This is a genomic window from Paenibacillus sp. SYP-B3998 (assembly GCF_010820665.1).
Taxonomy (GTDB): Bacteria; Bacillota; Bacilli; order Paenibacillales; family NBRC-103111; genus Paenibacillus_E.
On the sequence record NZ_JAAIKC010000021.1, the window covers coordinates 1 to 56,599 of the forward strand.

73 protein-coding genes and 1 other annotated feature (1 of these 74 cut by a window edge) are annotated in these 56,599 nt (G+C 42.9%); of the genes, 3 read left to right on the forward strand and 70 right to left on the reverse strand.

From position 1 onward, the window contains the following. Positions 1-322 precede the first annotated feature (322 nt). Together GK047_RS27220 and GK047_RS27225 are read right to left on the reverse strand one after the other, a co-directional pair. Positions 323-553, reverse strand: a complete 231-nt coding sequence (locus GK047_RS27220) for a hypothetical protein (RefSeq protein ID WP_163953664.1) — start codon at positions 551-553, stop codon at positions 323-325. Between the two features lie 230 nt (positions 554-783). Continuing rightward, complete coding sequence (locus GK047_RS27225) at positions 784-1,395, reverse strand: stage II sporulation protein M (protein ID WP_163953666.1); 612 nt, start codon at positions 1,393-1,395, stop codon at positions 784-786. A 113-nt stretch (positions 1,396-1,508) separates the two neighbouring features. Between GK047_RS27225 and pdaB the strand changes: the two genes are divergently transcribed. After that, positions 1,509-2,291: a polysaccharide deacetylase family sporulation protein PdaB gene (pdaB, locus tag GK047_RS27230; protein WP_163953667.1), complete on the forward strand. Its 783-nt coding sequence runs from the start codon at positions 1,509-1,511 to the stop codon at positions 2,289-2,291. Between the two features lie 28 nt (positions 2,292-2,319). On the opposite strand, the gene GK047_RS27235 is transcribed toward pdaB, so the two are convergent. After that, complete coding sequence (locus GK047_RS27235; protein WP_163953669.1) at positions 2,320-2,916, reverse strand: KinB-signaling pathway activation protein; 597 nt, start codon at positions 2,914-2,916, stop codon at positions 2,320-2,322. 136 nt (positions 2,917-3,052) lie between these two features. On the opposite strand from GK047_RS27235, the gene gerD reads away from it, so the two are divergent. Then, a complete protein-coding gene (gene gerD, locus GK047_RS27240; protein ID WP_240344309.1) occupies positions 3,053-3,823 on the forward strand; it encodes a spore germination lipoprotein GerD in 771 nt (256 codons plus the stop codon). Positions 3,824-3,880: 57 nt separating this feature from the next. On the opposite strand, the gene GK047_RS27245 is transcribed toward gerD, so the two are convergent. The 63 genes from GK047_RS27245 to GK047_RS27555 form a co-directional block, all read right to left on the reverse strand. Then, a complete protein-coding gene (locus GK047_RS27245) occupies positions 3,881-4,966 on the reverse strand; it encodes an Mrp/NBP35 family ATP-binding protein (RefSeq protein WP_163953671.1) in 1,086 nt (361 codons plus the stop codon). A 61-nt stretch (positions 4,967-5,027) separates the two neighbouring features. Then, positions 5,028-5,783, reverse strand: coding sequence for an N-acetylmuramoyl-L-alanine amidase CwlD (gene cwlD, locus GK047_RS27250; RefSeq protein ID WP_163953673.1), 756 nt, complete (start codon positions 5,781-5,783; stop codon positions 5,028-5,030). A gap of 72 nt (positions 5,784-5,855) precedes the next feature. Continuing rightward, the gene (gene sat, locus GK047_RS27255; protein ID WP_163953675.1) at positions 5,856-7,028 is read right to left on the reverse strand and encodes a sulfate adenylyltransferase; all 1,173 of its coding nucleotides are present in this window, start codon (positions 7,026-7,028) and stop codon (positions 5,856-5,858) included. Between the two features lie 42 nt (positions 7,029-7,070). Further along, on the reverse strand, positions 7,071-7,763 hold the full coding sequence (locus GK047_RS27260) for a phosphoadenylyl-sulfate reductase (protein ID WP_163953677.1): 693 nt from the start codon (positions 7,761-7,763) through the stop codon (positions 7,071-7,073). A 220-nt stretch (positions 7,764-7,983) separates the two neighbouring features. Next, positions 7,984-8,376 (reverse strand): 30S ribosomal protein S9, encoded by a 393-nt coding sequence (rpsI, locus tag GK047_RS27265; protein ID WP_163953679.1) that lies wholly within the window; start codon positions 8,374-8,376, stop codon positions 7,984-7,986. Between the two features lie 21 nt (positions 8,377-8,397). Then, positions 8,398-8,835, reverse strand: coding sequence for a 50S ribosomal protein L13 (gene rplM / locus GK047_RS27270; protein ID WP_029196440.1), 438 nt, complete (start codon positions 8,833-8,835; stop codon positions 8,398-8,400). A gap of 182 nt (positions 8,836-9,017) precedes the next feature. Then, entirely contained in the window at positions 9,018-9,779 is a 762-nt protein-coding gene (truA, locus tag GK047_RS27275; protein WP_163953681.1) for a tRNA pseudouridine(38-40) synthase TruA, read from the reverse strand. 138 nt (positions 9,780-9,917) lie between these two features. Beyond that, the gene (gene rplQ / locus GK047_RS27280; protein ID WP_163953683.1) at positions 9,918-10,283 is read right to left on the reverse strand and encodes a 50S ribosomal protein L17; all 366 of its coding nucleotides are present in this window, start codon (positions 10,281-10,283) and stop codon (positions 9,918-9,920) included. A 24-nt stretch (positions 10,284-10,307) separates the two neighbouring features. After that, positions 10,308-11,252, reverse strand: a complete 945-nt coding sequence (locus tag GK047_RS27285; protein ID WP_163953685.1) for a DNA-directed RNA polymerase subunit alpha — start codon at positions 11,250-11,252, stop codon at positions 10,308-10,310. A gap of 125 nt (positions 11,253-11,377) precedes the next feature. Then, positions 11,378-11,773, reverse strand: coding sequence for a 30S ribosomal protein S11 (gene rpsK, locus GK047_RS27290; protein WP_163953687.1), 396 nt, complete (start codon positions 11,771-11,773; stop codon positions 11,378-11,380). Positions 11,774-11,791: 18 nt separating this feature from the next. Continuing rightward, on the reverse strand, positions 11,792-12,160 hold the full coding sequence (gene rpsM, locus GK047_RS27295) for a 30S ribosomal protein S13 (protein ID WP_028557471.1): 369 nt from the start codon (positions 12,158-12,160) through the stop codon (positions 11,792-11,794). Positions 12,161-12,179: 19 nt separating this feature from the next. Then, complete coding sequence (gene rpmJ, locus GK047_RS27300; RefSeq protein WP_003333770.1) at positions 12,180-12,293, reverse strand: 50S ribosomal protein L36; 114 nt, start codon at positions 12,291-12,293, stop codon at positions 12,180-12,182. A 125-nt stretch (positions 12,294-12,418) separates the two neighbouring features. Then, on the reverse strand, positions 12,419-12,637 hold the full coding sequence (gene infA / locus GK047_RS27305) for a translation initiation factor IF-1 (RefSeq protein WP_009676800.1): 219 nt from the start codon (positions 12,635-12,637) through the stop codon (positions 12,419-12,421). A gap of 2 nt (positions 12,638-12,639) precedes the next feature. After that, positions 12,640-12,945, reverse strand: coding sequence for a KOW domain-containing RNA-binding protein (locus GK047_RS27310; RefSeq protein WP_163953689.1), 306 nt, complete (start codon positions 12,943-12,945; stop codon positions 12,640-12,642). A gap of 10 nt (positions 12,946-12,955) precedes the next feature. Then, positions 12,956-13,708 carry a type I methionyl aminopeptidase gene (gene map / locus GK047_RS27315; protein ID WP_163953691.1) on the reverse strand — a complete coding sequence of 251 codons (753 nt, stop codon included), beginning with the start codon at positions 13,706-13,708 and terminating at the stop codon, positions 12,956-12,958. Further along, the gene (locus GK047_RS27320; RefSeq protein ID WP_163953694.1) at positions 13,708-14,358 is read right to left on the reverse strand and encodes an adenylate kinase; all 651 of its coding nucleotides are present in this window, start codon (positions 14,356-14,358) and stop codon (positions 13,708-13,710) included. The genes map and GK047_RS27320 overlap by 1 nt, the downstream gene beginning before the upstream one ends. Positions 14,359-14,443: 85 nt before the next feature. Next, positions 14,444-15,748 carry a preprotein translocase subunit SecY gene (gene secY / locus GK047_RS27325; protein ID WP_163953696.1) on the reverse strand — a complete coding sequence of 435 codons (1,305 nt, stop codon included), beginning with the start codon at positions 15,746-15,748 and terminating at the stop codon, positions 14,444-14,446. Continuing rightward, positions 15,748-16,188 (reverse strand): 50S ribosomal protein L15, encoded by a 441-nt coding sequence (gene rplO / locus GK047_RS27330; RefSeq protein WP_163953698.1) that lies wholly within the window; start codon positions 16,186-16,188, stop codon positions 15,748-15,750. Before rplO ends, secY begins: the two co-directional genes overlap by 1 nt. Positions 16,189-16,223: 35 nt before the next feature. Further along, the gene (gene rpmD, locus GK047_RS27335) at positions 16,224-16,412 is read right to left on the reverse strand and encodes a 50S ribosomal protein L30 (RefSeq protein ID WP_163953700.1); all 189 of its coding nucleotides are present in this window, start codon (positions 16,410-16,412) and stop codon (positions 16,224-16,226) included. 11 nt (positions 16,413-16,423) lie between these two features. Beyond that, positions 16,424-16,921: a 30S ribosomal protein S5 gene (rpsE, locus tag GK047_RS27340; protein WP_163953702.1), complete on the reverse strand. Its 498-nt coding sequence runs from the start codon at positions 16,919-16,921 to the stop codon at positions 16,424-16,426. A 28-nt stretch (positions 16,922-16,949) separates the two neighbouring features. Further along, on the reverse strand, positions 16,950-17,318 hold the full coding sequence (rplR, locus tag GK047_RS27345; RefSeq protein ID WP_163953704.1) for a 50S ribosomal protein L18: 369 nt from the start codon (positions 17,316-17,318) through the stop codon (positions 16,950-16,952). 62 nt (positions 17,319-17,380) lie between these two features. Continuing rightward, positions 17,381-17,923: a 50S ribosomal protein L6 gene (gene rplF / locus GK047_RS27350; protein WP_163953706.1), complete on the reverse strand. Its 543-nt coding sequence runs from the start codon at positions 17,921-17,923 to the stop codon at positions 17,381-17,383. 28 nt (positions 17,924-17,951) lie between these two features. Further along, on the reverse strand, positions 17,952-18,350 hold the full coding sequence (gene rpsH / locus GK047_RS27355; RefSeq protein WP_029196454.1) for a 30S ribosomal protein S8: 399 nt from the start codon (positions 18,348-18,350) through the stop codon (positions 17,952-17,954). Positions 18,351-18,382: 32 nt separating this feature from the next. Beyond that, positions 18,383-18,568 carry a type Z 30S ribosomal protein S14 gene (locus tag GK047_RS27360; protein WP_126144086.1) on the reverse strand — a complete coding sequence of 62 codons (186 nt, stop codon included), beginning with the start codon at positions 18,566-18,568 and terminating at the stop codon, positions 18,383-18,385. Positions 18,569-18,604: 36 nt separating this feature from the next. Next, a complete protein-coding gene (rplE, locus tag GK047_RS27365; RefSeq protein ID WP_163953708.1) occupies positions 18,605-19,147 on the reverse strand; it encodes a 50S ribosomal protein L5 in 543 nt (180 codons plus the stop codon). Positions 19,148-19,178: 31 nt separating this feature from the next. Then, positions 19,179-19,532 (reverse strand): 50S ribosomal protein L24, encoded by a 354-nt coding sequence (rplX, locus tag GK047_RS27370; protein WP_240344311.1) that lies wholly within the window; start codon positions 19,530-19,532, stop codon positions 19,179-19,181. Positions 19,533-19,571: 39 nt separating this feature from the next. Continuing rightward, on the reverse strand, positions 19,572-19,940 hold the full coding sequence (rplN, locus tag GK047_RS27375) for a 50S ribosomal protein L14 (protein ID WP_028557485.1): 369 nt from the start codon (positions 19,938-19,940) through the stop codon (positions 19,572-19,574). 36 nt (positions 19,941-19,976) lie between these two features. Continuing rightward, positions 19,977-20,240, reverse strand: a complete 264-nt coding sequence (gene rpsQ, locus GK047_RS27380; protein ID WP_163953710.1) for a 30S ribosomal protein S17 — start codon at positions 20,238-20,240, stop codon at positions 19,977-19,979. Positions 20,241-20,267: 27 nt separating this feature from the next. After that, a complete protein-coding gene (rpmC, locus tag GK047_RS27385; protein WP_028557487.1) occupies positions 20,268-20,465 on the reverse strand; it encodes a 50S ribosomal protein L29 in 198 nt (65 codons plus the stop codon). Beyond that, the gene (rplP, locus tag GK047_RS27390; protein ID WP_163953713.1) at positions 20,455-20,889 is read right to left on the reverse strand and encodes a 50S ribosomal protein L16; all 435 of its coding nucleotides are present in this window, start codon (positions 20,887-20,889) and stop codon (positions 20,455-20,457) included. The genes rpmC and rplP overlap by 11 nt, the downstream gene beginning before the upstream one ends. A gap of 3 nt (positions 20,890-20,892) precedes the next feature. Further along, a complete protein-coding gene (gene rpsC / locus GK047_RS27395; RefSeq protein WP_163953715.1) occupies positions 20,893-21,555 on the reverse strand; it encodes a 30S ribosomal protein S3 in 663 nt (220 codons plus the stop codon). Positions 21,556-21,568: 13 nt separating this feature from the next. After that, positions 21,569-21,901: a 50S ribosomal protein L22 gene (gene rplV / locus GK047_RS27400; RefSeq protein ID WP_163953717.1), complete on the reverse strand. Its 333-nt coding sequence runs from the start codon at positions 21,899-21,901 to the stop codon at positions 21,569-21,571. Positions 21,902-21,931: 30 nt separating this feature from the next. Beyond that, positions 21,932-22,210 carry a 30S ribosomal protein S19 gene (rpsS, locus tag GK047_RS27405; protein ID WP_163953718.1) on the reverse strand — a complete coding sequence of 93 codons (279 nt, stop codon included), beginning with the start codon at positions 22,208-22,210 and terminating at the stop codon, positions 21,932-21,934. A gap of 48 nt (positions 22,211-22,258) precedes the next feature. Continuing rightward, positions 22,259-23,089: a 50S ribosomal protein L2 gene (rplB, locus tag GK047_RS27410; RefSeq protein WP_163953720.1), complete on the reverse strand. Its 831-nt coding sequence runs from the start codon at positions 23,087-23,089 to the stop codon at positions 22,259-22,261. 32 nt (positions 23,090-23,121) lie between these two features. Continuing rightward, a complete protein-coding gene (gene rplW / locus GK047_RS27415) occupies positions 23,122-23,412 on the reverse strand; it encodes a 50S ribosomal protein L23 (RefSeq protein WP_163953722.1) in 291 nt (96 codons plus the stop codon). Further along, complete coding sequence (gene rplD / locus GK047_RS27420; protein ID WP_163953724.1) at positions 23,409-24,035, reverse strand: 50S ribosomal protein L4; 627 nt, start codon at positions 24,033-24,035, stop codon at positions 23,409-23,411. The genes rplW and rplD overlap by 4 nt, the downstream gene beginning before the upstream one ends. A gap of 16 nt (positions 24,036-24,051) precedes the next feature. Continuing rightward, the gene (gene rplC / locus GK047_RS27425) at positions 24,052-24,675 is read right to left on the reverse strand and encodes a 50S ribosomal protein L3 (RefSeq protein ID WP_163953726.1); all 624 of its coding nucleotides are present in this window, start codon (positions 24,673-24,675) and stop codon (positions 24,052-24,054) included. Positions 24,676-24,718: 43 nt separating this feature from the next. Continuing rightward, a complete protein-coding gene (gene rpsJ / locus GK047_RS27430; protein WP_028557496.1) occupies positions 24,719-25,027 on the reverse strand; it encodes a 30S ribosomal protein S10 in 309 nt (102 codons plus the stop codon). Between the two features lie 240 nt (positions 25,028-25,267). Next, entirely contained in the window at positions 25,268-26,458 is a 1,191-nt protein-coding gene (gene tuf / locus GK047_RS27435; protein WP_163953728.1) for an elongation factor Tu, read from the reverse strand. A gap of 37 nt (positions 26,459-26,495) precedes the next feature. Beyond that, positions 26,496-28,571, reverse strand: a complete 2,076-nt coding sequence (fusA, locus tag GK047_RS27440; protein WP_163953730.1) for an elongation factor G — start codon at positions 28,569-28,571, stop codon at positions 26,496-26,498. A gap of 38 nt (positions 28,572-28,609) precedes the next feature. Next, the gene (rpsG, locus tag GK047_RS27445; protein WP_163953732.1) at positions 28,610-29,080 is read right to left on the reverse strand and encodes a 30S ribosomal protein S7; all 471 of its coding nucleotides are present in this window, start codon (positions 29,078-29,080) and stop codon (positions 28,610-28,612) included. 44 nt (positions 29,081-29,124) lie between these two features. Next, positions 29,125-29,544, reverse strand: coding sequence for a 30S ribosomal protein S12 (gene rpsL, locus GK047_RS27450; protein ID WP_163953734.1), 420 nt, complete (start codon positions 29,542-29,544; stop codon positions 29,125-29,127). Positions 29,545-29,703: 159 nt separating this feature from the next. Next, the gene (locus GK047_RS27455) at positions 29,704-29,955 is read right to left on the reverse strand and encodes a ribosomal L7Ae/L30e/S12e/Gadd45 family protein (RefSeq protein WP_163953735.1); all 252 of its coding nucleotides are present in this window, start codon (positions 29,953-29,955) and stop codon (positions 29,704-29,706) included. 179 nt (positions 29,956-30,134) lie between these two features. Next, a complete protein-coding gene (gene rpoC, locus GK047_RS27460) occupies positions 30,135-33,755 on the reverse strand; it encodes a DNA-directed RNA polymerase subunit beta' (protein WP_163953738.1) in 3,621 nt (1,206 codons plus the stop codon). Between the two features lie 69 nt (positions 33,756-33,824). Next, entirely contained in the window at positions 33,825-37,361 is a 3,537-nt protein-coding gene (gene rpoB / locus GK047_RS27465; RefSeq protein ID WP_163953740.1) for a DNA-directed RNA polymerase subunit beta, read from the reverse strand. Between the two features lie 357 nt (positions 37,362-37,718). After that, positions 37,719-38,315: a methyltransferase gene (locus GK047_RS27470; RefSeq protein ID WP_163953782.1), complete on the reverse strand. Its 597-nt coding sequence runs from the start codon at positions 38,313-38,315 to the stop codon at positions 37,719-37,721. Between the two features lie 124 nt (positions 38,316-38,439). Next, complete coding sequence (rplL, locus tag GK047_RS27475) at positions 38,440-38,805, reverse strand: 50S ribosomal protein L7/L12 (RefSeq protein ID WP_090826719.1); 366 nt, start codon at positions 38,803-38,805, stop codon at positions 38,440-38,442. A gap of 54 nt (positions 38,806-38,859) precedes the next feature. Continuing rightward, complete coding sequence (gene rplJ, locus GK047_RS27480; RefSeq protein WP_163953741.1) at positions 38,860-39,369, reverse strand: 50S ribosomal protein L10; 510 nt, start codon at positions 39,367-39,369, stop codon at positions 38,860-38,862. A gap of 66 nt (positions 39,370-39,435) precedes the next feature. Further along, positions 39,436-39,589 (reverse strand) — a sequence feature (ribosomal protein L10 leader region). A gap of 54 nt (positions 39,590-39,643) precedes the next feature. Beyond that, positions 39,644-40,336, reverse strand: a complete 693-nt coding sequence (rplA, locus tag GK047_RS27485; protein ID WP_163953743.1) for a 50S ribosomal protein L1 — start codon at positions 40,334-40,336, stop codon at positions 39,644-39,646. Between the two features lie 113 nt (positions 40,337-40,449). After that, positions 40,450-40,875, reverse strand: a complete 426-nt coding sequence (rplK, locus tag GK047_RS27490; RefSeq protein WP_126144112.1) for a 50S ribosomal protein L11 — start codon at positions 40,873-40,875, stop codon at positions 40,450-40,452. A gap of 108 nt (positions 40,876-40,983) precedes the next feature. Continuing rightward, the gene (nusG, locus tag GK047_RS27495; RefSeq protein WP_163953745.1) at positions 40,984-41,517 is read right to left on the reverse strand and encodes a transcription termination/antitermination protein NusG; all 534 of its coding nucleotides are present in this window, start codon (positions 41,515-41,517) and stop codon (positions 40,984-40,986) included. Between the two features lie 24 nt (positions 41,518-41,541). Next, positions 41,542-41,754: a preprotein translocase subunit SecE gene (gene secE, locus GK047_RS27500; RefSeq protein ID WP_163953747.1), complete on the reverse strand. Its 213-nt coding sequence runs from the start codon at positions 41,752-41,754 to the stop codon at positions 41,542-41,544. Positions 41,755-41,773: 19 nt separating this feature from the next. Further along, the gene (gene rpmG, locus GK047_RS27505) at positions 41,774-41,923 is read right to left on the reverse strand and encodes a 50S ribosomal protein L33 (protein ID WP_134756045.1); all 150 of its coding nucleotides are present in this window, start codon (positions 41,921-41,923) and stop codon (positions 41,774-41,776) included. A 257-nt stretch (positions 41,924-42,180) separates the two neighbouring features. Then, positions 42,181-42,825 (reverse strand): RNA polymerase sporulation sigma factor SigH, encoded by a 645-nt coding sequence (gene sigH / locus GK047_RS27510; RefSeq protein ID WP_028557511.1) that lies wholly within the window; start codon positions 42,823-42,825, stop codon positions 42,181-42,183. Between the two features lie 118 nt (positions 42,826-42,943). Continuing rightward, positions 42,944-43,456 (reverse strand): NYN domain-containing protein, encoded by a 513-nt coding sequence (locus tag GK047_RS27515; RefSeq protein ID WP_163953749.1) that lies wholly within the window; start codon positions 43,454-43,456, stop codon positions 42,944-42,946. A gap of 5 nt (positions 43,457-43,461) precedes the next feature. Then, positions 43,462-44,202 (reverse strand): 23S rRNA (guanosine(2251)-2'-O)-methyltransferase RlmB, encoded by a 741-nt coding sequence (rlmB, locus tag GK047_RS27520; protein ID WP_163953751.1) that lies wholly within the window; start codon positions 44,200-44,202, stop codon positions 43,462-43,464. Positions 44,203-44,287: 85 nt separating this feature from the next. Further along, positions 44,288-44,725, reverse strand: coding sequence for a Mini-ribonuclease 3 (locus tag GK047_RS27525; protein ID WP_163953753.1), 438 nt, complete (start codon positions 44,723-44,725; stop codon positions 44,288-44,290). Beyond that, the gene (cysS, locus tag GK047_RS27530; protein WP_163953756.1) at positions 44,722-46,128 is read right to left on the reverse strand and encodes a cysteine--tRNA ligase; all 1,407 of its coding nucleotides are present in this window, start codon (positions 46,126-46,128) and stop codon (positions 44,722-44,724) included. The genes GK047_RS27525 and cysS overlap by 4 nt, the downstream gene beginning before the upstream one ends. Continuing rightward, positions 46,109-46,780 (reverse strand): serine O-acetyltransferase, encoded by a 672-nt coding sequence (gene cysE / locus GK047_RS27535; RefSeq protein WP_163953758.1) that lies wholly within the window; start codon positions 46,778-46,780, stop codon positions 46,109-46,111. Before cysE ends, cysS begins: the two co-directional genes overlap by 20 nt. Positions 46,781-47,133: 353 nt before the next feature. Then, positions 47,134-48,588 (reverse strand): glutamate--tRNA ligase, encoded by a 1,455-nt coding sequence (gene gltX / locus GK047_RS27540; RefSeq protein WP_163953760.1) that lies wholly within the window; start codon positions 48,586-48,588, stop codon positions 47,134-47,136. Positions 48,589-48,625: 37 nt separating this feature from the next. Continuing rightward, positions 48,626-49,111 (reverse strand): 2-C-methyl-D-erythritol 2,4-cyclodiphosphate synthase, encoded by a 486-nt coding sequence (ispF, locus tag GK047_RS27545; protein ID WP_163953761.1) that lies wholly within the window; start codon positions 49,109-49,111, stop codon positions 48,626-48,628. Continuing rightward, positions 49,108-49,812, reverse strand: coding sequence for a 2-C-methyl-D-erythritol 4-phosphate cytidylyltransferase (ispD, locus tag GK047_RS27550; protein ID WP_163953763.1), 705 nt, complete (start codon positions 49,810-49,812; stop codon positions 49,108-49,110). Before ispD ends, ispF begins: the two co-directional genes overlap by 4 nt. Positions 49,813-49,867: 55 nt before the next feature. Beyond that, entirely contained in the window at positions 49,868-50,935 is a 1,068-nt protein-coding gene (locus tag GK047_RS27555) for a PIN/TRAM domain-containing protein (RefSeq protein WP_163953765.1), read from the reverse strand. A gap of 154 nt (positions 50,936-51,089) precedes the next feature. Here GK047_RS27555 and GK047_RS27560 point away from each other — a divergent pair, with 154 nt between their 5' ends. Further along, a complete protein-coding gene (locus GK047_RS27560; RefSeq protein WP_163953767.1) occupies positions 51,090-51,485 on the forward strand; it encodes a DUF1573 domain-containing protein in 396 nt (131 codons plus the stop codon). A gap of 106 nt (positions 51,486-51,591) precedes the next feature. Here the strand turns inward: GK047_RS27560 and pssA are convergent, their stop codons facing one another. The 4 genes from pssA to clpC all read right to left on the reverse strand — a co-directional run. Beyond that, on the reverse strand, positions 51,592-52,341 hold the full coding sequence (gene pssA, locus GK047_RS27565) for a CDP-diacylglycerol--serine O-phosphatidyltransferase (RefSeq protein WP_163953769.1): 750 nt from the start codon (positions 52,339-52,341) through the stop codon (positions 51,592-51,594). Between the two features lie 86 nt (positions 52,342-52,427). Then, entirely contained in the window at positions 52,428-53,507 is a 1,080-nt protein-coding gene (disA, locus tag GK047_RS27570) for a DNA integrity scanning diadenylate cyclase DisA (RefSeq protein WP_163953784.1), read from the reverse strand. Positions 53,508-54,094: 587 nt separating this feature from the next. Further along, positions 54,095-55,498, reverse strand: coding sequence for a DNA repair protein RadA (gene radA / locus GK047_RS27575; RefSeq protein WP_240344313.1), 1,404 nt, complete (start codon positions 55,496-55,498; stop codon positions 54,095-54,097). Positions 55,499-55,616: 118 nt separating this feature from the next. Then, positions 55,617-56,599: the 3' end of an ATP-dependent protease ATP-binding subunit ClpC gene (clpC, locus tag GK047_RS27580; RefSeq protein WP_163953772.1), read on the reverse strand. 1,459 nt of this gene lie beyond the right edge of the window; 983 of the gene's 2,442 nt are visible here — the last part of the coding sequence; its start codon lies beyond the right edge, outside the window; its stop codon occupies positions 55,617-55,619.

The following is a 56,599-nucleotide window of genomic DNA, read 5'->3' on the forward strand; positions in this document are numbered from 1 at the left end:
ACTCTCCATAATAGTTAAACCTATTTGAAAGCTTAATTGCTCATTTGCGTTGCTAGCGAGATTTGCATCTCTTTTTTGGTCGATTGCTCGACCGTGCTTCTTTCACTCGTTGTTCAGTTTTCAAAGAACAATTACTCTTCATTTCAATCTCGCCACCTCTCAAAGGCGACTTGATCAATATACCACATTAGTTTATTCATTTGCAAGTTTTTTTTGATATTTCTTTTTTAAAACTAAAGTTCCGATTACTGCACGCCCTTCGTATTGAAGCGGCGATTTATAAAATAACATACATGAAGAGGATAAGTCAAGTACTTACCCTCTATTTTTTTTCAACTTGATAGCTTCGATTCCTTGCGTACTTGGATATTTCCTTTGGAGTAGCTAAGCGAGCGTACATTCTAAAAATTACTTTGTATCTAGATTCTATAGCTCCTTTTATCTCTTGATCAATTCTTTTATCATTCAGGTCAAATAACATTTCATCTAACTCTTTACGCAATACATAATCAAGCTCTCTACATTCCCGCTCATTAAATAGAAATCCGAGCATAAATCCATTCAAACCCCTCTCTACTATAGATACAGAAAAGGCCAGTTAATAGCATCAATTTCTCGAATTCTGAGATGCCTTTGTTTGCTTAACTTGTCCCTAACACAAGGATTTATGGCTAATTTAACAATGCTGCTTAAGATAAAATGACCACACTTCACTCGTCTCATCTTATTGCATTACTGTTATGCTCAGATTTTCCAATTTTTATGACGGCTGCTTTATTTTTTTTACAGATGTACTAACCAATAAGTTAGAGTACTTTCTATAATTGCTGCAAGAAGTAGTAAACTCACGATCACTACGATCAAAGGCTTGCTCAATCGGAGTATTTTGGATAGTTCCCCACGAGCCGTTCTTAATTGAGTAGGAATAAAAAGTTGCATACCTGATTTCCAGACAAGCATCCCCAATTTAAGTCCGTACGCGCAAGCAAGCAAAATAACTGGAATTTCTATAATTCCATGAGGAAGAATACCTTTCAGCACTATGGATAGTGTACTTTCATGAGTTTGCATGGATAGAACATAACCAAGTATCATTCCATTAGCAACTAGCATGAACAAAGGGAGTATTCCAAACATCAACCCAAGGAAAACAATAAGCACTGATTTAAGCGCATTATTCAAGAAGATAACCAAGAAGAACCATAACTGAGGATGATCTTTGCTGCTCAAAGACTGGCTTAAGGATTGCAATCCTTTAATTTGGGTGTCTAAAAAATACTTAAACTGTTCCGAGTTAGCCCAACCTAAATAGAAGCTAAAACCAAATACCAATACGACTACGATAAAATAATGTTTCATCTCTTTAAAATGAATGGTTAATTCTTTAATATTCATTTTCGATTCCCTCCAATGTTTGAAGCATAAGTCAGATGTGTACGAGCATACATTGTTACTAAAAGACATATAAGCCTTACCCTTCGTAAGGCAAGAAGGAGGTTGTAGGAAGGGTGAATTACTTTTTTGTAGTTAACGCTCGAAAGTTAAAACAGGCCATATTCATTGCGGTTGCTATTGTATTCGCGGCGGCCATTGTATATTCAGAGCAAAGGAATATATCTGTATTTTCAACTGGTGAGCCCGCAGCTATCTATAGCGTACAAACAGAAAAGAAAGTCATAGCCCTCACATTTGATATTAGCTGGGGTGATAAACGAACAGAGCCCATTCTAAAAGTGCTAAAAGAGAAGGGTGTGAAAGGTGCTACTTTCTTCCTCTCATCTCCTTGGAGTAAAAGCCATCCTGAAATCGTAGACCACATTAAAAAAGACGGTTTCGAGATCGGAAGTCATGGTAACAAACATGATAATTACAGCACGTTTAACGAAGATGAAATCCGCAAACAAATTTCTACAGCACATGGGATTTTGACGGAATTAGTTGGAAAAGAGCCGAATTTAATCCGAATGCCCAATGGAGATTTTGATAAAAGGGTGCTACGCATCGCCGGTGAGCTTGGTTATTCCGTGGTACAGTGGGACACAGATTCTTTGGATTGGATGAATATCGGTGTGGATAAGATCATTGATCGTGTCGTAACCAAAGCTCATCCTGGTGATATTGTGCTGATGCATGCTAGTGATTCCTGTCAGCAAACACATGAAGCCCTGCCAGTGATCATTGATCAATTAAGAGCAAAGGGCTATGAATTTGTTACTGTTAGTGAGCTCATCAAGCAAACAGAGGTTGAAACCAAACCCGTTGAAGATCAAGCTATGAAGCAAATCCATTAACCGAAGATTAAAAAAGAGCTAAATTTAATTAGCTCTTTTTATTGTCTAGTATTTTATGAAGAATCAAAATTTGCCAGGCATTGCAAACAAGCAATGGTGCAAGCATAAAAAGACTGGAAGCTGAATTATCAAGTTTAAGCGCTGGTACTGCTTCGAGTATGGTAACTGCTGACATGAAAAACAATGTCGGGATGAATGCATGACGGTTGGTCATTTTCGTTTTCCAATATGCGATGGCCAAGGAAATGAGCAATATGATTATCGGTAGAACAGAGTAACTTAAAAAGGATCCAGATCCCTCAAAATTCGTGGTTCTTAGATATGCAAGATCAAATAAAACGACAATTACGATTGTAAGTTGAAGCAAATCCCAAACTGTTTTAGAACGAATAATACCACCCACTATAAATCTGACAATGAGATAAGCGAAAAACCCCATCTGGCTCAAAACACTTATCGTCGCGCCGCCCAAAAGCATATTAATTACATTAAAACCAACTGCGGACAGACCCATAACAGAAAATTCGCGATCTGAATATTGCAAGATCAGACCAATCCCTGTCGATACTACCATTCCAATTACTAAAGTTGTCCAAAATAAATGAAACCATTTCCGTAAAGTCAAGATCAAAACCTCCACACATAAACTCTAATAGTTAATTCTACCAACGTTTTTGATAAAAAGCCAATGAATGGACGTTATAATCTGCCCTTAACCACGCATACTAACGATATCAAGCTAGGGAAGGGAGTCTGCTTTCATGTTGATGAAAAGGCTAAGGAAGCTGCAAGTCCTACCGTTTATTATGCTCGCTGTACTTCTCTCTTCGTGTGGATCCGACAACTCTTCGAAAGGCCAATCACAAGGTAATACCTATAAAGAAACGAAGACGATGGTTCTCGACATTCTAAAGTCGGATGATGGTAAGAAAGCGATTAGCACTGCCAATCGCAGTATTATGAACGGAGATGCGGGTGCAAGCGGTCTTGCAGGTCAATCTCAAATCAAACTTCTTTCTGCCAATGAGTCCCTGCAGCTACAAATGGCCGTCAAAGACGTCCTTACTGCACAAGAGAATAATAAGTTTCTTCAGGATATGATGAAGGATCCGAAATTCGCTGGAGATTTCGCTAAAGCAATCCAAAAAGATACGAAACAAATGTTTAAAGAATTATTAAAAGATCCTGAGTATCAGAAAGCACTCGTGGATGTCATGAAGAATCCAGATTACGAAAAAATGGTTCTGGACGTTATGAAAACTGCAGCCTATCGGCAGCAGATGATGACGGTCATGCAAGAAGCAGTGAAAAGTCCTCTCTTCCGAGCTGAGATGGTAGACTTACTCAAATCTGCTATTGAGCAGCAAAGTCAACCAGAGCAGTTACCTTCAGGCGGTCAACAAAAGAAAGGCGGTGGCGACAGCGGAAGTGAGAAAGAGGGAGACAAGAAAAAGGAACAAAAAAGCGGATCTGGCGATTCACAAAAGCAAGATAGTGGCCAGAAAAAAGATTCAAGTTCAAGCGATTCATAGTGAATCACCAGAAAAATAAGAAGGGACTAACGGCATATGGACCGCTAGTCCCTTTTTTTAGTTCTCTAGCTTCGAGATAACACTTGCCGCTAGATCCAGATAAATTTGGCCTGATTTCGTTTCAGCCTTATAGACTGATGGCGAATAATCAATCTCGGATATATGATTATCTGGAGCTCCCAACGGGACTTGGGCTAACAACTCACTATGGAGATCCTCAGCCAACTTAGCGCCTCCACCTTTTCCAAATATGTAATCCTTACTTCCGCATGCTTTACATTCGTAGTAAGACATATTCTCAACAATACCAAGAATCTCATGATTGGTTTGAATGGCCATAGCACCTGCTCTAGCAGCTACAAAGGCAGCTGTAGCATGCGGAGTGGTCACGATGATTTCTTTGCTTTGCGGAATCATTTGGTGGACGTCAAGAGCGATATCGCCAGTTCCAGGCGGCAAATCAAGCAAGACATAATCTACGTCCCCCCAGTCTACTTCGTGGAAGAAGTTACGCAGCATTTTGCCAAGCATCGGGCCGCGCCATACAACAGGCGCATTATCTTGAACAAAAAATCCCATTGAGATTACTTTAACACCGTGCTTTTCAACAGGCAGAATCCGATTATCAACCAATTTAGGCTGATCTTCAATTCCCATCATATCTGGAATGCTAAAGCCATATATATCTGCATCCACAATACCAACCTTCTTGCCTTGTCGTCCTAGGGCTACGGCCAAATTTACCGTAACAGTCGATTTCCCTACACCGCCTTTACCGCTTGCGACTGCAATGAACTTAACTGGTGAATCTTCTCCAAGTATCGGTTTGAGGGAAGGGGCAGGTTGATCCTGAGTTGCTTCAGCAGGCTGCAATACTTCGTTTAGTTGATTTCGTTCATAGTCGGTGATAGAGCGAAACCGGATATGTACTTGCGTAATTCCCAGTGGCTTTAAACTTAATTGAATGGCAGCTTCGGCTTGATTTTTATAAGCTTCGTCTTCCGTTGTAGTTATTACAGTAAGGGAGACACTATCTTCCTTAATCATAATATCTCTAACCAAATTTAGATCAGTAATACTTTTTTTATACTGAGGATCGATAAGAGGCTTTAATGTTTCTAATAGCTGATCCTTATTAATCATAACGACACCACACCTTCACTAGAACAAAGTATTTATGCGGGTTAATTATATCATAAATCTGTTAAGAACCAACTTTTTCACCAGCATAATACCGTAATATCCCCTGATAAATAGATGCTGCGACTTTCTTCTGGTATTTATCATTTGCTAGCAACCTAGCCTCCTCGGGATTCGAGAGAAATCCAACCTCTACAAGGGCACTTGGCATTTTTAAAGTTTTTAATAAATACACCGTTTTATCCGCTGGTTTAGCAACACGATCCGTGTTCTCTAGATTTCTCTTTAACTCATATTGAATTAGTGAGGCTAAATTAGAATTATTGGGATTATTGGCGTAATAGAACGTTTGTGCCCCTCTCCATTTTTGTGAAGGAATACTGTTTAAATGAACACTTAAAAACAAATCGGCATTCTTCTCATTCGTCAAATCTGCCCGATTATGCAAGTCTTCGGTTTTTCTTTTACTGTAGCCTTTAGTTCCTGAATTAGCTAAGTCTTTATCGGTTTCCCTTGTCATAACTACAAGTGCGCCTGCTTGCTGCAAGTAATCACGAAGCTGTAAGGTTATCGCAAGATTAATTTCTTTCTCGGTAACTCCCTCTTTACTCGAAGCGCCGCCATCAGGGCCACCATGACCTGCATCCAAAACAATTGTTTTCCCCGATAAAGGTAATGTCCAGTCTGACCATGTCTTAGATGCCGGGAGCTCATAGCTATAAATAAATACAACTAGAGCGACCAGCAAGGCCGAGAGCACTAGCTTGAGACTGCTGTGAAAGGTCAGCCAGACTACTAGCCTCTTCTTTCTTTTGCGCATAAAAAAATCCACCTCTGTTCCCCATAGACTCTGTAACATCTATATGGGACAGGGTGGACAATTATACCTTACTTAAACTTGATACTCAGGGTCTCTCAAACCTTCGATCAATACCTTGGCTACTTCCGGACGAGTAAACTCTGGAGGCGGACATTGGCCATCTCTAAGCAGGCCGCGTACCTTAGTACCTGATAAATGCATATGAGCTGTTTTGTCATGTGGACAAGTTTTGCTAGAAGCCATGTTTCCACATTTCGTGCAGAAAAAACTATGCTCAAAAAATAAAGGTGTAATCCCGATTTCTTCAGCCGTAAAATTACTGAAAATTTCTTGAGCTTCATAGGTGCCGTAATAGTCGCCCACCCCCGCATGATCACGACCCACAATAAAATGCGTGCATCCATAATTTCTCCGTACTATCGCGTGTAGAATCGCTTCGCGCGGTCCTGCATACCTCATAGCCGCAGGATATACGCCAAGAAATGTTCGATCTTTAGGATAATAGTTCTCAAGCAGCACCAAATAACTCTTCATACGAACGTCTGCAGAGATATCATCAGACTTTGTCTCTCCGACTAATGGGTTAAGAAAAAGAGCATCAACGATCTCCATTGCGGATTTTTGAATATATTCATGAGCCCGATGTACTGGGTTACGTGTTTGGAACCCCACAACAGTTTTCCAGCCTTTTTCAGCGAATAAACGACGAGTTTCAGCAGGATCAAAATAAAACTCCTCGAATTTCTTCGGCTTCGGTCGATTCAATAATTGGATCGGCCCACCTATATTGGTGGAAGAACGAGAAAACAGCTTATCGACTCCGGGATGAGCCATATCATCTGTTTTAAATACCTTAATAGCTTCATTCTGCTGATCTACCTTATAAATGCTCGTTACATCCATAATGGCATAAATAACGTTATCTTCCTCGCCTACTAAAGCCACTTGTTCGCCTTGTACAAGGGTTTTGGCGAGATCCGGATCAACGGATAGAGTGATTGGAATACTCCACATCGTACCATTAGCAAGTCTCATGTTCTCAACTACAGACAAATAATCCTTTTCATCTAAGAAACCTGTTAATGGAGAGAAGGCACCGACACCTATCAAATCTAAATCGGATATTGCCCAGGCATTGACTCGAATCTGTTTCAATGCAGCTGCATGTTTTAGTAAATGAGATTTTTCATTTTCAGAAACTAAACGGTTAATTAACTCCCCACCGTGAGGTTGGATTGCAGTCATACGTTTTACCTCCGAAGTTTTGATAGAATTCCCTTACTTATCTTACTTATGAAGCCCACACTCTGTTTTTTCAATGTTAGCCCAACGACCTGCGCGAGGGTCCTCTCCGGCAGCAACAGGGCGAGTACAGTGCTCACATCCTATACTGGGAAAATTGCGTTCGTGTAATGGATTATAAATCACATTGTTCTCACGAATATAATTCCAAACATCCTCCGTTGTCCAATCTGCAAGAGGGTTAAATTTAATAAGTCCAAACTTTACATCGTATTCAACCTTTTTAGCATTCGCACGTGTAGGAGCCTGATCACGGCGTATGCCAGTTATCCATGCATCGTAGTTCTTTAGAATATCCGTTAATGGATCAACTTTACGGATGTTACAGCATTTATTTGCATCATTCTTCCATAGCTCCTCTCCAAATTGCTCCGCTTGTTCATCAAGCGTTAATTTAGGAAGAACTTGAACAAATTTTGTTCCATAATGCTGTTCCAGACGATCTCTAGTTTCATACGTCTCTGTAAAATGAACGTTCGTGTCTAAGTAGAAAATATCCACGTTTGGATTGATTTTTTGCAACATGTCAACGAGAACAACATCTTCTGCGCCAAAACTACATGCAAGGGTAAGACTAGAGAAAGTTTCTACAGCAAGTTTAAGTAATGCTTCTGGTGATTGATTTTCAAATTCTTCAGCCGCTTTTGCTACAAAATTTTCTTTTTCAAAAAGATTCATATATATTCCTCCCGCGGTTTATAATCCCGACTAAAATTGTATGATTAACACTAATTATATCTGAGATTTGTATGATGTCAATTACTTTTCATCATTTTGGTATTAACTTCTACAAAACCATTGGAATTAGCATACAAATCTTTTACTTTTAAGTGAAAAAGAAAAAACCTTTTCAGCAAATTGCCAAAAAGGTTCTCTTGAGCGCCAACGGCGCCGTGTATTAACGTTTGGAGAATTGTGGAGCGCGACGAGCTGCTTTTAATCCGTACTTTTTACGTTCTTTCATACGAGGATCACGAGTCAGAAAGCCTGCTTTTTTCAAAGATCCACGGTATTCAGGATCAGCTTTAAGCAATGCACGGGAAATACCGTGACGAATTGCTCCAGCTTGTCCGCTGATTCCACCACCATTTGCGATAACAAGAACATCGTATTGACCGATTGTTTCTGTTAATGTCAAAGGTTGTTTTACGATCAGCTTTAAAGTTTCTAGACCGAAATATTCGTCCAGATTACGTTTATTGATAATGATGCGTCCTTCACCCGGTACTAAGCGCACACGCGCTACCGAATGTTTACGACGACCCGTTCCATAATATTGAACTTGTGCCACGAAAACAGTCCTCCCTTTTAATTAACCGCGAAGATTCCATACTTCTGGTAGTTGTGCTTGATGTGGATGCTCTGCTCCACCGTAGACTTTAAGCTTAGTTTTCAAGCTATCGCCAAGACGGTTCTTAGGAAGCATACCATGTACTGCAAACTCAATCATGCGATCAGGCTTGCTGTTAAGCAGGTCCTGTGCAGAAGTCACTTTCAAACCACCTTGGTATAAGGAGTGACGGTAGTACATTTTATTTTGCATTTTCTTACCTGTTAGCTTAATTTGGGAAGCATTGATAACAACTACGAAATCCCCAGTATCAACGTGCGGAGTGAACTCCGGCTTGTGCTTTCCGCGGATAATGCTAGCAACTTCACTTGCCAGTCGACCAAGTGTTTGGCCTGCAGCGTCAACAATGTACCATTTACGCTCAACTTCATTTGGCTTAGCCATATATGTGGTGCGCATGCTTAATCCTCCTAAAAAAATATATCTCAATACATAATCGTAATTGATAACTTACATATTCACATGTTTATGATGGATGGTAATTGGCCATTAAGTGATCAGGGGCTGTGGGTTAGCCGATCACGAAACGCAAGTCTTATTTTACACGAAAACATGATCAGAATCAAGTCATTTTTTGCTGGCTAATACTCTACTCTCCACAGTGTCAAACCAATAGCTTCTGCCGTTGGGCCCGCCTGGTTTCGATCCTTTGCTTCGAGAATTCGGAGCATATCACTGCTCGGTTTCTTGCCTTCACCGATCTGCAGCAAAGTACCTACGATGATCCTCACCATATTATACAGAAAACCATTGCCCGAAATATAAATACGTATTCGAGAGATCTTCCCATCCAATGCTATCTCATCAACTTCCGTTTCTAGTCGAACCTCATGAAGCGTTCTAACCTTAATTTCCTTATCCGTTCTCACCGTACAAAACGAAGTAAAATCATGCTCACCTAGCAAGCAAGGGAGCGCCTCTCTCATGGCTTCCACATTTAAATGCGTAGGATGATGGTATTCATAATTCCGGTGAAAGACATCAGGGAAGCGCGCCGAGCGAATTGTAAAGCAGTACGTTTTTCGTTTCGCGGCTTTGCGAGAATGGAAAGTAAGAGGCACTTCTTCAGCAGTGTGTGCAACGATATCCCTAGGAAGTCTAGCATTTAGAGCTAAACACCAACGTTCCACAGGTATCTTGGATGCCGTTAAAAAATTAATTACTTGTGCTTTAGCATGAACGCCCGCATCCGTACGACCAGACGAAATGACCTTCACTGTTTCACCTGTTAGAAGGTAAACAGCTTGCTCTAATCGGTATTGTATCGTATCTGCTTTAGGCTGAATCTGATAACCCGAGTAGGCAGTTCCATCATAACTTATCGTAAAACGTAGATTTCTCAACGTATGTTCCACCGTGAGTCATCAACCCCATCTTAGCGTCTAGCTTATGCTAAACTTGCTTCGAGCGCATGTGCGTAAGACTGCAAAAAAAGGGCTTCATCAGAATCATCTGATTCCGTCCACCCTTTCCCATCCGTCTTATGCGCGATCTACAAGCTCTAAATAAACCATTGGTGCTGCGTCACCGCGGCGTGGTCCCAGTTTAAGGATACGTGTGTATCCACCTGGACGCTCGGAGTAGCGAGTAGCCAATTCAGAGAAGAGCTTTTGAATAGCATCTTGGTTCTCGTTTGCAGCTTCTCTACGAACAAAAGCAGCCACCTGGCGGCGTGCGTGGAGATCTCCACGTTTCGCTAGAGTAATAAGCTTCTCAGCGATCGAGCGGATCTCTTTTGCTTTTGCTTCAGTTGTTTGAATGCGTTCATGTATGAACAGATCTGTCACCAGATCACGGAATAATGCTTTACGATTACTGGAATCGCGGTTCAATTTCCTGTAGTTCATTGATTTAACCTCCTTCTGACTGGATTATTCCTCAGTACGCAGACCTAGACCGAGCTCTTCGAGCTTCTCTTGAACTTCTTCAAGAGATTTACGTCCTAAGTTCCGTACTTTCATCATGTCTTCTTCTGTCTTAGTAATCAACTCTTGTACAGTATTAATCCCTGCGCGTTTGAGGCAGTTGTAAGAACGAACAGAGAGATCAAGTTCCTCAATAGTCATCTCGAGAACTTTCTCTTTCTTATCTTCTTCCTTCTCCACCATAATCTCAGCATCTTTAGCTTCATCCGTCAATCCGACAAACAGCATCAAATGCTCTGTTAAGATTTTAGCGCCCAAGCTCACCGCTTCTTCAGGTCGAATACTTCCATCGGTCCACACTTCGAGGGTCAGTTTATCATAATTCGTAACTTGACCAACACGCGTGTTTTCAATACTGTAGTTTACACGAGTAATAGGCGTGTAAATCGAATCAATTGGAATAACACCAATTGGTTGATCTTCATGCTTGTTTTTGTCCGATTGGACATAACCACGACCTCTGCCCGCATGAATCCTCATGTGAAGACGCGAATCTGGAGACAAGGTAGCAATGTGCAAATCCGGATTAAGAATTTCCACATCACTATCACCACGGATATCAGCCGCAGTAATATTTCCTTCTCCTTCAGCATCAATTTCAAGCACTTTCTCCTCATCGGAGTGAATTTTCAACGAAAGACCTTTCAAGTTGAGGATAATTTCCGTTACATCCTCAAGCACGCCAGGAATCGTTGAAAACTCGTGTAAAACGCCATCGATTTGGACAGAGGTTACTGCAGCACCCGGTAAAGAGGACAGTAAGATACGACGTAGTGAGTTACCTAAGGTTGTACCATAGCCACGTTCCAACGGCTCTATAACAAATCTGCCATAGGCGCCGTCTTCACTTAAAGCTACAGTTTCTATTTTTGGCTTTTCGATTTCGATCATGAAATGTACCCTCCATTCAAAACGTCGTTTCCCTCTGGATACTTCGGTGAAAATTTCATAGTATGCCTATCCTTCAAACCATTATTCACGATTTTAAGATATTTATACTACAAAGTGATCCTGAATTATACGCGACGACGTTTTGGAGGACGGCAACCATTATGAGGAACCGGAGTCACGTCTTTAATCAGGTTTACTTCAAGACCAGCTGCTTGCAATGAACGAATTGCTGCTTCACGACCAGCGCCTGGACCCTTTACCATAACTTCAACTGTTTTTAAACCGTGCTCCATTGCTGCTTTTGCTGCTTTTTCAGCTGCCATTTGCGCTGCGAAAGGAGTACTTTTACGGGATCCTTTGAAACCAAGGTTTCCTGAACTTGCCCAGGAAATCGCGTTACCATGGGGATCCGTAATCGTCACGATCGTATTGTTAAATGTAGAACGGATATGTGCTACTCCGACCTCAATATTTTTACGGTCACGACGTTTCGTACGGACGACTTTTTTAGGTTTTGCCATTAGCTCTAACCCCCTTTATTATTTCTTCTTATTAGCTACTGTACGACGAGGACCTTTACGTGTACGAGCATTAGTTTTAGTACGTTGTCCACGAACAGGAAGACCACGACGGTGACGAAGACCGCGGTAAGATCCAATTTCGATCAGACGTTTAATGTTCAGGGAAATTTCACGGCGAAGATCGCCTTCTACTTTGAGTGTTTTGTCAATTACATCACGGATTTTGCTCACTTCATCTTCCGTTAAGTCACGAACGCGAGTACTTGCGTCGATACCTGTTGAAGCGATGATTTTTTGAGCTGTTGTAGTGCCAATACCGAAAATGTAAGTCAAAGCGATAACTACTCGCTTGTCACGAGGTAAGTCAACTCCAGCTAAACGTGCCATCTACAGACTGCACCTCCTTTTAACCTTGTTTTTGTTTGTGTTTCGGATTTTCGCAAATTACCATTACATTGCCTTTGCGGCGAATGACTTTACATTTCTCACAGATCGGTTTAACCGATGGTCTTACCTTCATTTTAAGCCCTCCTTTAAGATTTCTTCAAGAAATCTTTCATCGTAAGCACCATGTTGCGTTTTCGTTAGAAAACTTGCTTCGTAAGCATACGCCTTGAGAGAGTAACTTACATCTAAGCCGAACATTTATTTGAAACGGTAGGTTATACGACCTCGCGTTAAATCGTAAGGCGATAATTCTACGGTAACCTTATCTCCTGGCAATATACGGATAAAATGCATTCTGATTTTACCCGATACATGGGCTAGGATTTTATGACCATTTTCCAATTCAACCTTAAACATTGCATTCGGAAGAGGTTCAATTACTGTACCTTCTACTTCGATTACATCTTCTTTGGCCACAGTCAGTCTCCTTTCTCATGTGCTTCAACTTGCATTATATCTACGAATTTGGAAATCGCATAACGTAACTTCCCATTAGTAACACGACCTGTTTCCCTGATGCTGGACTCGACTTCGCTGCTGATCGATTCTTGCAATTGAAGATGGCTAAGGTTTTTCTTCTTCGGTTGATCGAACTTGCGAATGTCACCGTCGGCAAGCCAGACAAAGCGACTATCTACAATTCCGACAATTACCGCATATTCTCCGGGATCTTTACCGCGAAGCACCTTTACGATCTGGCCCAGCTGTGGTGTTAAGCTATCCACTCATACTCACCTACAATCTAGGCAAAGTTAAAATTTCATAACCGGCTGCCGTTATTGCAATCGTATGTTCGAAATGAGCACATAAAGTTCCATCTGCTGTTACTACGGTCCAGTCGTCTTCGAGTGTTTTGACAAACCTTTCGCCAACAACCACCATGGGTTCAACGGCTAAGACCATGCCCGGTTTCAATCGTGGTCCTTTATCGGGTATGCCGTAATTAGGGATTTGGGGTTCTTCGTGAAGATCCGTTCCAATTCCATGTCCGACATACTCCCTAACCACGGAGAAGCCTGCATCTTCAATACAGGTTTGGATTGCATGCGACAACGTGTAGAGCCTGGCATCCGGTTTAGCCTCAGCTAGCCCTTGGTAAAGTGATCGTTCCGTGACCTCAAGCAATCGCTTAGCAGTCTCAGATATCTCGCCTACCGGATAGGTCCATGCAGAGTCTCCATGATAACCCTTATACTGAGCACCGATATCAATACTGATAATATCGCCATCAGAGAGTTTTCTAGGACCAGGAATACCATGAACTAATTCTTCGTTAACTGAAGCACAGATGCTGCCTGGAAAACCGTTGTAGCCTTTAAAAGATGGAATCGCTCCCTGACTGCGAATGAATTCCTCTGCGATCTGATCAAGTTCTTTCGTTGTAATGTTCGGACGAATCGCCCTTGCCAATAAGCGGTGCGTTTCAGCTACGATTCGACCTGCTTCTCGCATTAGGTCCAGTTCAACCTCGGACTTACAAATGATCATTACGCTAGACCTCGAAGCAGTGAGCTAATTTGTTCAGTTACCACATGAATGTCTTGTTCTCCGTTAACCTCACGCAATAATTCCCTCTTTTGGTAGTAATCCAGCAGTGGAGCCGTCTTGTTCGTATATTCATCCAAACGGGTTCCGACTTTCTCCTCCGTATCATCCGAACGCTGATACAATTCACCAGAACATTTATCACATACGCCTTCTTGCTTAGGTGGATTGAAAATCACATGATACGTAGCACCACAGGATTTACAGATTCTTCGGCCAGTCAGTCGAGCAAGCAGGAAACTGCGATCAACGGAGAGATTAATAACAACCTCAATCTTCTTGCCCAAAGATTCAACGATTTCGCTTAATGCATCTGCTTGAGCAACAGTTCTCGGGAACCCGTCAAGTAAAAAGCCCTTATCGCAATCCGGCTGTGCAAGCCGTTCTCTCACAATACCGTTCGTGATTTCATCAGGAACCAGAAGTCCCTTATCAACATATCCTTTGGCCTCGATACCGAGGGGCGTTCCTTGGCTCATCGCCAGGCGGAATGCATCACCCGTTGAAATATGTGGAATTTGAAAATCATTAACGATTTTTTCCGCCTGTGTACCTTTACCTGCACCAGGAGGACCCATAAAAATTACGTTCACTTTGACACCCTCCCAACGCACTCGGCAATACGAACAGCACAATAGGTGCCGATGTCGCAACAATTGCCCCATCAGAACCTATTAGCTATTTATTGATAAAACCTTTGTAATGACGCTTGATCAATTGGCTCTCGATTTGTTTCATCGTCTCAAGACCAACGCCTACTACGATAAGTAAGGATGTTCCACCAATTTTAACCGAGTTTGGCAACCCTGCAAGTCCTCCAAATAACATTGGAAGAATGGAGATAGCTGACAAAAACAAAGCTCCAGAAAGAGTAATTCTAGTCATTACACGAGTCAGATAAACGGAAGTTGTTTTACCAGGTCGAATACCAGGAATATAACCACCATTTTTCTTCATCTGATCAGCCATTTGAACCGGATTAATTTGTACGAAAGTGTAAAAGTAAGTGAAACCAATAATCAGCAGTACATAAAGTACAATCGCTAGCGGTGCGGTTTCATTCAAACTTAAGTTTGTAATAATCCATTCCGCTACTACATTGCCTCTCCAATAGCTCGCTATTGTAGGAGGAAACATTAAAAGCGATAGTGCAAAAATTACTGGAATAACACCCGCAGCATTCACTTTAAGTGGAATGTGCGTTGTTTGACCACCGTACATTTTACGACCAACTACCCGTTTAGCATACTGCACAGGAATCTTGCGAACACCCTGTTGAACAAATATGACTCCGGCAATAATCAGTATAACAACCAAAGCAATAATGACGAGTTTTACGATATTAAGGAACAAAGCTCCCTCAGTCGCAAAAAGCGTTTTGTAAATTTGTTGGATGCCAGTAGGAATCGCCGCGACGATACCTGCAAAGATGATAATCGAAATACCGTTTCCAATCCCATACTCCGTAATTTGCTCTCCAAGCCACATCAAGAAAGCTGTTCCAGCCGTTAGTACGATAGCGATTAACGCAAAGGTTGTAAATCCTGAGTCAATAACGAGTCCGCTGTAAAGACGGTTAAACCCGATTGAAAGACCAAAGGCTTGAATCAATCCTAAAACAATCGTACCGTAACGTGTAACTTGTGTCATCTTCTTTCTTCCAACATCACCTTCTTTTGCCCACTGCGCGAAGCGCGGGATAACATCCATAGACAAAAGTTGAACAATGATAGAAGCCGTGATGTAAGGCATAATACCCATCGCGAAGATGGAAAATTGGAAGAGCGCCCCACCGGAGAACGTGTTAAGCAAACCAAAGACATCGCTCTGATTCGCTTGATCTTGAAGTTTCAAAACATCTGTATTAATGTTAGGCACCGGAATGAAAGCACCTAATCTGTAGACGATTAGCAAGATCAGAGTGAATAGAATTCTTCTGCGTAGATCCTCTACTTTGAAGATGTTGGATATGGTATTAAACATTAAATCACCTCGGTTTGACCGCCGGCAGCTTGGATTTTCTCAATCGCTGATTGAGAGAACTTATTCGCTTTAACGGTTAATTTTACTGTGATTTCACCGTTTCCTAAAATCTTGATGCCATCTTTAGGAGCTTTTACAATACCAGTTTCCATCAATACTTCCGGAGTAACTTCGGTACCAGCTGCGAAATTGTTCAGATCTTCAAGGTTCACAATAGCGAACTCTTTACGGAAGCGGTTGTTGAAACCACGTTTAGGTAAACGACGGTACAACGGATTTTGTCCACCTTCAAAACCTGGGCGAACGCCTCCACCGGATCGTGCATTTTGACCTTTGTGTCCGCGAGTCGATGTTTTACCCATACCGCTACTAGTACCACGGCCAACACGCTTACGAGTGTGACGTGAACCAGGTGCAGAACTTAGTTCATGTAACTTCATCGTTGCACACCTCCTCTAGATTTTAATATAAACTCTTATGCTTCGATTTCTTTAACTTCTACCAAGTGACTAACTTGATTAACCATGCCTCTGATCGCAGCGTTGTCTTGGTGAACAACTGTTTGGTGCAGCTTGCGCAGACCTAACGTTTTCACTGTAACACGTTGAGTTTCAGGACGGCCAATCAGGCTGCGTTTTAGGGTAATTTGTAATTGTTTCGCCATGTTTACCCCTCCTAACCTAGTAACTCTGCAACTGTTTTACCGCGAAGCTTAGCAACTTCTTCCGCTTTTTTCAAACGGCTTAAGCCTTCAAGCGTTGCGTTAACCATGTTCATGGAGTTGGATGAGCCAAGGGATTTGGTCAAAATGTCGCCGATACCGGCAAGTTCAAGAACCGCACGAACCGGTCCACCTGCAATTACTCCTGTACCTTGGGAAGCTGGCTTGAGCAGAACGCGGCCTGCGCCAAAGCGGCCAGTGACAAGGTGAGGAATAGATGTGCCTACGATTGGAACATGGATCAAGTTCTTTTTCGCATCTTCGATGCCTTTACGGATAGCGTCAGGAACTTCGGAAGATTTACCGATCCCTGCACCAACCCAGCCATTGCCATCGCCAACGACAACAAGTGCGCTGAAGCTGAAACGACGTCCGCCTTTTACTACTTTAGCTACGCGGTTAATGTTAACAACTTTTTCTGTAAGCTCTAAAGTATTCGGATCTACACGCAAGTCTTTTACCTCCTTATATATGTTTTTCCTAGAATTCTAACCCAGCTTCACGAGCTGCATCAGCTAACGCCTGAACACGTCCATGATAAAGGTATCCGCCGCGGTCAAAAACCACTTTATCAAAACCTTTTTCTTTCGCACGTTTCGCAATCAACTCTCCAACTTTACGAGCAGCTTCTACGTTACCACCGTTAGCAACTTCAGCTTTAAGCTCTTTATCTTGAGTTGAAGCTGATACTACAGTGACGCCAGTCGTATCATCGATAAGTTGAGCATACATGTGCTTGGCAGAACGGAAAATGTTCAACCGAGGACGAACTGTAGTACCTTCAATTTTCTTACGAACACGAAGGTGTCTTTTCAGACGCGCTTTGTTTTTATCGCTTTTAGTAATCATTTATACCTACACTCCTTTCATCATCTTATGATGCGAGAGCTCTTACCCGCGATCTATCTAACTTACTTCTTCTTACCAGCTTTACCTTCTTTACGAAGGATACGCTCGCCTTCATACTTAATACCTTTACCTTTATACGGCTCAGGTTCACGTACGGAACGAACTTTAGCAGCAGTAGCTCCAACTAGCTCTTTATCAATACCTTTAACGATAATCTTCGTGTTCGTAGGAACATCGAACTCAATTCCGCTTTCAGGGTTGATTTCAACAGGATGGGAATATCCAACGTTAAGAACCAATTTGTCACCGTTTTTGTTAGCACGGTAACCTACACCAACTAAATCCAAAGATTTCGTGAAACCTTCCGTTACTCCACTAACCATGTTGGCAACAACACTACGTGTTGTACCATGCAGGGAACGATGAAGTTTGTTATCGGAAGGACGCTCAACGGAAATCTCGTTCTCGACAACGTTAACTTTCATATCTTTATGAAGTACACGAGACAAAGTACCTTTAGGACCTTGAACCGTGATTTGAGTATTGTCCAGTGTTACATTTACACCACTTGGAATGGTGATCGGCTTACGACCAATACGAGACATGTTGCACCTCCATTCAATTACATTTGTATTACCAAACGTAGCAGATAACTTCTCCGCCAGCTTTGGATTGACGAGCATCTTTATCCGTCATTACTCCTTTGGATGTGGAGATGATGGCAATCCCTAATCCGCCCAGAACTCGAGGGATTTCTTGTGATTTTGTGTATACGCGCAGACCTGGTTTAGAAATTCTTTTCAAACCAGAGATAACACGTTCATTGTTTGAACCGTATTTCAGGAACAAACGAATGATACCTTGCTTACTATCTTCAACGTACTCAGCGTCACGGATAAATCCTTCTTTTTTAAGGATTTCAGCGATTTCCCTTTTCACTTTTGATGCAGGAATTTCAACTGTTTCATGACGTACGATGTTCGCATTACGGATGCGTGTTAACATATCTGCAATAGGATCTGACATGACCATTTGTGTAGACCTCCTTCCCGAAAATAGGGTGATTACCAGCTTGCTTTTTTCACGCCTGGAATCTGTCCTTTATGCGCTAATTCGCGGAAACAAATTCTGCAAATTTTAAATTTACGAAGCACCGAATGCGGACGACCACAGCGCTCGCAACGTGTATATGCTTGAACTTTAAACTTCGGAGCACGTTGTTGCTTGATTTTCATCGAAGTTTTTGCCACTTAATATTCCACCTCCTGATAGGTACGATTGGTAACCTATTTAACGAAAGGCGCCCCGAGTTGTGTTAAAAGCTCGCGAGCTTCTTCGTCGGACTTCGCCGTTGTTACGATAACGATATCCATACCACGAACTTTATCGATTTTATCATATTCGATCTCTGGGAAAATCAACTGCTCTTTCAGACCCAATGTGTAGTTACCACGGCCATCAAAAGCTTTGTTAGAAATACCACGGAAGTCACGTACGCGCGGAAGCGCAACGTTGAAGAGTTTATCCAAGAAGTAGTACATACGCTCGCCACGAAGAGTTACCTTCGTACCAATCGGCATGTTCTCACGAAGTTTAAAACCCGCGATTGACTTTTTGGATTTTGTTACAACTGGTTTTTGACCAGCAATTTTTTGAAGATCTTCTACAGCAGTATCAAGAACTTTCGAGTTAGAAACAGCTTCACCAACACCCATGTTGATAACGATTTTCTCAACTTTTGGAACTTGCATCACTGTGGAGTAGTTGAACTTTTGAATTAACGCTGGTGTGATTTCGTTCAGATAACGATCTTTCATTCTTACTGACATGTTCAGTTACCTCCTTTCCTTGCTAGTTGTACTAGTCGATGACTTCACCGGATTTTTTAGCTACGCGAACTTTAGTTCCGTTGTCTAAAACTTTATATCCTACGCGAGTAGGTTTGCCGCTCTTAGGATCAATCAACATCACGTTAGAAACATGAATTGCTGCTTCTTGATTCAAGATACCGCCTTGAGGGTTTTGTTGGGAAGGCTTTGCATGTTTCTTAACCATGTTTACACCTTCAACAAGTACACGGTTTTGACGAGGGTAAGCAGCGATTACGCGGCCTTTCTTACCTTTATCTTTACCAGTGATTACAAAAACCGTATCGTCTTTTTTAACGTGCAGTTTATTGTTATGAGACTCAAGTCTCTTTTTTGTTCTTGGCATTGTCTTCTACACCTCCTGAAAACATACTTCAACGCTCTATTAGATAACTTCTGGAGCCAAGGATACGATTTTCATAAAATCTCTGTCACGCAGTTCACGTGCTACTGGTCCAAAGATACGCGTACCGCGTGGACTTTTATCTTCTTTAACGATTACAGCTGCATTTTCATCAAAAGAGATGTATGAACCGTCCTTACGGCGAGCACCGCTCTTCGTACGAACGATAACCGCTTTAACAACGTCACCCTTTTTGACAACGCCACCTGGTGTTGCTTCTTTTACTGAACAGACGATTAAATCACCGATGTGACCAACGCGACGACCTGTACCACCCAAAACGCGGATACACATTAATTGCTTAGCACCAGAGTTATCAGCGACGGCCAAACGAGTAAATGGTTGAATCATCGTATTCCCTCCTTTCGGGGTTCATGACTAGATTTGTTAGATTACTACTCCGACTTCCACGATTTCAACAAGTCTCCAGCTTTTATCTTTGGACAAAGGTCTAGTCTCTGCTATTTTCACAGTGTCGCCGATTTTCGCTTGGTTGTTTTCATCATGAGCCTTGAATTTTTTCGTATATTTGATTCTCTTGTGATAGAGATCATGTTTTTTGTAAGTTTCTACAGCAACGACGATGGTTTTTTCCATTTTATCGCTGACTACTTTACCGATCTGCACTTTACGCTCATTGCGTTCAGCCATCTAAGGAACCCTCCCTTCTAGATTTGGTTACCCAATACCCAATTCTCTTTCACGCAAAATTGTCTTGGCACGAGCGATCTCTTTACGCAAATCGCGAATTTGAGTCGGGTTGTCTAATTGACCGGTAGCTAGTTGAAAACGGAGGTTAAAGAGTTCTTCTTTAAAACCATTCACTTTTTGCTCGATCTCAGCAGTGGTTAAGTTCCGGAATTCACTACCCTTCATTTGCTTCACCGCCTACTTCATCTCTTTTCACGAACTTCGTTTTGATTGGAAGCTTGTGAGCTGCAAGACGCATCGCTTCGCGAGCAACCTCTTCGCTAACACCCGCTAATTCAAACAAAATTTTGCCCGGTTTTACTACGGAAACCCATTTTTCCACGTTACCTTTACCACTACCCATACGAACTTCAAGCGGTTTTTGAGTAACTGGTTTAGCTGGGAAAATTTTAATCCAAACTTTACCGCCACGTTTAATATAACGTGTCATGGCAATACGAGCTGCTTCAATTTGGCGGTTGGATACCCAAGCCGGTTCTACTGCTTGCAGACCATATTCGCCAAAAGCTACTTCCGTTCCGCCTTTAGCGCGACCTTTCATGCTACCGCGGTGTTCTTTACGGTGTTTCACACGTTTAGGTACTAACATGATTTAATTTCCTCCTTCCGGCTGAGCCTTTTTCTTAGCTGTCGGAAGAACTTCTCCACGGTAAATCCATACTTTAACACCAATACGTCCGTAAGTGGTGGCCGCTTCAGCAGTACCATAATCGATATCCGCGCGAAGTGTATGAAGTGGAACTGTTCCTTCGCTGTATCCTTCCGTACGAGCAATCTCAGCACCGCCAAGACGTCCGCTAGTTGCAACTTTAATACCTTTAGCACCGGATCTCATCGTTCTTTGCATAGCTTGTTTCATAGCACGACGGAATGAAACACGACGCTCCAATTGAAGTGCAATAGCTTCTGCTACCAAAATCGCATCAAGATCAGGACTTTTAATTTCGGAAATGTTAATGTGTACTTTTTTATTGGACATAGCAGCGATGTAGTTGCGAATTACTTCAACTTCCGCTCCACCTTTACCAATAACCATACCTGGTTTCGCAGTTTGAATCGTAACGTTCACACGGTTAGCCGCGCGTTCGATTTCGATGTGGGATACTGCAGAATCTTTTAATTTATTTTTCAAGTATTCACGGATTTTGACGTCTTCAAGCAGCAGAGTTCCAAAATCTTTTTCTGCGAACCATTTGGACTCCCAATCACGAATAATACCGATCCTAAGGCCTACCGGGTTTACTTTCTGACCCACACGTTATCCCTCCTTATTTTTCAGATACCACGATTGTAATGTGGCTGGTACGTTTTCTAATTGCGCTTGCGCGACCCATCGCACGTTGTTGGAACCTTTTCATTGTTGGTCCTTGGTTAACAAACGTTTCAGTGACAATTAGTTTATTTGGATCTAATGAATAGTTATGCTCTGCATTGGCAATTGCGGAATTCAGAAGTTTCTCCAAAATAGGAGAAGCTGCTTTTGGTGTGTGACGCAGAATCGCAATCGCTTCACCTACCGCTTTTCCCCGAATCAAGTCAACAACTAACTTAGCTTTACGAGGAGCAATCCGAGCGTGGTTCAATATTGCTTTAGCTTGCATGGTAGTACCTCCTCTCGGTTAAAAATGCAATTAGCGTTTTCCGGTTTTCTTGTCGTCGTCGTGACCTTTGTAAGTACGAGTTGGTGCAAACTCACCAAGCTTGTGTCCAACCATATCTTCTGTTACATATACAGGCACGTGTTTTCTTCCATCATAGACACCAAATGTGTGACCTACGAATTGTGGGAAAATTGTAGAACGACGGGACCAAGTTTTGATAACCACTTTTTTACTGGAAGTGTTCAAGTCTTCTACTTTTTTCAGCAAGTATCCATCAATAAATGGACCTTTCTTTAAGCTGCGACCCATGGATGTTCCTCCCTTCCTTGAACCTCACGAAAATTAATGTATCCTAGATTACTTCGTACGGCGACGTACAATGTATTTATCGGATGCTTTACCTTTTTTACGAGTTTTGAAACCGAGCGTAGGTTTACCCCATGGAGACATAGGTGATTTACGTCCGATTGGCGCGCGTCCTTCACCACCACCGTGTGGGTGATCATTAGGGTTCATTACAACCCCACGAACTTGAGGACGATTACCTTTCCAACGATTACGTCCAGCTTTACCGATTTTAACGAGCTCATGATCTTCGTTACCTACAGATCCGATTGTCGCGCGGCAAACTTTAAGTACTTTACGAACTTCGCCAGATGAAAGACGAATTGTTACGTAAGATTCTTCTTTACCAAGAAGTTGAGCTTCAGTTCCAGCAGCACGAACCAATTGAGCACCTTTACCTGGCTTCAACTCGATATTGTGGATAACTGTACCTACTGGAATGTTTTCCAAAGGAAGCGCGTTACCTACTTTGATATCTGATTGTGGTCCTGATACGATTTTATCATCCACTTTAAGACCTTTAGGAGCGATAATGTATCTTTTCTCACCATCTGCATAGTGAATCAATGCAATGTTAGCGGAACGGTTAGGATCGTACTCAACTGTAGCAACGCGTCCTGGTATTCCATCTTTGGTACGTTTGAAATCAATAATACGGTATTTACGTTTGTGACCACCACCGTGGTGACGAACCGTAATTTTACCTTGGTTGTTACGACCAGCATGCTTGAACAGAGGAGAAAGCAATGATTTCTCAGGTGTTGATGTTGTGATTTCTTCAAAAGTAGAAACCGACATCGCGCGTCGAGCTGGTGAGGTTGGTTTATATTTTTTAATTGGCACTCTGATTTCCTCCTTACTTTAAGAGATAGGGTTTATACCGTTTCAAAGAATTCCAATTCTTTGCTTTCAGCGCTCAGGGACACGATAGCTTTCTTCCAAATGGAAGTGTAACCAGAGTGACGACCATAACGTTTAGGCTTAGCTGGCATTCTGAGTGTGTTTACATTTGTAACTTTAACCTTGAAAATGGCTTCGATAGCTTGTTTAATTTCCGTTTTGTTAGCACGAAGATCTACTTCGAAAACGTATTTTTTATTAGCCATCAGGTCGCTTGTACGCTCAGTGATGATCGGGCGCTTGATAATGTCGCGTGGATTTTTCATTGTGCAAGCACCTCCTCTACCTTTTGTACAGCTTCCTTCGTAATGATCAGTTTGTCATATAACATAACATCCAGAACATTGATTCCATCAGCAGCAACAAATTTCACACCTGGGATATTACGAGCGGAAAGTGCAACATTGGAGTCGTTAGCAACGCCTACAATTAGAGCTTTTCTTTCAACTTTCAGGTTGTTCAAGATGGCTACGAATTCTTTAGTCTTAGGAGCATTCAATTGAAGTTGATCCAGTACGATCAATTCGTTATCGATTACTTTCGAAGACAAAGCAGATTTAATCGCCAAACGACGAACTTTTTTAGGCAGTTTGTAACCATAGCTACGAGGTGTCGGTCCAAATACAGTACCGCCGCCTTTCCATTGCGGAGCGCGGATACTACCTTGACGCGCACGTCCCGTACCTTTTTGTTTCCAAGGTTTACGTCCGCCACCGCGAACTTCAGAACGACCTTTAGTTTTGTGAGTACCTTGACGCACAGCTGCTTGTTGCAATAGAACCGCTTCATGAATCGCGTGAACGTGAGGCTCAATTCCGAAAACAACGTCAGACAGTTCAATTTCCCCTACCTGAGCACCTGTTACATTATATAAAGCTACTTTTGGCATCTGTCTTCCTCCTTTCTTACTTTTTCACAGCAGACTTAACGCTAACATAGCTGTTTTTAGGACCCGGAATGGAACCTTTAACCAACAATACGTTACGTTCAGCATCTACTTTAATAATTTGAAGGTTTTGCAATGTAACTGTTTCATTACCCATTTGTCCTGGAAGGTTCTTACCTTTAGGAACACGGTTTGCTTGAATGGAACCCATGGAACCTGGTCCGCGGTGATAACGTGATCCGTGAGCCATCGGCCCTCTGGACTGGTTATGTCTTTTGATGTTACCTTGGAAACCTTTACCTTTGGAAGTACCCGATACATCAACGAATTCGCCTTCTGTAAACAGATCTGCCTTCAATTCCTGGCCAACTTCATAATCAGCCAACTGAACGCCGCGAATTTCTTTAACGTAGCGCTTAGGTGTTGCCCCTGCTTTTTTCGCATGGCCAAGCTCTGGCTTAATGATTCTGCTAGCTTTAACATCATCAAAACCGATCTGGATGGACTCATATCCGTCGTTATCCACATCTTTCTTTTGCAGAACCACACACGGTCCCGCTTGAATGACAGTTACCGGAACAACATTACCTTCCGGAGTAAACAACTGTGTCATCCCAAGTTTTTTTCCTAAGATACCTTTCATCGTTGACACCTCATTTCCTTCCTAAACGTTCATTCTATTTGTTTTACAGTTTGATCTCGATGTCAACACCAGACGGTAAGTCTAGTCGCATCAAAGCATCAACTGTTTGTGGTGTTGGATTCACAATATCGATAAGACGCTTATGCGTACGCATTTCGAATTGCTCGCGCGAATCCTTGTACTTGTGTACCGCACGAAGAATCGTGATGATTTGCTTCTCTGTCGGAAGCGGAATCGGACCGGATACACCTGCACCGGATCGCTTGGCAGTTTCCACGATTTTCTCAGCTGATTGATCAATGATTCTGTGATCATAAGCTTTCAAACGGATACGAATTTTTTGCTTTGCCATATAAGTCCCTCCTTCTATCGCCCAATTTATTATCGGACATACTCCGTGAAAATTCTCCGACTTTCCTTCACCATGGCAAAGGGTCCGGGTGTGTCGGCAACCTCTCACATCATCGCAACGTCACAGACCAACGTTATATAGTATATAAAATATCACAACAAAATGCAAGCGAAATATTAGTCATGCACCTAAAAAAAAACTCACCGCATAAACGGTGAGTTTTTCTCTATATGAAAAGCCTTATTTTTGAATTGTAGCAACCGCGCCCGCACCAACAGTACGTCCGCCTTCACGAATCGCGAAGCGTGTACCTTCTTCGATTGCGATTGGGTTGATCAATTCAACAGTAACAGTGATGTTATCACCTGGCATTACCATTTCAGTACCTTCTGGAAGGGAAATGATTCCAGTTACGTCAGTTGTACGGAAGTAGAACTGAGGACGGTAACCTGTGAAGAAAGGCTTATGACGGCCACCCTCTTCTTTAGTTAGAACGTAGATTTGTGCTGTGAAGTTCGTGTGTGGTTTAACTGAACCTGGTTTAGCAAGAACTTGTCCACGCTCGATATCTTTACGGTCTACACCACGAAGCAATGCTCCAATGTTGTCACCAGCTTGAGCGGAATCAAGCAATTTGCGGAACATCTCTACACCAGTTACGATGCATTTACGAGTTTCTTCAGCAATACCAACGATTTCAACTTCTTCTTGTACTTTAACAGTTCCACGCTCTACACGACCCGTAGCAACTGTACCACGGCCTGTGATTGAGAATACATCCTCAACTGGCATAAGGAAAGGTTTGTCAGTTTGACGCTCTGGAGTCGGGATGTAAGTATCGACTTGTTCAAACAATTCGATAATTTTGTCAGCCCAAGGACCATCTGGGTTTTGAAGAGCTTCACGAGCTGCTCCACGGATGATTGGAGTATCATCGCCTGGGAACTCATATTCGTTAAGAAGGTCGCGAACTTCCATCTCAACCAATTCAAGCAACTCATCATCTTCAACCATGTCACATTTGTTAAGGAATACTACGATATAAGGTACGCCTACTTGACGGGAAAGAAGGATATGCTCACGAGTTTGCGGCATAGGACCGTCAGCTGCGGATACAACCAGAATCGCTCCGTCCATTTGTGCAGCACCAGTGATCATGTTTTTAACATAGTCAGCATGTCCTGGGCAGTCTACGTGTGCGTAGTGACGGTTAGGAGTTTCGTACTCAACGTGAGCTGTGGAGATTGTGATACCGCGCTCGCGCTCTTCTGGTGCTTTATCGATTTGATCAAATGCTACTGCAGCTCCACCGTATCTTTTGGACAATACAGTTGTAATAGCAGCTGTTAAAGTTGTTTTACCATGGTCAACGTGACCGATAGTACCGATATTAACATGCGGTTTGTTACGTTCAAACTTAGCCTTTGCCATTTAAACGATTCCTCCTTAGAGTAACTAATAGTTTATATTAAGCGCCTTTGCCCTTAGCAATAATTTCTTCTGCAATGGACTTAGGTACTTCTTCATAATGTGAAAGTTCCATGGAATACACACCACGGCCTTGAGTTCTCGAACGAAGTGTTGTGGAATAACCAAACATTTCGGAAAGAGGTACCTTAGCACGGATGATTTGCGCTCCATGACGGTTGTCCATACCCTCAATGCGTCCACGACGAGAGTTAAGGTCACCCATAACATCTCCCATGTACTCTTCAGGCACAGTAACTTCAACCTTCATGATTGGCTCAAGAAGAACCGGTTTACATTTTTCTTTAGCTGCTTTAAGTGCCATGGATCCTGCGATTTTAAACGCCATTTCATTGGAGTCAACATCGTGGTAAGAACCATCGACAACAGTAGCTTTGATATCCACAAGCGGGAATCCTGCGATTACACCGTTTTTCATGGACTCTTCAATACCAGCTTGAATAGGTGCGATGTACTCTCTAGGAATAGAACCGCCCACGACTTTGCTTTCGAACAAGAATCCAGCTCCAGCTTCTTGTGGAGCGAATTCAACCCAACAATGTCCGTATTGTCCACGGCCACCAGATTGGCGTACGAATTTACCTTCCACTTTAGCTGCCGCACGGAAAGTTTCTCTGTAAGCAACTTGAGGTTTACCTACGTTGGTTTCTACTTTAAACTCGCGAAGCATACGGTCAACGAGGATTTCAAGGTGAAGCTCACCCATACCTGCAATGATCGTTTGACCCGTTTCTTCGTCTGTGTGAGCACGGAAAGTAGGATCTTCTTCAGCAAGCTTTTGCAAAGCGATACCCATTTTATCTTGATCCGCTTTCGTCTTCGGTTCAACAGCAAGCTGGATAACCGGTTCAGGAAAGACCATTCTCTCAAGAATAACTGGATTTTTCTCATCACAAAGTGTATCACCAGTCGTTGTATCTTTCAGACCAACGGCAGCCGCGATGTCACCGGAGTAAACATCAGAAATTTCTTGACGACTGTTCGCATGCATTTGAAGGATACGACCAACACGCTCACGTTTACCTTTAGTAGCATTAAGTACATAAGAGCCTGAACTTAAAACACCTGAATAAACACGGAAGAATGTAAGTCTTCCTACGAAAGGATCCGTCATGATTTTGAAAGCAAGCGCTGAGAACGGTTGGTCATCAGCAGACTTACGAATCACTTCGGAACCATCGTCAAGAAGTCCTTTGATATCTGGAACGTCCAAAGGTGAAGGCAGATAGCTAATAACTGCATCTAGCATCAATTGAACGCCTTTGTTTCTGTATGATGACCCTACGATAACTGGGAAGATTTTCACTTCGCAGACACCTTTACGTAGAGCAGCTTTGATTTCGTCAACAGTAAGTTCTTCACCCTCAAGGTATTTCATTGTAAGCTCTTCATCAAGCTCAGCAACTTTCTCGACAAGTTCCAACCTAAGTTCTGCGACTTTATCTTTGAACTCAGCAGGGATTTCAACTTTCTCGATATCCTTACCAAGATCATCTTTGTACATGTAAGCTACTTGTTCAACTAGGTCGATAATGCCTTTGAATTCATTCTCAGCACCGATCGGAAGTTGAATAGCAACTGCATTTGCACCAAGTTTTTGACGCATAGAATCAACAACAGCCAAGAAATCAGCTCCGATGATGTCCATTTTATTAACGTATGCAATCCGAGGAACGTTGTATTTATCAGCTTGTCTCCAAACTGTTTCCGATTGAGGCTCAACGCCTTCTTTCGCACTAAATACACCAACTGCTCCATCTAACACACGAAGGGAACGCTCTACCTCAACGGTAAAGTCAACGTGCCCCGGAGTATCAATGATATTGATGCGGTGACCTTCCCATTGCGCAGTCGTAGCAGCGGAAGTAATCGTAATTCCGCGCTCTTGTTCTTGCTCCATCCAGTCCATCGTCGCTGCACCTTCGTGCACTTCGCCGATTTTGTGAACTTTACCAGTGTAGTAAAGAATGCGCTCTGTTGTAGTCGTTTTACCAGCATCAATATGAGCCATGATCCCGATATTACGTGTGTTCTTTAAGGAGAACTCTCTAGCCATAGGTCGGTACGTCTCCTTTCTATAATTAAATATTTATACTAGAAACGGTAGTGAGCAAACGCACGGTTTGCATCAGCCATTTTGTGAGTATCTTCACGTTTTTTCACAGAAGAACCCGTGCTGTTGCTAGCATCGATAATTTCATTAGCCAATCTTTCTTCCATCGTCTTCTCACCGCGAAGACGGGAATAGTTAACCAACCAACGCAGACCTAATGTCGAACGACGTTCAGGTCTTACTTCGATAGGCACTTGATAGTTTGCTCCACCTACACGGCGAGCTTTAACTTCTAGTACTGGCATGATGTTTTTAATCGCTTGTTCGAACACTTCCATCGGCTCTTTACCTGTACGATCTTTCACGAGGTTAAAAGCGTTGTATAGAATGGATTGTGCTACCCCTCTTTTTCCATCAATCATAATACGATTGATAAGACGAGTAACAAGTTTGCTATTATAAATAGGATCTGGTAATACGTCTCTGCGAGTAACTGGACCTTTACGAGGCATAGTTATCCCCCTTTCTTATAAGAATCATTCCTGATTATTATCTCTTATTTTTTAACTTTCGGACGTTTTGTACCATACTTGGAACGGGATTGTTTACGGTTATTAACACCGGAAGTATCCAGCGCGCCACGAACGATGTGATAACGTACCCCTGGAAGATCTTTTACTCTGCCTCCACGAATCAATACAACACTGTGTTCTTGCAGGTTGTGACCGATACCTGGAATGTAAGCTGTCACCTCTACGCGGTTCGTCAAACGAACACGTGCATATTTACGAAGTGCGGAGTTAGGCTTCTTAGGAGTCATTGTACCTACACGCGTGCAGACACCACGTTTTTGAGGAGCACTCAAATCAGTTGACTCTCTTTTCAAAGCATTAAACCCTCTTTGTAAAGCTGGGGATTTAGATTTATCCACCTTCGCTTGACGACCTTTACGTACTAGTTGGTTAATTGTTGGCATATCGCCACCTCCTTCCTAAATTCATAACGCGTTTAGTTTCTTGCAAGCCCACAGATCCAGGCGAGTCATAAATGAGCAAAGGAAAAGTCCTTACCACAGTCCCGATCAAAGTTCCAAAAAACTATATCACGAAATCCAATGACAAAAACATCTTTATGTTTATTCATTTACAACAGCTGCTACCGCAGCTCCAACTTCAATTCCACATGCTCTACCTAGCATCTTCATAGAATCAACGTAGGTTACAGGTATATCCATCTTATTACAGAGGTTAACCAGTTTTATCGTCAATCGCGGATCTGCATCTTTGGCAACAAAAACTTCTATTGCCTTGCCTTGTTCAACAATTTTAGTAGCTTTCTTTGTACCAACACTTATATTCTTTGCCTGTTTGACTTTATCATAAGACATAAAGCTCATCCTCCAAAGTGCAGGAAAGGAATAGTAACTTAGGCACACTACGATATATTAGCATTTTCAGCGTGTAGTGTCAACAATTTACTTGCACTTCATTTAAAAATCTTAAAAAGCATGAGGACGGGAAAGCTCACTTCAAGTAGAGTGGCTTTCCCGTCCTCATCTATATTCATTTATTCGACTGTTACAGTCTCTTTTTCCAAGTCTTCATCTGCTACCAATTCTGCGTTGGGATCTGTAATTCGGATGTTCCGGTAGCGAGGCATTCCTGTACCAGCCGGAATTAACTTACCGATAATTACATTCTCTTTCAAGCCGAGTAATTGGTCAACCTTCCCTTTGATCGCTGCATCTGTCAAGACACGAGTTGTCTCTTGGAAAGACGCCGCGGAAAGGAATGAATCTGTTTCTAGGGAGGCTTTGGTAATACCAAGCAAGATCGGTCTTGCAACCGCTGGCTCAGTACCTGCGAACAAGGCTACTTTGTTAGCTTCTTCATATTCATGAATGTCTACGAAGGAACCAGGTAGCAACGTCGTGTCACCAGCATCAACGATACGGATTTTGCGAAGCATTTGGCGAACCATAACTTCAATATGCTTATCGTTAATTTCTACCCCTTGGTTACGATAAACGCGTTGTACTTCTTGCAGAATGTAGTTCTGTACGCCGCGAATACCCTTAATACGAAGCATTTCCTTAGGATCGATTGATCCGTCTGTCAGCTCATCACCAGCTTCAATTTGCTGATTTACAGTGGCGCGTACACGAGATCCGTAAGGAACTGCATATACTTTAGATTCAGCTTCACCTTGGACCTCAATTTCACGACGGTCCTTAGCTTCACGGATTTCTTTAACAACACCATCAATTTCAGAAATGATGGCCTGCCCTTTCGGATTACGCGCTTCGAAAAGCTCTTGAATACGCGGCAAACCTTGCGTAATATCATCTCCAGCAACACCACCGGTATGGAACGTACGCATCGTCAGCTGTGTTCCTGGCTCACCAATGGATTGCGCTGCAATAATACCGACAGCTTCACCAATTTCAACAAACTGTCCTGTTGCCAAGTTACGACCATAGCATTTTTTACAAACGCCATGATGGGAACGGCAGCTTAATACAGAACGAATTTGTAGTTTTTCAATTCCAGCTTCGATGATAGCATCGGCAATACCGGATTCAATCAGTTCATTACGTTGTACAAGGACTTCGCCGGTTTTAGGATTCCGTAGCGTTTCAAATGCATAACGTCCTTCAATACGGTCGTAGAGATCTTCAATAACCTCTTTACCATCTTGAATTTTGCTCACCATGAAACCTTTATCCGTTCCGCAATCTTCATCGCGGACAATCACATCTTGCGCAACATCAACAAGTCGACGTGTCAAGTAACCGGAATCCGCTGTACGCAAAGCTGTATCGGCAAGACCTTTACGGGCACCGTGCGTCGAAATAAAGTACTCTAGGATCGTCAGACCTTCACGGAAATTGGATTTAATCGGCAACTCCATAATTTTACCAGATGGATTTGCCATCAAACCACGCATACCGCCAAGCTGAGTAATCTGAGATTTGTTACCCCGTGCTTTAGATTCAACCATCATGCTGATGGAGTTATATTTATCAAGGGATTTCATCAAAATCTCAGTGATTTCATCCTTGGCTTTACTCCAAATCGCGATAACGCGATCGTAACGCTCTTCATCGGTAATCAAACCACGACGATATTGGTTCGTTACTACACGAACTTTTTCTTCGCACTCTTTCAAGATTCCCGCTTTTTCAGTAGGCACGACAACATCAGAAACTGCTACGGTAATTCCCGCTTTAGTCGAATACGTAAACCCTAATTCCTTGATTTTATCAAGAATAATTGAAGTTTGCGTAGTGTGATATTTACGGAAGCACTCAGCAATAATGGAACCCAAATATTCTTTACCAACAGCTTTGTTTTCTTCTCGTTCAAGCATAATAGACCTGAGGTCCGCGCCTTTTTCGAAAACAAAGTGTGCATCTGGAATACCATTCAATAGATTCGTTTTGGTTGGTTCATTAATGAATGGGAAATCACTCGGGAAAATCTCATTCATAATAATTTTACCAATCGTCGTGATCAACATTGCGTTTTGCTGCTTCTCAGTAAAGCTTGTTTTGTTCAGTGCTTTTGCAGGCACCGCTACCCTAGCATGCAAAGCTGCTTTACCCGATTGATAAGCAGAAACTGCTTCATGCACGGTTCTAATAATAGCTCCAGCGCCTTTAGCAAATTTATTATCAGTTGTTAAGTAGAAACTCCCCAGAACCATATCCTGTGAAGGTGTAACAACCGGCTTACCATCTTTAGGGTTCAAGATATTTCCGGATGCGAGCATAAGTACGCGCGCCTCTGCTTGCGCCTCGGAAGACAACGGTACGTGAACAGCCATTTGGTCACCGTCGAAGTCAGCGTTATATGCTGTACATACGAGCGGATGAAGTTTAATAGCGCGACCTTCTACGAGAATCGGCTCAAACGCTTGAATCCCTAATCTATGCAGCGTAGGGGCACGGTTCAATAGAACCGGATGCTCCTTAATTACTTCTTCAAGAACATCCCATACATCAGGACTTACGCGTTCAACTTTACGTTTCGCGCTCTTGATGTTGTGAGCCAAACCTTTATTCACAAGCTCCTTCATCACGAAAGGCTTGAATAATTCAAGTGCCATTTCTTTTGGTAGCCCGCATTGGTACATTTTAAGGTTAGGACCTACGACGATAACCGAACGACCAGAATAATCTACGCGCTTACCGAGCAAGTTTTGACGGAACCGACCTTGTTTACCCTTCAGCATATGGCTGAGTGATTTCAAAGGACGGTTACCAGGACCTGTAACAGGGCGTCCGCGACGACCATTGTCAATTAGAGCATCGACTGCTTCTTGAAGCATCCGTTTCTCATTTTGCACGATGATGTCAGGCGCACCTAGGTCAAGCAATCTTTTCAAGCGGTTGTTACGGTTGATTACACGACGATACAAGTCATTCAAATCGGAGGTAGCAAAGCGCCCACCATCCAATTGAACCATAGGACGAAGCTCAGGAGGAATGACTGGAAGTACATCCAGAACCATCCACCCCGGCATATTTTTGGAGTTACGGAAAGCTTCCATAACTTCTAAACGTTTAATCGCTCGATTACGACGTTGCCCTTGAGCTGTTTTAAGCTCTTCCTTCAAGGTATCGACTTCACGTTCAATATCGATGTCGATAAGCAGTTTTTTTACCGCCTCAGCGCCCATTCCTGCTTGGAATGCATAGCCATACTTCTCACGATAGCTACGGTATTCTTTTTCGGACAACAATTGCTTCTTTTCCAAAGGTGTATCCCCCGGATCTGTAACCACATAGGAAGCAAAATAGATAATTTCCTCCAACGATCTTGGAGACATATCCAAAGCAAGCCCCATGCGGCTTGGGATACCTTTGAAATACCAAATGTGGGAAACAGGAGCTGCTAGCTCAATATGACCCATACGTTCACGGCGAACCTTCTGACGGGTTACTTCTACGCCACAACGGTCACAAACGACGCCTTTATAACGAACACGCTTGTATTTACCGCAATGACATTCCCAATCTTTGGTGGGTCCAAAGATCTTTTCACAGAAAAGACCTTCTTTCTCAGGTTTTAAGGTTCTGTAGTTAATCGTTTCCGGCTTCTTTACTTCCCCACGGGACCAAGAGCGAATTTTATCGGGTGATGCCAAGCCGATTTTCATAAACTCGAAGTTGTTAACGTCCATCAAGGAGCAACCCTCCTTTAAGAATTTAAACCTATTGTGCTGCGAATGGTGCTCGATCTATTACATAAAAGTTTATTCGACCCCTAATTCGGTGCCTTCTAAATTCAGGTTCAATTTATCGCTAGTCACTTCGTCTTCGTCATCCATTTCTTTCATTTCGATCTCTTCTTCATTGCCGGAAAGGATTTTGACATCCATACCTAAACTTTGAAGCTCTTTGATCAAAACTTTGAATGATTCAGGGACGCCTGGTTCTGGGACATTTTCGCCTTTAACGATGGATTCGTACGTTTTCACACGACCTACGACGTCATCGGATTTAACCGTAAGAATTTCTTGCAGGGTATAGGCAGCTCCATAAGCCTCAAGTGCCCATACTTCCATTTCCCCGAAACGTTGTCCACCGAACTGCGCTTTACCACCCAACGGCTGTTGAGTAACGAGCGAGTACGGCCCTGTTGAGCGGGCATGAATTTTATCATCAACCATGTGCGCCAGTTTGATCATATACATGACGCCTACGGTCACTTCACGTTCGAACGATTCTCCTGTGCGACCGTCGTATAGAATCGTTTTACCGCTACGTTGCATGCCAGCTTCTTCCATTGCATCGAAGACGTCATGCTCACGCGCTCCATCAAATACAGGAGTAGCAGCGTGGATACCCAAGAACTTAGAAGCCATACCTAAGTGAACCTCAAGCACTTGACCAATGTTCATACGGGATGGTACGCCTAACGGGTTAAGAACGACTTCAACTGGAGTACCATCCGGTAGGAAAGGCATATCTTCTTCAGGAAGAATACGAGCTACAACCCCTTTGTTACCATGACGTCCGGCCATTTTATCACCCTCGGAAATTTTCCGTTTCTGAGCGATATAAACACGAACGAGTTGATTCACACCAGGAGGCAGTTCATCGCCATTCTCACGCGTGAACACTTTAACATCAACAACGATACCATCCGTACCATGCGGCACGCGTAGGGAGGTGTCGCGGACTTCACGAGCCTTCTCACCGAAGATTGCATGAAGTAATCTTTCTTCTGCTGTTAATTCAGTCACACCCTTCGGTGTCACCTTACCAACGAGAATATCACCTGCGCCGATTTCTGCACCGACACGAATAATACCACGCTCATCAAGATTCTTGAGAGCATCTTCCCCAACGTTAGGAATATCACGAGTGATTTCCTCTGGCCCAAGCTTCGTATCACGCGCTTCAGACTCATATTCTTCAATATGAATGGAAGTGTACACGTCTTCTTTGACAAGCTTCTGGCTTAGCAAGATCGCATCCTCATAGTTGTAACCTTCCCAAGTCATAAAGGCAACTACAACGTTACGTCCAAGCGCCAATTCCCCTTGTTCTGTGGAAGGTCCATCGGCAAGAATGTCGCCCGCTTTAACCAATTGTCCTTTTTTCACAATTGGACGTTGGTTGATACAAGTCCCTTGGTTAGAACGCATAAACTTATGCAATTTATACTTAACGATGTTACCATTTACAAGCTTGCCATCGACAAGTTCTTGACGGCGCAGCCAAATTTCATTCGCTGCCGCCTTTTCGATAATTCCGTCAAATTTGGATACAATACAAACTCCTGAGTCTTTAGCAACTTTATGTTCCATCCCCGTACCTACCAAAGGAGCTTTAGGGATAAGAAGCGGAACCGCTTGACGCTGCATGTTTGAACCCATTAGCGCACGGTTAGAGTCATCATTCTCAAGGAACGGGATCAAGGCCGTCGCCACCGAAACAACTTGTTTAGGCGAAACGTCCATGTAATCTACACGCTCAACTGGAAGCGTTAAGTTATCATCTTTGTAACGAACGATAATCGACTCTTCAACAAACTTACCATCTTCAGCTAACTCCGCGTTCGCCTGAGCGATAACATAATTATCCTCTTCGTCTGCTGTTAGATATGCGATTTGGTCAGTGACTACTCCTGATTTCGGATCTACCCAACGATACGGAGCTTCAATGAAGCCATATTCATTAATACGAGCAAATGTAGACAGGGAGTTGATCAAACCAATGTTCGGACCCTCTGGGGTCTCAATTGGACACATACGGCCATAGTGAGAGTGATGCACGTCACGAACTTCCATCCCTGCGCGCTCTCTCGTCAAACCACCGGGCCCGAGTGCGGACAACCGACGTTTGTGCGTCAATTCAGCAAGCGGATTCGTTTGGTCCATAAACTGGGAGAGCTGCGAGCTACCAAAGAACTCTTTAATTGAAGCAATGACAGGTCGAATGTTGATCAATGCTTGTGGAGTAATCACGTTAGCATCTTGAATGGACATCCGCTCACGAACAACACGTTCCATACGGGAGAGACCAATACGGAATTGATTTTGAAGCAATTCACCAACTGAACGGAGTCTACGGTTACCCAGGTGATCAATATCATCCGTGTTACCAATACCATGCAGCAAGTTAATAAAATAGTTGATCGAAGAGATAATGTCAGCAGGAGTGATGTTTTTAACGGACTTATCGATAACTCCGTTCGAAATCACTTTCACGACTTTTCCTTCTTCAGTCGGAGAATACACATTAATGCACTGAACAGGAATCATATCCACATCAGTAACACCTTTAGGAATGGAAAATTCTTTGTAACCAGCACCTTTTTCAATAAAAGGTAAGATTTCGTCTAACGTACGACGATCAAGTAATTGTCCAGCTTCCGCAATAATCTCTCCAGTTTCGGAGTCAACTAAAGTTTCAGCTAACCGCTGATTAAACAATCTATTTTTAATATGAAGTTTCTTATTAATTTTGTAGCGACCAACATTAGCCAAATCATAACGTTTTGGATCAAAGAAACGCGCAACGAGCAAACTTCTAGCATTATCAAGCGTAGGAGGCTCACCCGGACGAAGACGCTCATAGATTTCGATCAACGCTTTTTCGGTAGAATCAGTGTTATCTTTATCGAGCGTATTACGAATGTATTCGTTATCTCCAAGCAGATCCAAAATCTCAGCATCCGTACCAAAGCCTAATGAACGCAGCAATACAGTGACTGGAATTTTACGCGTGCGATCAATACGAACATAGATAATATCTTTCGCATCAGTCTCTAGCTCCAACCATGCTCCACGGTTAGGAATGACCGTTGCCGTGTAAGTTTTTTTGCCGTTTTTATCCACTTTCGTGCTATAATAGACACTGGGAGAACGAACGAGCTGGGAGACGATTACACGCTCCGCACCGTTGATAATAAAAGTGCCTGTGTCAGTCATAATAGGGAAATCCCCCATGAACACTTCTTGTTCCTTGACCTCACCAGTTTCTCTGTTAATCAAACGGACTTTGACTCTTAACGGCGCCGCATAAGTAACGTCGCGTTCTTTGGATTCATCAACAGAATACTTAGGCTCACCTAAGCTATAGTCAATAAATTCTAGTACTAGGTTTCCTGTAAAATCCTGAATTGGGGAGATATCTTGAAACATCTCTCTGAGTCCCTCTTCCAAAAACCATTCATACGATTTTTGCTGGATTTCAATTAAGTTTGGAATGCCCAGCACCTCATTAATACGTGCATAAGTCCTGCGTTTACGTCGTCCAAATTGAACAAGATGTCCCGCCAACTTTCATTCACCCCTTAAGTCTACTCATTAAATAAAAAGAAAGAAGAAAAACTTCTACCGACGTACACTCAGGACGCCTCCGTTAGTGGAGCCCGTCCTTATCAAGCGACTGTATGGATGGAGGTTTTTCTTTGTAATCAACAAGACTTTTCCATATATTTCTTCTCATCCTGTTAGAGTTTCCTAAAATTCCAACATTATACGTTATAGGTTAAAATTTTATTCATCTCGGACGAAAAAAAGACTTGACATTTTCGCTAACTAAAGACATGTGTCCCATCTTAATACTGACATTTTTCAATGATACCACATTTAAAATGTCAAGTCAAACAAATTACCACAAATACTTTTCACTACCTATTTCGTCGCTTTCAAGATCCTATAACCTTTATCCTTAGATACCTCAGTGACTTCAGTATAAATAGCTTCAAGCTTTGCCATTGCTGATGGCGCACCCTGTTTCTTTTGAATGACGACCCAGATCGATCCACCTTCAACTAGACAATCGTAGGCATCAACAAAAATACGATGAACCACTTCTTTACCCGCTCGAATCGGAGGATTCGTCACAACGGCATCGAACTTTTGGTCCTTCACTTGTTCCAATAAATCACTTTGCACAATTGTTACATTGGAAATCCCATTGCGCTTAGCATTATCATTAGCCAACTCAATTGCTCGCTCATTGATATCTACCATAGTCACATGCCCCTCTGGGCACATAGACGCAGCTGTCAAGCCTATGGGGCCGTAGCCACAACCCACATCAAGCACTTTCGCGTTCGGTAGAAACTCCATAGTTTCTATTAAGTGTTTGCTACCGTAATCTACACCTTTCTTCGAAAAAACACCTGCATCCGTTGTAAAAATAAACGCTCTACCATGTAGTTTTTCGTGAATTGTATGAAGATCGCGTTCTACCGACGGACGTTTTGTGTAATAATGCTCTGACACGTTATGGATGCCTCCTAGTCTTTTACCAAATAGGAAAACCGATAACCACTTCGTTCGCCAGGCTTTCCTATTTGGCAAAAAAACCTCCTGAAGTCTAGCTTCAAGAGGTTCCCTGATTGAAAGATTACTTCACTTCTACGGAAGCGCCTGCTTCTGTAAGTTTTGCTTTTACTGCTTCTGCTTCTTCTTGGCCTACTTTTTCTTTAACAGCTTTAGGAGCGCCGTCTACCAAGTCTTTCGCTTCTTTCAGGCCAAGACCTGTAATTTCGCGAACAACTTTAATAACGTTGATTTTGGATGCGCCAGCGCTAGTCAAGATAACATCAAACTCAGTTTGAGCTTCTTCAACTGCTACTGCTGCGCCGCCGCCTGCTGCTACTGGAGCTGCTGCAGTTACGCCAAACTCTTCTTCAATTGCTTTAACCAGGTCGTTCAATTCCAAGATTGTCATGCCTTTGATTGCTTCTAGGATCGTTGCATTGTTGCTCATGGTTAAACCTCCATTATCATTCATATATTTTGTGGTTGTTGTTGTAAAACAAAATTAAGCTTGACCTTCAGCTTCTTTTTTCTCAGCCACTGCTTTAACAGCAAGTGCAAAGTTACGAACTGGAGCTTGAAGAACGCTAAGCAACATGGAGAGAAGACCATCTCTGGATGGAAGTTCTGCAAGTGCTTTGATTTGATCGTATCCAACTACGCGGCCTTCGACCACGCCACCTTTTACGCTCAATTGTTCATTCTTTTTCGCAAATTCAGTCAAGATTTTCGCTGGAGCAACTAGATCGTCTTTGCTGAAAGCAATAGCAGTTGGACCAGTTAGGTACTCATCCAATGCGCTTAGTTCAGCATTCGCCGATGCACGTCTAGCCAACGAGTTCTTGAGGACTACGAATTCAATACCAGCTTCGCGCAAGGTTTTGCGCAACTGTGTTACTTGAGCTACGTTCAAACCGCGGTAGTCTGCTATAATTGTAGAAGCACTAGCTTTAAACTTCTCAGTCACTTCAGCTACTGCTAGTTCTTTCTCTGCAAGAATTTTCGCGTTTGCCATAATACACCTCACTTCTTATGCATTTATCTTTCTAGTCGCAAACAGTAGGAGCATCAGCATTTCTTATCTATAAATAAGAAATGCCTTCGTAGACACTACGAAGGCATGATTTGTTCACTTTTTCCTTGAGTACAAAGAAATCGCTGTATATATCATAACACCTCGGTAGGAAATTAAGCCCGTTGGCACCTACTGTCTACGGTTTGCATATTCATTTTTATGACCTTAGATAGGTTATCACGACCAGCCGACGAAGTCAACTGGATGTTTTTTCTTATCTAAAGGATTGCAGGTTCACACGAACGCTTGGGCCCATAGTCGAAGATACAGCAATGTTTTTAAGGTATACACCTTTAGCAGCTGCTGGTTTCGCTCTAACTAGCGCATCAACCAATGCTTTGAAGTTTTCATTCAATTTATCAGCATCGAAAGATACTTTACCAAGTGGAGCATGAATTTGTCCTGCTTTATCAAGACGGTATTCGATTTTACCAGCTTTGATCTCCTGAACAGCTTTGGTAACGTCGAAAGTAACTGTTCCTGCTTTAGGGTTTGGCATTAAACCTTTACCCCCGAGGATACGACCCAGTTTACCAACTTCGCTCATCATATCTGGAGTAGCTACGCAAACGTCGAATTCGAACCAACCTTGTTGAATTTTGTTGATCATATCTGCATCACCAACAAAATCTGCACCAGCCGCTTCAGCTTCTTTCGCTTTCTCGCCTTTGGCAAATACAAGTACACGTTTTGTTTTACCAGTACCGTGTGGAAGTACTACGACACCACGAACAGCCTGATCTTGTTTTCTTGGGTCAACACCCAGACGAACTGCGATATCCACAGTTTCATCGAATTTAGCAGGAGCTGTTTTCTTAACAAGCTCGATTGCTTCTGATGGATCATACAAAGCTTCAGCATTTACTAGCTGAGATACTTCGCGGTATTTTTTACCGTGTTTAGGCATAATCTAAATCCTCCTTAGTGGTATTAGCGGATAATCCTCCCACCGAGCAGCTCGAGTATTCCAAAGGAACCTCTTCGTAAGCTTGCGCTTACTGTGCCGCATTCCTTACGGAATTAATCTTCGATGACGATTCCCATGCTGCGAGCAGTACCTTCGACCATACGCATTGCAGCCTCAACGGATGCAGCATTTAGATCAGGCATTTTTTGTTCAGCGATTTCGCGAACTTTAGCGCGTTTCACAGTTGCAACTTTCTTTTTGTTCGGTTCACCGGATCCTTTTTCGATACCAGCAACGACGCGAAGAAGAACTGCAGCCGGAGGCGTTTTTGTGATAAAAGTAAAGGAACGATCCTCAAATACTGTAATTTCAACTGGAATAATAAGACCAGCTTGATCTGCAGTACGAGCGTTAAACTCTTTACAGAATGCCATAATGTTCACACCTGCTTGACCCAAAGCTGGACCGATAGGTGGTGCTGGATTTGCTTTCGCAGCTTGAACTTGCAGCTTCACGATTTTAATAACCTTTTTTGCCATGTTGGACACCTCCTTGCACTTAGTGTAGCTAGACGGGCGCAAAACCTTCCCACTAACGAAGGTCTATCCCTAGGAATAGACCTGGTAGAAACCCTTGGTTGTCTTGTTTTATAGCTTTTCCACTTGGTCAAAATCCAACTCAAGCGGGGTTTCTCTACCAAACATATTGACGTGTACCTTAAGTTTACCTTTGTCAGCAATAATTTCTTCAATTGATCCAACAAAATTCGCAAAAGGCCCCACCTTAACGCGTACAGTCTCCTTGAGTTCGAAGTCGATCTTCGCCTTCGGCTCTTGCATACCCATATGCTTCAGAATGGATTCCACTTCCTCAGGCAGAAGTGCAGTCGGTTTAGAGCCGGATCCTGTAGAACCTACGAATCCAGTAACTCCTGGCGTATTACGTACTACGTACCAAGAGTCATCCGTTTGAATCATTTCCACAAGGACGTAGCCTGGGTAAACTTTACGCATAACGGTTTTCTTCTTACCGTCTTTGTTTACCAATTCTTCTTCCATCGGCACAAGCACACGAAAGATCTTGTCCGTCATTTCCATGGATTCAACACGTTTCTCTAGGTTGGCTTTTACTTTGTTTTCATACCCTGAATAGGTATGTACGACGTACCATCTTTTTTCCATGAATAAATTCACCTATAGTCCTGTTTATTTAAAAACAAGGCGCAGCAACTCAGAGATTCCAAGATCCAGCACAAAGAAGTAAACAGCAACAAATGCTACCGTACCAATTACGACTAGCGTGTAGGTAATCATTTCCTTGCGGCTTGGCCACTTGACTTTCTTGAGTTCTGACCAACAGTCGGTGAAGAAGGAAAAAGTGGATCCGAAGCTTTGTCTCATTCTAGCCAAGAACGCCACAAACTACACCTCCAAAGAACTACCTAGTCTCGCGATGAGCAGTATGTTCATTGCAAAATCTGCAATATTTCTTCAACTCAATACGGTCGGGATTGTTGCGCTTATTTTTAGTGGATGCATAGTTTCTTTGTTTGCAATTTGTGCACGCTAATGTGATGATAACCCGCATGATGTACACCTCCTACAGACACTTTCTAATTAAAGCCCTTCGAAGCGCATCAAAAAGAAAGCGACTTTTAGGGCTACCTGAAATACTTTATCACAACCCACAACTGGGTGTCAAGGAAGAAGTATCTCAATTTGCCTATCCTTTATTGTCAGAGATTCACCATCTACGAGAGTATCATCATTATAGACGCCGCTGGCAGATGTTAAACCTTAATAAAAAGAAAAACACCCGCTCCGCGGATGCTGTAGATATGACACTTATAGATCTCGGACTTCTAGATATCGTTCAAGTTTACGTTTGACACGTTGAAGTGCATTATCAATCGATTTCACGTGACGATCTAGATCAACGGCAATTTCCTGGTACGATCGGCCATCAAGATAGAGCATAAGCACTCTACGTTCCAAGTCGCTTAAAATTTCACCCATTTTATCTTCAAGACCCGTAAACTCTTCTTGATTAATGACCAGTTCTTCCGGGTCAGTAACCCGGGAACCGCTTATAACGTCAAGCAGCGTACGATCAGAATCTTCATCGTAGATAGGCTTGTCCAATGAAACATAGGAGTTCAGAGGAATGTGCTTCTGACGAGTAGCTGTTTTAATCGCTGTGATGATCTGCCTGGTAATGCACAGTTCAGCAAATGCTTTGAACGAAGCTAGCTTGTCTCCTCGAAAATCACGAATAGATTTATACAAACCTATCATGCCTTCCTGCACAATATCTTCTCGATCTGCGCCTATCAAAAAATAGGAACGTGCTTTCGCACGAACAAAGTTCTTATATTTATTGATTAGGTATTCTAGCGCTTCACTACTGCCTTCACGGACTGCCTCGACTATGTCTTCATCTGGCTTGAGGTCATAATCATACATTCTCAGTTCTTTGAGGTCGACACTCACTAACAATCCCTCCGGCCTGCAAGACTACCCAGATTCACTTAAAGTTTAGGTTTAGTATACATGATGAAATCTTACACCGTCAACGGGGAACCGCGTCATTTCTAGCATTTGGAGGATTTTACTCGCCTCTTCGCCATCGTTCAAACTGTTCTTTCACATCCGCATTTAGTTTATCATCAAATGGATTGCGCTTAGAAGTCGTCTCTGGATGGATTCGCGCTCTCACTTCTTTATGACTTTGGTTGATCTTGACCAGAAGTTCTCCTGCTGGTAACCGAAGTGCACCTTTTCCAAAAATAACATGCTGCTCGATCATATCTGATGTAGCTACATAAATCTGCTTCCGTCTCCCCATGAGATTGGTAACTAAACGCTCGATGAGTTCATCAGCAGTTTCCTTTTCTTTGGTGTAGAGTACATTCAGCTTGCTCTGCAAATATTTCTTCCCAAGACCAGGAACTCTGTAAGCATCGAATACAAGATAAACTTTCATGCCAGAGTAAGACTGAAATTCAGCCAACACATGAATAAGTTTGTCCCGCGCACCTTCCAAATCAGTTTCCTTCAGCTTATTCAACACTGGCCACGCGCCAATGATATTGTAACCATCCACGATCAAAAACTCTTCCATCCGTTTTAACTCAAGCTTCGCTGTCTAACCACTTCGTACATGAGCACACCCGCGGCAACGGAGGCATTAAGCGAGTTAATACGTCCAGTCATAGGAAGCTTGACCAAGAAGTCACACTTTTCTTTAATCAATCGTCCAACGCCCTTACCTTCATTACCAATAACGAGAGCAATTGGCATCTTAAAGTTGGATTTATACACTTCCTGAGCACCTACAACGTCTGTACCGGCAACCCATACTCCTTGTTCTTTCAACTGCTCAATTGTCTGAGCGATATTTGTCACGCGAGCTACTGGCACATACTCAACGGCACCCGCTGAAGTTTTAGAAACTGTGGCTGTGAGACCGACGGAGCGACGTTTAGGAATTATAACACCGTGAACGCCCGTACAATCAGCAGTTCTCAGAATGGAGCCCAGATTATGCGGGTCCTCAATCTCATCCAAAATGAGGATGAACGGATCCTCTCCTTGCGCTTTTGCTTTTGCTAAAATATCGTCGACTTCTACGTATTCATAAGCGGCCACTTGAGCTACGACGCCTTGATGTTGTAGACCTTCTGCCATTTGATCCAGCTTACGTTTATCTGTAAACTGCACGATAATACCATTATTTTTGGCTTCTGCCACAATAGGGCTAGCAAATTGTTTTTGTGCATTTTCAGCTACCCATATTTTATTAATTGTTCGACCTGAACGAAGCGCCTCAAGAACCGAGTGCTTCCCTCCGATATATTCTTCTTCCATTTCGCCCCTCCTTAAATTCTCGCTCAAACCAAGCTGTCTTAAGCATCCCCTGCGTTTTCCAAAGAAACTGACTTCGCCCCTGCACTCACTGAGTTGACTGCAGCTTAGTGGCAAGAGCAAAATCTAGAATCTCCTTCAATCTCTCAAAAGATTGCTTGTAGTACAAATATCCAATTAAACATTCAAACGCTGTGCTATGCCGATATTCTAGCACTTCCGCGTTTTTCGCTGTTGTTCCTGACTTGGCGTTACGCCCACGTTTAACTATGTCGACTTCTTCTTCCGTTAACATAGGCATAAGCGATTCTAATAACTTTGATTGTGCCTTTGCTGATACAAACGTGGTGGCAGCTTTATGGAGATGATTAGGTCTATGGTTCGTCCCAGAAATCACATATTGCCTGATGTAAACTTCATAAACCGCATCTCCAATATAGGCTAGCACCAGTGGATTCATCAAATGCGGGCTTTTGGACGGCGGGAATTGAAACAAGTTCGCAGCTTCCGAAAAAGGATGGCTCATTTGCGGCGCCAACGTATTCCTTGAGGTGTATCCTCCAAGAATATCCCTTTCTCCGTGAGTAAGTCACGAATTTCATCCGCACGCGCCCAATTTTTTGTTTTACGAGATTCTGTCCGTTCGATGATCAGTTGCTCGATTTCTTCATCCAGCAATTCATTGGCACTCTGAGACAAGAAGCCAAGAACGAGATCAAAAGCATTCAGTTGATCCAGAAAATGCTGCAATGCCGCGGCACTCACCCGCTCCTGCGTTAGATATACATTCGCTTCAGCGACCAGATCAAATACAGCTGTGATGGCGTCCGGCGTATTGAAATCGTCATTCATCTTGTCGTCAAAATGGCGTGCTATTGCAGCAACGCTATCTTTCAATGCGACTTCAACTTCCCCCTCAGGTGAAGCAGACGCCGTGGCAAGGCGATGTTTGAGGTTATCGTAAGCGTTCTGGATACGTTCCAACCCATTCGCCGCCTGCGTCAAGCTATCATCACTGAAGTTTAACGGGCTGCGGTAATGAGCCAAGAGCATAAAGAATCGATATACTTGCGGCTTGGTTTGTTTAATCAATTCACGTATAAGAATTCCATTGTTAAGGGATTTTGACATCTTTTCATTATCGATATTCAAGAAAGCATTATGCATCCAGTAGTTAGCCATCGGGTGCCCTGTAACTGCTTCCGTTTGAGCAATTTCGCACTCGTGGTGCGGGAACGTCAAATCCTGACCACCCCCATGGATGTCGATTGTTTCACCCAAATATTTACGCACCATAGCAGAGCACTCAATATGCCAACCGGGGCGACCTTGGCCCCATGGGCTATCCCAGGAGATCTCTCCAGGTTTCGCGGCCTTCCACAGGACAAAGTCCTGCGGATTCTCTTTGCGATCGTCGACTTCAATACGAATTCCATATTGAAGCTCTTCGAGATTTTGATGAGATAGCTTGCCGTAGTCAGCGAACTTACTCGTTCGATAGTATACATCGCCACGGCTTTCGTAGGCGTAATCCGTATCAACCAGCACTGCGATGAAATCAATAATCTCTTGTATGTTCTCCGTTACACGCGGATTGAGTGTAGCATCATTAACACCAAGCGCTCGGGTATCCTCAAGAAAGGCTTGAATAAACGTTTCCGCCAACTGTGGAACGGTCTTGCCCATTTCTTCAGCCTTGCGGATCATTTTATCATCAACATCAGTAAAGTTCGTAATATAGGTCACTTCATACTTTTGAGATTCTAAATAACGGCGTACGACATCAAAGAAAATGACAGGTCTTCCGTTCCCAATATGAATATAGTTGTACACGGTTGGACCACACACATACATTTTCACTTTGTTCGGTTCGATCGGAACGAACTCTTCTTTCTTGCGTGTTAGGGTATTATACACTCTGAGCGTCATGCTCTCTCACTCCTCCATTCTTTTGTCTTTCTTGTTCAAGCTGTGCTTTTAGTTCATTAATTTGCTGCTGTAGTTCTTCGAATATATCGATAACGGGGTCTGGCAAACTCGCATGATCCAAGCGATTCACGCGAACGCCATCCCGCTTCACTAGCTTTCCAGGAATGCACACGACGGTACTGTTAGAAGGAACCTCTTGAATGACGACTGCATTCGAACCAACCCTTGAATTTTCACCTACAGTAAAGGAACCGAGGATTTTGGCACCAGAGCCGATAACCACATTATTACCAATTGTCGGGTGTCTCTTCCCTTTTTCTTTTCCAGTGCCACCCAAAGTTACCCCTTGGTATAAAATAACATCATCACCAATCTCGCAAGTTTCCCCAATGACAACGCCCATTCCATGATCAATAAATAATCGTTTGCCGATTACTGCACCTGGATGAATTTCAATCCCCGTCATGAAACGACTCCATTGAGAAATAATACGCGCAATCGTGAAAACACGTCGTTTGTAAAACCAGTGGCCGATCCGATGTGCCCAAATTGCATGAAGACCGGAGTACGTAAAGGCGACTTCAAACCAATTGCGCGCAGCCGGGTCGTTATCGAATACGGCGGAAATATCGGATTTGATCGTTTTCCACATTTCTTCACCTTCTTAGTAGGAAGTTAACTTAGCGAGCCTGAATGAAGCTTGAAAGCAAAAAAGCCCCTGCAGCCATAAGGCTGCAGAGGCGTAGTATCGCGGTTCCACTCTGCTTGGTGACTCGGAAGTCTCCCAACTCAATTCCCGTAACGTGGGTGAATCGGCTACACCTACGGTTCTCCTGCGAGATTTCGGCGCGGCAGCTCCCAGGTGCATTTCCGATTACAGGGATTGGATAACTCACAGCCGAAGCAATTGGCTTCGATTATCCTCTCTGATGAATCCCACATTAAACGTACTCTCCTGATCGTTGCTTTTGATATTGTGTTAAGTATAGCGAAAAAAAACTCGCTTTACAATAAGTTCCGAAGGCGCGAACCGACTTTTTCTTTCCCCAGCAAGTAAATCGACATGTTCAGATCCGGACCGTGAACTTGTCCTGTTAACGCAGAACGGATAGACATGAACAATTGCTTCCCTTTATAACCCGTTTCTTTTTGTACTTGTTTAAGTAATGCAGGAATAGCTTCAACCGCAAACGACTCTGCCTGCTCCACTTGTTGAAGGAAGTTTGCTAGAACAGTAGGAACGTGTTCCTCTTTCAGGATGACAGCAGCTTCCTCATCAATAATCAGTTCTTCCGTAAAGAAGAGGCTGGACAGCTCCACTATCTCAGCTGCAAAACGCATTCTTTCTTGATTCAGGCCTACTAGTGCAGAAATCCATTCCCCCGTCGCTGCATCCAGCTCACCTTGGATATAACCTGCTTTTTGCAAGTGAGGCAAGCACAATTCAACAACTTGAGAGAGTGGAGCCTTTTTCAAGTAATGGTTATTCATCCAGTTCAGCTTGTCCATATCAAAAACAGCAGGACTCTTGGAAACCCGATCAAGATCAAACTGTGCAATTAATTCTTCTTTGGTAAAGATCTCTTCTTCGCCGACTGGAGACCAGCCGAGCAGCGCGATGAAGTTCACTACCGCTTCCGGCAGGTAGCCTAACTCTTTGTACTGCTCAATAAACTGGATAATGGACTCATCCCGCTTACTCATTTTTTTACGGTCTGGATTCAATATAAGTGCCAAATGAGCAAATTCCGGGACTGGAAGCCCCAAAGCTTCATACATCAAAATTTGTCTCGGCGTATTGGACAAATGTTCTTCACCGCGGATTACTAAGTCAATCTTCATTAAATGATCATCGAGGATAACAGCAAAATTATAGGTAGGAATGCCATCAGTACGTACGATAATAAAGTCGCCAATACCATTCGAATCAAATTCGACATGCTCACGTACTTTATCTTGGAAGCCAATCATACGATCTTGTGGCACACGGAAACGTGTGGACGGCTTACGCCCCTCTGCTTGATACGCTGCGACTTGCTCAGGCGTCAGGTTGCGGCACTTACCAGAATACCCCCCCATCTCACCACGCGCTTCTTGTTCCGCGCGCTCTTCTTCCAAATCCTTCTCCGAACAGTAACAGTGATAGGCATGTCCTTCACGAATCAGTTGGTCTGCAAAAGGCTGATAAATATCCAGTCGCTCCATTTGACGATAAGGACCATAAGGACCACCAATATCAACGCTCTCGTCCCACTCCAAGCCGAGCCACCTTAAACCGTTCAGTTGGTCATTAACGCCCGACTCCTTATGACGAGTCTGATCTGTATCTTCAAAACGAACAATGAAAGCACCGCCATGGCGGCGTGCCAACAAATAATCAAACAGTGCCGTACGGGCACCGCCAATATGTAAATGTCCCGTCGGACTTGGTGCGTAACGCACGCGTAAAGGCTGATTCATAATTGAAAACCCTCTTTTCCCCGATAATTAATACCTGCTATTCTAGCACATCTCGAATTAAACAAACAACCGATTGCGCAGCGACGCCTTCGCCTCTTCCAACGAATCCTAGTTGTTCAGTCGTTGTTGCTTTCACATTCACTTGATCTGATTTAGCTTCAAGCGCTTCTGCAATGATCTCAACCATTTGTGGAATATAGGGAGCCATTTTTGGCTTTTGAGCAATGATGGTCGAATCTGTATTGCCAAGGCGATAACCTTTATCTTTGGCCAACTGCCAAACCTGTTTAAGCAGAACTAAACTATCTGCATCCTTGAATTCCGCAGCAGTATCAGGAAAATGCTTTCCAATATCCCCTAGGGCAAGCGCCCCTAATATCGCATCGCTGATTGCATGAAGCAGCACGTCCGCGTCGGAATGTCCCAGCAAGCCCTTTTCATAAGGGATCGTTACGCCGCCTATAATGCACTTGCGTCCTTCTACTAATTGATGAACGTCAAACCCTTGACCTACCCTAATCATTGATGTCCCTCTCTCCTAACATTGTGTAGTATCCATTCTGCCCAAGGAAGATCCTCTGGGGTCGTAATTTTAATATTATAATAGTCCCCTTCGACCACATGGACGGTGATCCCCATTCTTTCTACTAACATCGCGTCATCAGTCCCGATAAAAGCATCGCGTTCCGCCCGCTCATGCGCTTCTTTCAAGAGGGCAAGCCGAAAAGCTTGCGGGGTTTGGATCGCCCACAAGCTTCGTCTATCTGGTGTAGATTGAATTTGTTTCGCTGCATTTACGATTTTGATCGTGTCCTTCACAGGTACAGCTAGTACTGCAGCATCTTGTTCCTGTGCTTTGCGAATGCATTCGAACACATGTTCGATATTCGTGAATGGTCTTACTCCATCATGCACAAGCACACACTCGGTACTATCCTGAAGGGCGTCCAGGCCTCGCTTGACTGAATCTTGGCGTTCATTACCACCAGCTATTACACTAGTGACTTTCGATAGCCCATAACCCTGTACGTAACCTCTACAGCGTTCAACGTCCGCTTCCCCAACAACCAAAATGATTTCGTCCACTGCATGTATGTTTTGAAATAATTGCAAGGTATGTACCAGAATCGGCTTCTGTCCTAGCAGTAAATATTGCTTACTTTCAGCCGTTCGCATACGCGAGCCTTTGCCCGCTGCCACGATGACAACCCCTAGCTTCCCCATATTGTCCCCACCTCAGAGCTTTCTCGCCGTATTACCTCCCCCTATCATACTGGTTTTACTGCGCTTTTTCCAATAATTTCGGTTTGGCGAAAATCATTCGACCCGCCGACGTTTGCAGCACGCTCGTTACCATTACTTCAAGCGTAGATCCTATAAATTCACGACCACCCTCAACGACGATCATTGTACCATCATCAAGATAAGCGACACCTTGTCCATGTTCTTTGCCGTCTTTAATGACTTGAACGATAATTTCTTCTCCAGGCAAAACCACTGGCTTAACTGCATTCGCAAGATCATTAATGTTTAATACCGAAACACCTTGTAGTTCACAAACTTTATTCAGATTAAAATCATTTGTAATGACTTTGCCTTGCAGCACTTTGGCCAATTTAACTAACTTACTATCGACTTCGGATATTTCTTCAAAATCACCTTCGTAGATCAGTACTTTGACTTCCAGTTCCTTTTGAATCTTGTTCAAAATATCGAGACCACGGCGTCCGCGATTCCGTTTTAGCAAATCCGAAGAATCCGCGATATGCTGCAGTTCTTCCAAAACGAATTCTGGTATGACTAATGTACCTTCAATAAAACCTGTTTTACAAATATCAGCAATCCGACCATCAATAATTACGCTTGTATCCAAAATTTTGTGCTCTTCATAGGGACGATGAGTCTGCTTATCTTGATTCCCGGAACGTACGTTCTTCAGTAATTGAATGAGCTCATCCCGCTTGTTGTATCCAATCCGAAAGCCCATAACAGCGAGTATAGTGGCAACGACAAAGGGTAATAAGGGACCGACCCACGTCGCTTTCTCTAATACCGGGTATAACATCACCGATACTAACAAACCAATCACTAGCCCTACGGTTCCTGCTAGCAGGTCAGATACAGGAATGCTGTCTACATTCTGCTCACCTCTCACTAACCACTTCATTCCAATATTGGCAATCCATACTGAGACCAGAAACATAGCTACCACACATAAACCCTTAATCCAAAATGCTTGTCCAGCCTCGCTCGTCAAACCTGCCATACTCAGTAAGGAATCACTCCATTGATACCCTAAACCTCCACCCATGATTGCAAAAATGATTTGTACCCATTTCCTCATCATAGATTCACCTCCACATCAACAATATTTAAGCCTTATTACAATTATGTTCCAATTTATCTATCGCTAATCACTTCTTGTCATGGAAAATTGAAATATTAGGGGGCTTCCTATATAATGAAATTGGAAGTTTACAAACACACTCGAGGTGGATGGAATGAGCTCCTTGACTTTAAAGCAGTTTCAAGATCAAGTGTCCGAATTGTTACTCCGTCACCGAAGTTTGCTTGATGTCTTATCCAAATTTCAACAAACCAATGCAGCCGCCAATCGTTCTGTGGTCAAATCCATAACGGAATGCGGATGTATCGGTATTCAGGCAACCAAACAGGCATATCACTCCGAGATGACTTTGGATGAAGCTAAGGATGTACTTGGAAACCATGTATCCGGTCACTTGTGCGAACACTGTACAGAAGTTGTGAGTGCAGAACTTGGAAGAAATCTCTTCTATATGTCCGCACTAAGCAACATCCTGGAAGTGGATTTGGAAAAAGTCGTTGAAAATGAATCGAAAAAATGTTCAACATTGGGACTCTTCAACATGTCATGACTGACATCTTTACCGTCTAGATTGGCTTAGGCTAAAACAAAAAAGCATTTATTTTCTCTGAGTTGATCAGAAGAAAATAAATGCTTTTTATTTTCGAAACTTTTACTTACAGGTCGGATTTTACGGAGTTTTTATCTTCTACAGCACGTCTTTTGTTCTTTCTCCGCAGTCGGATGAAGATCCCATCAACGTTTTTTTTTAAGCCGTACAGCGCGTAAAGAAGCAGCGGCACGAAAATCATTTTAGAAATCGACTCTGGCCATTGGACGGCAATCAGAATGGCAGCAGCCACGATAATCGGCGTGATCCAGATTGCTGCTTTGGGAATTCCTGCTTTTTTGAAGTTTGGATATTTCACGGTACTTACCATCAAATAGGAAAGAAGTACTGTGCTAACCAAAAGTACGTACACGTTAATTTCGGCCTTAAACAGCGCTAGCGTACATAGTACACCACCTGCAGCTGGGATAGGCAGACCAATGAAGTACCCAGGAGTTCCCGCAACAACATTGAAACGTGCGAGTCGAAGCGCTCCACAAATCGGGAAAATGGCTGTCACGATCCATGCAAAAGCAGGACTAATGACATTAGGGTCATTGAAAGCAACAACATACATGATAAAGGCAGGTGCTACACCGAAAGAAATGACATCGGACAGGGAATCTAGTTCTTTACCAAACTCACTCTGCGCGTTCAAGGCTCTCGCAACACGTCCGTCAAGTCCATCAAGCAGCATGGCTACAATGACGAGCACTGCTGCGCGTCCAGATTCACCATTAAAGACGAGAATAATCGACAGAACACCAAGGAATAAGTTCCCTACTGTAAAAAGGCTGGGAATTGATTTCGTTAACATATTTTTTTGTCCACCTCTGGATTTACTATACCCTAATCTTAACTTAATAAAACCTCAACAATAGATACTTTATGATTGTATCCACTTTAAATATGTCTGTCAATGAAGACTTGTTCTTGAATTCGCTTAAGGCCTTCTTTTATAGCACGGGCTCTGACTTCCCCGATACCATCAACTTCATCTAATTCTTCAATAGTGGCCATCATCATATGAGGTAAATAACCAAATTTTTCAACCAGATTGGCGATAATGATTGATGGTAAACGTGGTATTTTGCCCAACACGCGGAATCCGCGAGGAGACACAGATTCCTCGGCAATAGCATTCGTATGCGGATAACCAAGAAGGCGAATAATCTGATGAGGCTCTAGCAGTTCATCTGAAGAGAGCCGCTTTAAACCCGACTGCATATCCTTAACCTTCTCTTCAGACAGTTCACGCACGTAATCTTTAACAAGCAGGCGTGCTTCCAGCTCTGCATTGCCAACAAGCTCCTCAAGCTGCATGCTAATGAGTCGTCCTTCATTACCGAGCTCATTAATATAGCGATTGATTTCTGCTTTGATTCTAAGCACCATTTCGAAACGGGCAATCACGTTAGTTACATCGTGTAGAGTCACCAGTTCTTCGAATTCGGATGCACTAAGATTTGTCAATGACTGATCGAGAACGACCTTATATCTCTCTAGCGTCTGTATCGCTTGATTCGCTTTGGTCAGGATAACGCCAATATCCTTAAGTGCATACCGTAAATTACCTTGATATAACGTTATTACGTTCCGTCGCTGAGAAATTGAAACAACCAGTTTATTCGTTTGCTTCGCAACACGTTCTGCAGTTCGGTGCCGAATCCCCGTTTCTGATGAAGAAATTGATGAATCTGGAATTAATTGCGTGTTCGCATACAGAATTCTTTTTATGTCTTCACTAAGTATAATCGCCCCATCCATTTTGGCGAGCTCATATAAATAATTGGGAGAAAAATCACAATCTATGGAGAACCCTCCGTCGACAATCTCCATAACCTCCGGGCTATACCCAACTACGATTAGTCCACCCGTCTTGGCGCGCAAGACGTTCTCCAAACCGTCACGGAACGCTGTTCCAGGAGCTACCATCTGCAGTAGTTGGCTCATCACGTCACGCTTTGTCTCTTCTTTACTCATCATTTTCCTCCTGAAGCTTGCAGGTTGAGTGTTAGGAGTTAACTCAGCTCAGCTGCTAGGCTTCTGACACCTCGTTCACTCCAGTAAGTAATGTCCATGTTGGCTTGATGTGTTAATCAACAGTCCCCAAAGCACGTCAGGTTCCGCCGGTTAATTCAAATTCACCGAACACCACATTAGATGTTCATGGTAGGCTGATCTTCGAAGCTAGAAGTATGAATGAATACCTCATTTTCAGTTTTATCCTTTAGACCTATTATTAGACGATTGAATTAGGCCGAATTTCTCAAAACATGCATGTTTAAACAAATCGTTGATGCTATGTACATAGGGATGCTCACCTATCCATATAGCCCCCCTAAAGAAGGTAATACTTCCCTTTTCCAACAAACTCAATTATAACACTTCTATTTATATAGGGAAATTCAAACTTTAATTCAGATGAAAAAAAACGATTCAGAACGGATGCTGAGCTACCGAAGGGCTTGCGTACTTTCAAACTCGTTCGGTAAAGAAACCTACTAAAAAAGTTCTACGTTACTGGTCATCGATGCATTCAAATTGTTTCGCATCTTTCCTTAAATTAATTATTCATTACTGCTATTGCTTCCAAATAATTTTTGAATAACCTCTATTAACGTATTACAAGGAATCACTTTTATCTTTTTAAATGATGAGGTCATCTTTAACGCGTTTTTTGCCACATAGACCTGTTTGAACCCCATCCGTTCCAATTCCCGAATTCTCGCTTCCAATGTGGGTACTTTCTTTAGCTCGCCAGTTAGTCCAATATCAGCAATAAAAACAGTGTCACTCGGAACTCCCTTGTTCTTATAAGAGGATACAATGCTCATGATAATGGCCAAGTTGGAAGATTGCTCTTTTAAACGAAAACCTCCCGTTGTTTTAATAACTACATTTTTGGTGTATAACTCGATGCCAGCCCGTTGTTCCAAAATAGAGATCAGCGTGCTTAACTGCTCTCTTTTCATGGATTCCGCTATGCGTGAAGGATAGGGAGTAAAGCTATGGGAAATCAAACTCTCTATTTCTAAAATAATTGGACGAGTACCTTCTTTAACCACGGTCAATGCACTACCCGAAACAATATCATTAGCGTCGCGTTGGGTCATAAAGAACTCTGATGGATTATCAATGGGGAGCATACCTGTCTCTGTCATAGAGAAGAAACCAATCTCTCCTGTACTTCCATAACGATTCTTACTTGCAGAAAGCTGCTTTAACTCCTCGCCATTCTCTCCATCCAATACAAGCACTGCATCTACCAAATGCTCCAACGCTCGAAGACCTGCCAATTCATTATCTTTGGTCATTTGACCAACCATAATGACCGCACGCGGTCTTTTCGGCTCTTTCGCCATTCTTAATAAGGCATTTGCACATTCCATTGTTTGCGTTGGAGATCCTGGTCGAGAGTTATATTCTTCTAACACAAAAGTTTGGATACTATCAATAATAATTAAATCGGGATCCACATTATCAATACAACCAAGCACGTTATTTAGACTCGTATCTGAGTATACCCACACATTTTTTTCAATATTAGGAATGATTCGTTCTGCCCTACGTTTGATTTGACTATCGCTTTCTTCTCCGGAAGCATATAGCACTTTATAGCCCATCTTCGCAACATCCTGGGAAACTTGCAGCAAGAGTGTTGATTTACCTGCACCAGGTTCAGCAGTAATAATCGTAAGGGAATCCCGAACGATACCTCCGCCCATCACACGATTAAATTCACCAATAGACGTAACAATTCTATCACTATTCTGCGATTCTGTTTCAGATAGACGCTTTAAAGTCACATTGGGCTTCGCAACGCGTTTACTAGTCGTACCTACGCTCGTCGCTTCTTCCTCAAGCGTATTACGAGCCTGACAATTATTGCAGAAGCCTTGCCATTTCGAATGTGGAGCACCACAGTCGGTACACATATATACCGTTTTATTTTTCATTATAGCTTCACTCATCCTAGTCAAATAATATCTTTAAAGTTTATCATTTTTCGCTAATCGATCAAAGTCAAAACATAAATAAAAGCATTTTGCCTAACCCTAAACGGGTCGAGCAAAATGCTTTTTAGCTCTCTTATTGCGCAGTTACGCCTTCGCCACGAAGAACGACAAGCTCGCCTTCTTTTTCATCAATCGTTAAAGAATCACCTTTGGCAATCGTGCCTCTGAGGAGTTCCTCAGACAAACGATCTTCAATATGCTTCTGAATTGCTCTACGCAATGGTCTCGCTCCATAAGTCGGGTCGAAGCCTTCTTTGGCGAGGAACATCTTCGCTTTATCTGTAAGTGCAAAGTCTACCTCTTGCTCTTTCAGACGTTTACGTAGATCTTCGGCCATCAAGCTCACGATGCGAGTGATATGCTCTTCATCCAAGGAATGGAACACAATCGTTTCATCGATACGGTTTAGGAATTCCGGACGGAAGCTTTTCTTAAGCTCTGTCATCACTTTATCTTTCATGTTGGAGTAATCCTTACCGGCATCCTGCGCCGCTGTAAAACCAAGCGAGGAATTTTTCTTAATCGTATCGGCTCCAACGTTTGAAGTCATGATGATGAGCGTATTGCGGAAGTCGACGGTGCGACCTTTGGAATCGGTTAAACGACCATCTTCCAACACTTGAAGCAAGATATTAAATACTTCTGGATGTGCTTTCTCAATTTCATCGAGCAGCACAACGGAGTAAGGCTTACGACGAACTTTCTCCGTCAACTGACCGCCTTCTTCATATCCAACATATCCCGGAGGAGCCCCCACCAATCTGGACGTTGAGTGTTTCTCCATGTACTCCGACATATCAATTCGGACTACCGCGTTATCGTCACCGAATAAAGACTCTGCCAGCGCGCGCGCCAACTCTGTTTTACCTACACCCGTTGGGCCAAGGAAAATGAAGGAGCCCATTGGGCGCTTAGGATCTTTCAGACCAGCTCTGGCACGACGAATCGCGCGACTGACTGATTTCACAGCTTCTTCTTGACCAATTACGCGTTCATGAAGAATTTCTTCCATCTTGAGTAAGCGTTCTGTCTCTTCCTCAGCAAGCTTGGTTACAG

Coding starts and splice junctions, on each gene's coding strand:
- GK047_RS27220 (WP_163953664.1), bottom strand. CDS start 553: ATGCTCGGATTTCTATTTAATGAGCGGGAATGTAGAGAGCTTGATTAT.
- GK047_RS27225 (WP_163953666.1), bottom strand. CDS start 1,395: ATGAATATTAAAGAATTAACCATTCATTTTAAAGAGATGAAACATTAT.
- gerD (WP_240344309.1), top strand. CDS start 3,053: ATGTTGATGAAAAGGCTAAGGAAGCTGCAAGTCCTACCGTTTATTATG.
- GK047_RS27245 (WP_163953671.1), bottom strand. CDS start 4,966: ATGATTAATAAGGATCAGCTATTAGAAACATTAAAGCCTCTTATCGAT.
- cwlD (WP_163953673.1), bottom strand. CDS start 5,783: ATGCGCAAAAGAAAGAAGAGGCTAGTAGTCTGGCTGACCTTTCACAGC.
- sat (WP_163953675.1), bottom strand. CDS start 7,028: ATGACTGCAATCCAACCTCACGGTGGGGAGTTAATTAACCGTTTAGTT.
- GK047_RS27260 (WP_163953677.1), bottom strand. CDS start 7,763: ATGAATCTTTTTGAAAAAGAAAATTTTGTAGCAAAAGCGGCTGAAGAA.
- rplM (WP_029196440.1), bottom strand. CDS start 8,835: ATGCGCACCACATATATGGCTAAGCCAAATGAAGTTGAGCGTAAATGG.
- rplQ (WP_163953683.1), bottom strand. CDS start 10,283: ATGAACTACAGGAAATTGAACCGCGATTCCAGTAATCGTAAAGCATTA.
- GK047_RS27285 (WP_163953685.1), bottom strand. CDS start 11,252: ATGATCGAAATCGAAAAGCCAAAAATAGAAACTGTAGCTTTAAGTGAA.
- rpsK (WP_163953687.1), bottom strand. CDS start 11,773: ATGGCAAAACCTAAAAAAGTCGTCCGTACGAAACGTCGTGACCGTAAA.
- rpsM (WP_028557471.1), bottom strand. CDS start 12,160: ATGGCACGTTTAGCTGGAGTTGACTTACCTCGTGACAAGCGAGTAGTT.
- rpmJ (WP_003333770.1), bottom strand. CDS start 12,293: ATGAAGGTAAGACCATCGGTTAAACCGATCTGTGAGAAATGTAAAGTC.
- map (WP_163953691.1), bottom strand. CDS start 13,708: ATGATCATTTGTAAGTCCGAGGTTGAACTGGACCTAATGCGAGAAGCA.
- secY (WP_163953696.1), bottom strand. CDS start 15,748: ATGTTTAATACCATATCCAACATCTTCAAAGTAGAGGATCTACGCAGA.
- rplO (WP_163953698.1), bottom strand. CDS start 16,188: ATGAAGTTACATGAACTAAGTTCTGCACCTGGTTCACGTCACACTCGT.
- rpmD (WP_163953700.1), bottom strand. CDS start 16,412: ATGGCGAAACAATTACAAATTACCCTAAAACGCAGCCTGATTGGCCGT.
- rplR (WP_163953704.1), bottom strand. CDS start 17,318: ATGATTACTAAAAGCGATAAAAACAAAGCGCGTCTGAAAAGACACCTT.
- rplF (WP_163953706.1), bottom strand. CDS start 17,923: ATGTCTCGTATTGGTCGTAAGCCGATCACCATTCCAAGTGGTGTAAAT.
- rpsH (WP_029196454.1), bottom strand. CDS start 18,350: ATGGTCATGTCAGATCCTATTGCAGATATGTTAACACGCATCCGTAAT.
- rplE (WP_163953708.1), bottom strand. CDS start 19,147: ATGTCAGTAAGAATGAAAGATCGTTATCTGAACGAAATCACACCAGCG.
- rplX (WP_240344311.1), bottom strand. CDS start 19,532: ATGCCAAGAACAAAAAAGAGACTTGAGTCTCATAACAATAAACTGCAC.
- rplN (WP_028557485.1), bottom strand. CDS start 19,940: ATGATTCAACCATTTACTCGTTTGGCCGTCGCTGATAACTCTGGTGCT.
- rpsQ (WP_163953710.1), bottom strand. CDS start 20,240: ATGGCTGAACGCAATGAGCGTAAAGTGCAGATCGGTAAAGTAGTCAGC.
- rpmC (WP_028557487.1), bottom strand. CDS start 20,465: ATGAAGGGTAGTGAATTCCGGAACTTAACCACTGCTGAGATCGAGCAA.
- rplP (WP_163953713.1), bottom strand. CDS start 20,889: ATGTTAGTACCTAAACGTGTGAAACACCGTAAAGAACACCGCGGTAGC.
- rplV (WP_163953717.1), bottom strand. CDS start 21,901: ATGCAAGCTAAAGCAATATTGAACCACGCTCGGATTGCTCCTCGTAAA.
- rpsS (WP_163953718.1), bottom strand. CDS start 22,210: ATGGGTCGCAGCTTAAAGAAAGGTCCATTTATTGATGGATACTTGCTG.
- rplW (WP_163953722.1), bottom strand. CDS start 23,412: ATGAAAAATCCACGCGACATTATCAAGCGCCCGATCATCACTGAGCGT.
- rplD (WP_163953724.1), bottom strand. CDS start 24,035: ATGCCAAAAGTAGCTTTATATAATGTAACAGGTGCTCAGGTAGGGGAA.
- rplC (WP_163953726.1), bottom strand. CDS start 24,675: ATGAAAGGTATCTTAGGAAAAAAACTTGGGATGACACAGTTGTTTACT.
- rpsJ (WP_028557496.1), bottom strand. CDS start 25,027: ATGGCAAAGCAAAAAATTCGTATCCGTTTGAAAGCTTATGATCACAGA.
- tuf (WP_163953728.1), bottom strand. CDS start 26,458: ATGGCAAAGGCTAAGTTTGAACGTAACAAACCGCATGTTAATATCGGT.
- fusA (WP_163953730.1), bottom strand. CDS start 28,571: ATGGCTAGAGAGTTCTCCTTAAAGAACACACGTAATATCGGGATCATG.
- rpsG (WP_163953732.1), bottom strand. CDS start 29,080: ATGCCTCGTAAAGGTCCAGTTACTCGCAGAGACGTATTACCAGATCCT.
- rpsL (WP_163953734.1), bottom strand. CDS start 29,544: ATGCCAACAATTAACCAACTAGTACGTAAAGGTCGTCAAGCGAAGGTG.
- GK047_RS27455 (WP_163953735.1), bottom strand. CDS start 29,955: ATGTCTTATGATAAAGTCAAACAGGCAAAGAATATAAGTGTTGGTACA.
- rplL (WP_090826719.1), bottom strand. CDS start 38,805: ATGAGCAACAATGCAACGATCCTAGAAGCAATCAAAGGCATGACAATC.
- rplJ (WP_163953741.1), bottom strand. CDS start 39,369: ATGGCAAACGCGAAAATTCTTGCAGAGAAAGAACTAGCAGTAGCTGAA.
- rplA (WP_163953743.1), bottom strand. CDS start 40,336: ATGCCTAAACACGGTAAAAAATACCGCGAAGTATCTCAGCTAGTAAAT.
- rplK (WP_126144112.1), bottom strand. CDS start 40,875: ATGGCAAAAAAGGTTATTAAAATCGTGAAGCTGCAAGTTCAAGCTGCG.
- nusG (WP_163953745.1), bottom strand. CDS start 41,517: ATGGAAAAAAGATGGTACGTCGTACATACCTATTCAGGGTATGAAAAC.
- rpmG (WP_134756045.1), bottom strand. CDS start 41,923: ATGCGGGTTATCATCACATTAGCGTGCACAAATTGCAAACAAAGAAAC.
- GK047_RS27515 (WP_163953749.1), bottom strand. CDS start 43,456: ATGGAAGAGTTTTTGATCGTGGATGGTTACAATATCATTGGCGCGTGG.
- rlmB (WP_163953751.1), bottom strand. CDS start 44,202: ATGGAAGAAGAATATATCGGAGGGAAGCACTCGGTTCTTGAGGCGCTT.
- GK047_RS27525 (WP_163953753.1), bottom strand. CDS start 44,725: ATGAGCCATCCTTTTTCGGAAGCTGCGAACTTGTTTCAATTCCCGCCG.
- cysS (WP_163953756.1), bottom strand. CDS start 46,128: ATGACGCTCAGAGTGTATAATACCCTAACACGCAAGAAAGAAGAGTTC.
- cysE (WP_163953758.1), bottom strand. CDS start 46,780: ATGTGGAAAACGATCAAATCCGATATTTCCGCCGTATTCGATAACGAC.
- gltX (WP_163953760.1), bottom strand. CDS start 48,588: ATGAATCAGCCTTTACGCGTGCGTTACGCACCAAGTCCGACGGGACAT.
- ispF (WP_163953761.1), bottom strand. CDS start 49,111: ATGATTAGGGTAGGTCAAGGGTTTGACGTTCATCAATTAGTAGAAGGA.
- ispD (WP_163953763.1), bottom strand. CDS start 49,812: ATGGGGAAGCTAGGGGTTGTCATCGTGGCAGCGGGCAAAGGCTCGCGT.
- GK047_RS27555 (WP_163953765.1), bottom strand. CDS start 50,935: ATGATGAGGAAATGGGTACAAATCATTTTTGCAATCATGGGTGGAGGT.
- GK047_RS27560 (WP_163953767.1), top strand. CDS start 51,090: ATGAGCTCCTTGACTTTAAAGCAGTTTCAAGATCAAGTGTCCGAATTG.
- pssA (WP_163953769.1), bottom strand. CDS start 52,341: ATGTTAACGAAATCAATTCCCAGCCTTTTTACAGTAGGGAACTTATTC.
- disA (WP_163953784.1), bottom strand. CDS start 53,507: ATGAGTAAAGAAGAGACAAAGCGTGACGTGATGAGCCAACTACTGCAG.
- radA (WP_240344313.1), bottom strand. CDS start 55,498: ATGAGTGAAGCTATAATGAAAAATAAAACGGTATATATGTGTACCGAC.